Below are 53,583 nucleotides of genomic sequence, written 5' to 3' on the forward strand. Positions count from 1 at the left end.
CACGCCCAGGTGGCGGGCGGTGGTGGTGCAGGCCCACCAGCCCACGAGCGTGCCGGCCAGGATGAGGCCGCCGATCTGCAGGGGGGACAGCCAATGCTGCAGCACCAGGTAGGCCAGCCACGCCCAGGCCGTGCCCACGGTGCCGGGCGCGCGTGGCGAGAGGCCTGCGCCGAAGCCCAGGGCGATCCAGTGCGCCGGGTGGGACCGCATGAAGGCGGCGCTGGCCCTGCGGGGGGGGGCAGCCGCGCCGGCTGCGGGCAGGGGAGGCAATGCGTTCATCGGCGGCTCTCGTTCAGTTCCACGTCCTTGCCATGGCGCACCACGTGTTCCGCCGTGAAGCGCGCCTCGGCGCCGGGCGCCAGGGGCTGCTGCCAGGCGACGGTACCGGCCGTGCCTTCCCAGGCGGTGGTGAGCGGTGGCGGCGCATAGCGGGACTCGACCTCGATCTTGGCGTTGCGCGACACGGGGGCGGTGTCGATCACCTGGAGCGTGATCGGGGTGGTGTGGCGGTTCTCGATGCGGTAGGCGAGCTGGGTGCGGCGCTCCACGGTGGCGCCCGTGAAACCTGCGGTGCCGGTCGTGGTGCGGGGCGCCTCGGCCTGCACGCGCACGAGGTCGTCCGGGCCGAACCACAGCGGCACCGTGCGCCCGCCGGGGCTGCCCGCATCCGTGGCCGAGGCGAAGTCCAGCCGGCCCTGGCCCACGAAGGCGCCATCGCGGTACAGGCCGACGGTTCCAGCCGGCCAGGGGCCGGCGGGCGGCGCGATCTCCGCCACCAGGTAGGCGGTTTCGCGCTGCGCGGGCACGGTGCGCGTGACGAGGCGGGCCGCGGCGTCGTGCGTGCCCAGCAGCAGCGTGGTGCGCTGCCCGCTCGCGGGCACGCTCAGGCGCTGCGGCACCTCGAAGCGCGTCGCGTAGCTGCCGGCCAGGGCCGTGACGTCGAAGCGGGGCAGGGGTTCTTCCGCGGCGTCGGCGGATTCCGCCATGGAGGCCGGCGCGGGCGCTACCGGCGCTGCCGGCGCCGGCAGCCGTGCGAGCCGGCTCTGCGGCTCCGGCGGCTGCGCCACGTCCACCGTCCAGGTGCCGGGCCGCGGCCCCGCGGTGGCGCGCGCGGGGGCCTGGGTGGTGAGCGCGAGCCGCACGTCGTTCCAGTCTTCGCCGCTGCGCTGCGCGACGATGGCCAGCCGCTCGAGCACCACCGCCCCCGTGGCGGTGTCCAGCCGCGCGCGGTAGGCAGGTTGCCAGCCGGGGCCGCGCACCTGGTAGGACAGGCGCAGGCCGGCGTCCCGGTCGGTGGCGAGGTTCACGGCCACGGAGATCGCCCTGGCCCGTGGCCCGCCCGCCGTGCGGTCGCGTTCGGCGCGCAGCGGTTTCAGGTCGCGCTCCAGCGCTTCCTGGCGGCGCTGCAGCGGTTGCAGGCGCACGAGGGTGTCGGCCGACGTCCTGCGCAGCGCCTCGGCCGTGGCCGGGATCTGGGCGGCGGGAATGGCCGGCGCCACGGTGGCAGCAGCCGCCGGCGGGCTGCCCTGGCCGTCCCGTGGGGCTCCGTCGGAGCCACCGCCGCCGGCCAGGTGGTCGAGGTACCGGTCTGCGCGCCGCAGCGCCGCGATCTCGGCCTGTACACCCGCGATCTGGTCTTCGAGCGCCCGGACGCGGTCGTCCAGCGGGCTCGCGCAGCCGGCCGCCACGTCGCGGTCTTCGGTGGTGACCTTGAATTCGCCCACGCGCACGCCGGCATCCGCGCTGATCTGCAGGCTGTCCGGGTCCAGGCTGGCGGGCAGGCAGGCGAAGGTGGCCCCGCGTGCGCCCGCGGCGATGCGCGCACTGCGCTCGATCGTGGCGATGCCCGGCGCCACCGTCACCTGGGTGATGCGCGATGCCACCACGGAGGGGCGCTCCTGCGCACAGGCCATGCCGGCCGCCACAAGCCACAGGCAGGCGGCAGCCGTGCCGCGCATGCCGATGCGCCGCGACGGCGGGACGGGGCGCGCGAACAGCGCGGAATGCGTGGAACCGGCCGCGCCCGGGCATGCAGAGGACATCCGCGCTCCTTCTCTCTCGTTGGGACTGGGGAGGGCAATGCTAGCAGCGCCCCCGCCATGCGCGGTCAGCGGAAGTGGTCGAAGGCCAGGTACTGCGCGGCCATGGGCCGGCCCTGCGCATCGAGCAACCGCAGGCCGTGCCCGGCCTCGATGGCGCCGATGCAGGTGGCGCGCGTTCCCGCCTGGCGGGCAGCGGCCTCGACCTGCGCGCGCCGGCCCGGGGGCGCGGTGAACAGCAGCTCGTAGTCGTCGCCCCCGGCCAGCACGCAGCGCAGCATGTTTTCCCGGCCGTAGGGCAGATGGTCGGGGGCATGCCCGTCGCAGGCCGCCATGAGCTGCGGGGCGAGCGTGGTGTCGATGCGCGCGCCCACGCCCGACGCCTGCAGGATGTGGCCCAGGTCGCCCACGAGCCCGTCGCTCACGTCGATGGCGCTGCTGGCCACGCCGCGCAATGCCTGTCCCAGCGCCACCCGTGGCGTGGGCCGCTCCAGCCGCTCGCGCGCCTGCGCCAGCACCTGCGGCGGCAACTGCACGGGCATTTCGCCCAGCAGTGCATCCAGCGCCAGCCGTGCATCGCCAAGGTGGCCGCTCACCCACAGGTCGTCGCCCGGCCGGGCGCCGCTGCGCAGCAGGGCCTGGCCTGCGGGCACTTCGCCGAACACCGTGATGCAGATGTTGAGCGGGCCCTGCGTGGTGTCCCCGCCCACCAGTTCGCAGCCATGTTCGTCGGCCAGTGCCAGCAGGCCTTCCGAAAAGCCCTGCAGCCAGGCCTCGTCGGCGCGGGGCAGCGCCAGCGCCAGCGTGAAGGCCAGCGGCCGTGCGCCGCAGGCCGCGAGGTCCGACAGGTTCACCGCGAGCGCCTTGTGGCCCAGGTGCGCGGGATAGACATCGGCGAAGAAGTGCCGGCCTTCCACCAGCATGTCGCTGGACACCGCGAGCTGCATGCCTGCGGCCGGCGAGAGCAGCGCGCAGTCGTCGCCCACGCCCAGGGCCGCGCGGCGCACGGGGCGGTGGAAATAGCGCGCGATCAGATCGAATTCACCCATGGGCCGAGCATACCCGGCACCCCACCATGGGGGGGAAGGCTGCCGCCCGGCCGGACCCGCCGCTAAACTGCTGCGCTCTTTTCTGGCAAGGAGTTCTCTGTGCAAAAAGCAGTAGCGGCGACGCTGGTTCTGGCGCTCACCCTGGGCCTGGGGGCCTGCAGGAAGCAGGAGGCGCCACAGAAAGCCGCCAGCGAGCCGGCTGCCCCGCCAGCCGCCTCCGCGCAGCCTGCGCCTGCCGCGAGCGCACCCGCTTCGCAGTCCGCGCAGGCGGCCTCCGGCAAGGGCTTCGATGTGGCCAGCCTGCCGGTATCCACCGCGCCCCTGGGCGCCTTCCCCTACATCGCGCTGCCGGCCGGCTACGTCACCGGCACCAAGCCCGACGTGATCGATTTCGACCAGGTGCCGTTCTGGACGGGCGACCGCCTGGAACCCGTGGAAGGCCGTGTCTGGTCGGCGCACATCGCTGCCGCCCAGGGCAAGACGTTCTCGGACCTGGAGCTGTCGCGCAACATCGAGTCCGTGGTGGCCTCCATGGGCGGCAGGAAGATCTTCGAGGGCAAGCTGCCGCAGGCCGTGACCGACAAGATGAAGCAGTGGCCGCGCGACATGATCACGCGCTACAACAGCGGCCTGGGCGACATCTGGAACAACGCCGTGCAGGTCTTCGTCGTCCACCGCGCGGACCGCGACATCTGGATCCACCTGTGCAACTACGAGTTCGGCGGCGGCCTGCTCATCGCCGAGACCAAGCCCCTGCAGGTCACCGCCGGCCTGCTGCCGGCCAGCGAACTGAAGGCGCAGATCGACAAGGCCGGCAAGGTGGCGCTGCACGTCAACTTCGCCACCGACAAGACCGACATCCTGCCCGATTCGCAGCCGCAGATCGAACAGGTGGTGCAACTGCTCAGGCAGGACGCGTCGCTGAAGCTCGCCGTCAACGGCTACACCGACAACACGGGCGACGCGGCCCACAACAAGACGCTGTCGGAGGGCCGTGCCAAGGCCGTCGCCGCTGCCGTCACGGCCCAGGGCATCGATGCGTCCCGCCTGTCGTCTGCCGGTTTCGGCGCCGCGGATCCGGTGGCGGACAACGCGACGGACGATGGCAAGGCGAAGAACCGGCGGGTGGAGCTGGTCAAGCAGCCCTGACGCCCGCCAGCGCCGCTGGCCGCAGCCGCGGCAGGCGCCCTACGCGGGCTCGCCCCGGAAGCGCAGCGCGGCCTGGCGGCTCACCTCGCCCAGCAACTGCTCGTCGCGCTGGCGGTCGCGCAGCCAGCGCGCGTCGTTCTGGCCGGCCGCGGCCTCGCTGCGCAGCAGGTGCAGCGCGCCGGAGGCCCCGGTGACCGTGGCGTGGCGCGCGATGTGGTCGATGGTCTGCAGGATGTGGTCGCGCAGCGGCATGTGCTCGCCGGTGGCCGGATCGACGTACACCGCCTGCATGCCGAAGCGGCACGCCTGGAAACGGTTGTAGGTATAGACGAGATAGTCGTCCTCGCTGGGCGTGAAGGGCTGCTCGGCGAGGAACCAGGCCCCCAGCGACTGCACGAAGGCCGACAGCGCGGCGGCGCGCTCGATGGTGAGCGGCGTGTCGAACACGCGGATCTCGATCGTGCCGAACTCGGGCTTGGGCCGGATGTCCCAGTAGAAGTCCTTCATGCTCTTGACCACGCCGGTGCGCGTCATCTTCTCGAAGTAGGCCTCGAAGTCCTTCCAGGTCAGCACCATGGGGGCACGGCCCGACAGCGGGAACGCGAACACCGAATTGAGCCGCGCCGAATCGAAGGCCGTGTCCTGACCCTGCACGTAGGGGCTGGAGGCCGACATCGCGATGAAGTGCGGGATGTAGCGCGACATGCGGTGCAGCATGAGCAGCGCTTCGTCGGCGCTGGGGCAGCCGATGTGCACGTGCTGGCCGAAGATGGTGAACTGCTTGGAGAGGTAGCCGTAGAGCTGCGACAGCTCCTGGAAGCGGGGCTTGTCGTAGATGCGGCGCTCGTGCCATTGCTGGAAGGGGTGCGTGCCTCCGCCGGCCACGGCGATGTTGAGCTTGTCGGCGCTCCTGACCAGCGCGTCGCGGATCTGCGAGAGCTGGCCCAGCACTTCGCTGCCGGAATGGCAGATGCCCGTCGAGACCTCGATCATGCTGTTGGTCATCTCGGGCACCACGCTGCCGGGCAGCGGCTGCTTCGCCATGAGGCGCAGCATGTCCTCGGCGTAGGGCGCGAGGTCGTAGTTGTGCGTGTTGACGAGCTGCAGCTCGAGCTCGACGCCGAGCGTCAGCGGCTCGGAATGGTGGAAGGCTTCGAGGCTCATGGCTGCGGCTCCCGCTCTGCATTGGCGGCGCGTGTCTGGGGCGCCCAGGGTTTCGAACTCTCGCCGGCGCGGTAGATGGCCACCGTGGCGATCACGGCGCCGAGCACTTCCATGAGCAGGATGGTGGGCAGGGCGACGCGCGCGATGAGCTGCCCGGTGGACGCGGATGCCACCACGAACTGCGAGGCGATCAGCAGCGCGATCGACGACATCGGCGTCATCGCGCAGCCCACCCACAGGGCCTGGCGCCAGCTGGCGCCGCTGCCCACGTTGCCCAGGGCCACGCCCAGGGCCTTGGCCACGAGGCGCGCCACGATGAGGGCCAGCACCAGGCCGGCGACGGGGCCGCTCCAGTCGGCCTGCGCGGCGACGGTGGACACCAGCACGAACATCAGCATGGTGAGCAGCGAGGCCGCGGTGCCGAGCTGGCGCGGCCAGGCCCAGGGGCGCGGGTTGAGCTGCTTGAGCAGCATGCCCGCCAGCAGCGCGGCGAGCGGTGCGGAGCCGCCCATGTGCGCGGCCACGGCGGTGCCGGCTGCGATCAGCGTGAGCAGCAGGAAGGCGGTGTTCTCGCTCGTCGGGCTCATGAAGCGCAGGGCCATGCGCAGGACGAGGGCCAGTACCGCGCCGACGATGACCGAGACGCCGAGCACCACCATGACCGGGTACACGGTGTCCATGATGCGTGCGGCGGGCCGGTTGATCAGTTCCGCGGTGGCGCTGCCCAGGGTGAGCGCGTACAGGGTGGAGAGCGTGGCCAGCACGATGGCCCGGTCCGTCACCGGGCCGGCCGCGCGGGTGTCCGCGACCACGCGCGTGAGCACGGCAGGGGATGCCGCCATGGCCACCAGCGCCAGCGGGCCCGCGGCGCGCTGGGGCACGTCCAGCCAGAGCATGGCGTAGTACACCGCGAAATAGGCCAGCGCCGATTCGATGATGCTCTGCACGAGCACCATCGGGTTGTGCCGGAACCACCGCAGCGGGATGCGCCCGCCGGCCTCGAAGAGCACGATGGCGATGCCCAGCTCCAGCAGGAACAGGCTGATGCCCTGCAGGGGCCAGACGGCGCCGCTGAAGCCCAGCAGCCCGGCGATGGTGCCGACGAGCGTGTAGCCCACCACCTTGGGCAGGCCGATGTGGCGCTGGAAGAGATAGCCGGAGACCGCCGCGACGGCCAGCAGCAGGGACCACTGCACCGTCGGGAGTCCGGCCGATGGGCGCAGCCATTGCGCCCAGAAGCCCATGATTTCATCCATTTGTTCTAGTCCTCGCATTCCCGCCCGAACCGCGCGGCGAGGCCGCGCGTCCCCCGGCCGGGGCCGACCGAATGTACCTGCTGATCCGGGAGGGCGCTGTAGGACGGGCACTCCCGGAAAAAGGGTATGCCGGGCGGCCCCCGGTCTCAGGCCCGTGGCGCCATGCGCCGCGGCACGAAGAACTGCAGCGGAGCGTGCCGCAGGCGCGCGCGCAGCGCGGCGGTGAGCCGGGCGCGGTCCACGCGGGTGACGTTGTGGGCGCGCAGCGCGAGCCGGAAGGCCAGGTAGAAGCTCACCGTCACGTTGAGCGCGCCGATGAAGGGCAGCGTCGCGGCCGCCCACCAGAAGGCGGGTTGGTGCAGGGCGGCGGTACCCAGGGAGGTCAGCGCGGCGCCCAGCTGCCCGGTCGAGAGCGTGACGTGGCGCACGTCCAGGCCCAGGCCGAAGAACGCGGAAAACGCCGGCACGAGCCCCAGCATGAACCCCAGCGAGACGTTGGCCGCGAAGCCCGAGAGGTTCTCGCGCCAGAACCGCGCCCAGCGCACGGCGCGCTCGCGGCCCAGCAGGCCGGTGATGCGCGGGTTGTAGCGCAGGGCCGAATCGAGCCGGTGCAGCACGAACCAGTTCTCGGCCCAGCCCGCGATGATGCTGGAGGCGAACAGCAGCACCCCGGTGAAGGCCGCATACAGCAGCGAAGGCCCCGCCAGCTGCAGCGACTGCAGCACGTGCCGCGCTTCCGCCCGGTCGATGGCAGGGCTGCCGGTCGCCCAGGCGATGGCGAGCGTCAGGCCTGCCACGGTGGGAAAGACCACCAGCACGTTGCCCAGGATGGCGGCCACCTGCGAACGCACCAGGTGGGTGACTTCGTCCACGAAGGACTCCACGGCCTCGGTGGTCTGCAGCTCCTTGAGCTTCGCGGCCATGGCCGGCGCGGTCATCGCCGGCTGCTTGGTTGCGACCGTGCAGTGCAGCAGCATGACGAGCACGAAGCTCACCGCGTAGTTCATGCCGGCCCAGAAGCCGCTCCAGAAGGACGACAGGGCCAGCGCCACGATGCCGAACTTCATGAGCGTGGTGAACGCCATGACGAAGCCGCCGCCCGCCGCCTTCGCCACCATCGCGCGGTATTCGGCGCCGGTGCGGGTGATGTAGTGCTCGCCGGTCTCCGCGCTGCGCTCGGCCACCTTGGCCGCGAGCAGCGAGGAGTTGGAGGCGATCAGCGCCCGCAGGCTGCGCCGCTCCCGGCCCACGGTCACGAGCCGCGCCATGAGGCGTGCGGCGCTGGCGGCCGGCTCGGGCGACAGCAGGCAATCCAGCAGGTCGCGCACCCGCAGGATGCGTTCGCGCAGTTGCCGCAGGCGGAAGACCAGGCCCACCGAAATGCCGTTGTCCTCGAAATGCGAATACACCGTGGCCGCAGCGGCGCGGCAGGCTTCCAGGCGCTCGCGCAGGCGCAGCACGGCCTCGTCCAGCCGGTCGGTGGTGCGCAACTGGTGCAGTACCTCGACCCGCAGGCTCTCCACGTCGCGGATCAGGGCATGGAACGGCTGCGCGTCGCGGGCGGAATCACTCATGCGCAGCCGCAGCTCGGGTGCGAACCCGGTGGACAGGATCTGGCCCGCGCAGTAGGTGATGGCGTCCAGCAGCGAGTGCTGCCAGCGCGTGGCGCCGCCACCGTCCGCGGCCGGCACCAGCACCGCCAGCAGCCGCGCGAGCAGCGCCTCGTCCAGCAAGGCCAGCCACTGGGCGTCGAACTCGTGGGGCAATGCCAGCATGAACAGTTCGGAGGCGTCGATCGTCTCCGGGCTGCCGGGCAGGAGCTTGTAGCGCAGCCGTTCCGCCACCTCGCTCGCGAGCGCGGTGCGCGGCGCGAACCCGAAATCGGCCAGCAGGGTGGTGATGTCCACCGTCCCGACCAGGGCGCTCCACCAGGCCTGCAGCCGCGCCCGCGCGCCAGCATCGCTTTCCGCGGCTTCCACGAGGCGCGCCAGGCGGGCGACGGCTTCCTCGGGGGAGCGGCAGTTGCCGCGCACCCAGGCCAGGCACTCGATGAGCCAGAGGTGCCGCCGCGCCAGCGGGGCGGACGGATCCAGGTCGGCCAGCAGCGTCCCGGGCTGTGGCGCGGTCTGCCGGGTCAATGCAGCACCCGGCCGGACAGGGGTGTGCTTCCGGCGGGGCCGCCGGAAAGGGCTTCCAGCACGAACAGGGGGATGGCGCAATCGAAGCGCTCACCGTCCTCTGCCACGCAGAAGTAGCTGCCGTGCATGCTGCCGCTGGGCGTGCGCAGCCGGCATCCGCTGGTGTACTGGAACGCCTCGCCCGGGCGCAGCAGCGGCTGCTGGCCGACCACGCCCAGGCCCTTGACCTCCTCGGTGTGGCCGCGGGCGTCGCTGATCGTCCAGTGCCGCGCGATGAGCTGCGCTGGCACGTCGCCGGTGTTGGTCACGGTGACCGTATAGGCGAAGCTGTAGACGCCGTCCTCGGGCGCGGACTGGTCGGGGAGGTATTCGGGCTGGACTTCGGCCCGGAACTGGTACTTCGGCATGGGCGCGATTATTAGGGTTTCCGGGGCCGGGCGGCCCGGCCGTTCCGTCGGCGGGGGCCGTGGTACGGTGCAGGAGGCCTGCGGAAGGCGGTCCGCCGCGCCTGTGCTGCGACAATCCGGGCATGACCCGCCAATTCCGCATCGCCCCCTCGATCCTGTCCGCCGATTTCGCCCGCCTGGGCGAGGAAGTGAAGAATGTCATCGCCTCCGGCGCCGACTGGGTGCACTTCGACGTGATGGACAACCACTACGTCCCCAACCTCACTTTCGGCCCGATGGTGTGCCAGGCGCTCAAGCCCCATGCCGTCACGCCCGACGGCCGGCCCGCGCCGATCGACGTGCACCTGATGGTGCAGCCGGTGGACGCCCTGGCTGCGGCCTTCGCGGAGGCGGGAGCGGACTACATCAGCTTCCATCCGGACGCCTCCGCGCACGTGCACCGCAGCATCCAGGCGATCACCTCCAAGGGCATCAAGGCAGGACTCGTGTTCAACCCGGCGGCGCCGCTGGACGTGCTGGACTGGGTGATCGACGACATCGACCTGATCCTCGTGATGAGCGTGAACCCGGGTTTCGGAGGGCAGAGCTTCATCGATTCGGCGCTGCGCAAGATCGAGGCCCTGCGCCGCCGCATCGATGCCTGCGGCAAGGACATCCGCCTGGAGGTGGATGGGGGCGTGAAGGTGGACAACATCCGCCGCGTGGCGGATGCCGGTGCCGATACGTTCGTGGCGGGCAGCGCTATCTTCGGCAAGCCCGACTATCGCGCCGTGATCGACGCGATGCGCGCCCAGCTGGGCTGAGCGCGTGTTGCGCAGCCGGGTCGCATGGACGTGCGGCCCGGCATGCCGACCCTTACTGCTGGGGCATCGGCTGGGGCATGGGAGCCGGCGGCGGGGCCTTGGGCGCGCCCGGCATCGGGTGCGGATGGGGCTTGCCGTGCGGATGGGGGCGGCCGCCCGGAGGGGGCATGGCGCCGGGCGCACCTCCCGGAGGCGGGGGCATGGCGCCCGCGCCGGGTTGCGGAGTTGCCGGCACCTGGGTGGTGGCTTCCATCAGGATGCCGCCGCCGGCCACGGAGCCGTCCTGGGTGCCGGAGCGCACGCGCGCCACGCAGGCGTCGCGGTCCACGGGGGTCTTGAACACTTCGCAGCGCTGGAGCGCATTGCGGGCGTAGCCGTTCGCGGCGGCGTCCTGGGCGTCGAGCTGGCCGGAGCGGGCGGCCTGCAGTGCAGCGCCGGCTTCCTTCAGGCAGGTGTCGCGGCTCTGGGGGGTGGCGCCGCTCATGCAGGCCTGGCGGTCCTGCTGGTAGCGCTCACGGGCGCCGGCGGCGTCTGCGGGGGCGGCCTGGGCGGCGGCGCAGGCCGCGATCAGACAGGCGGCGGACAGGATGCGGGGTGCGATGGCAAAGCGATTCGGCATATCAGGAACCTCCATGTGTCGGTGGTGCCGGCCGCGGACGGACGGCGTGGGGTCACAGTTTCCGCGCCGTGGGGCGAAAACGGTCGAGCCAGCGTAGCCGCTGCGGTGCGGTTGCCGTGTCGGACGGACCAGACAATCGCTGTGGCCGTTGCCCCACGGCTGCGCTTCCCGGCAGTCCCGTCGCTCAGTCCCCGATGCGGCCGAGGAACTGCCGGCAGCGCTCGCTGGCGTCCGGACCGAAGAACTCGGCCGGCGTCGTGTCCTCGAGGACATGGCCGCCTTCCATGAAGACGATGCGGTCGGCCACGTCCCGGGCGAAGCGGGTTTCGTGGGTCACCACCAGCATGGTCATGCCCTCGCGCGCCAGGTCGCGCATGACTTTCAGCACTTCGTCCCGCAGCTCCGGGTCGAGCGCCGACGTGGGTTCGTCGAAGAAGATGACCTCCGGCTCCATGGCCAGCGCCCGGGCAATCGCCACGCGCTGCTTCTGTCCGCCCGAGAGACGCCCCGGGTACTCGTCGGCCTTGTGGCCCAGGCCGACCTTCTCCAGCAGCGCCCGGCCGCGCCGGCGGGCGGCGTCCTTGCGCACACCTTTCACCGATACCGGGCCCTCGATGATGTTTCCCAGGACCGTCATGTGCGGAAACAGGTTGAAGGACTGGAACACCATGGCGGTCTTCTGCCGGATCGCCTGGATGCCCTTGCGCGTGGCGGTGTCCGTGCCCGTCCCCGGGGCCGTGATCCCGGTGGCGCAAATCTCGATGTGCCCCTGGTCCGGCATTTCCAGGAAGTTGAGCGACCGGATGAAGGTGGTCTTGCCCGAGCCGGAGGGGCCCATGATGACCACCACTTCGCCGCGATTCACGGACAGGTCCACGCTTTTCAGCACCTGGTTCGAACCGAAGCTCTTGGCGAGTCCGCGGACGCGGACGATGGGGGCGGTGGTAGTGGTGTTCATGCGTAGCGCCGGGACAGCCGGCTTTCCAGCCAGGTTTGCAGGATGGTCAGTACCTGGTTGATGAACCAGTAGATCGCACCGACCATCAGGAACATCTCCATGTAGCGGAAGGTGGCGGCGCCGATCTGCTCGGCCACGCGCGTCAGTTCGATCACGGTGACGGTCGATGCCAGCGACGTGTCCTTCATCAGCCCGATGAGGCGGCTGCCCAGCGGCGGCAGCGCCACGCGGAACGCCTGCGGCAGCACGATGCGAAAGAGCGCTTTCCAGTAGCCCATGCCCATCGACCAGGCGGCCTCCCACTGGCCTTTGTCGACGGCCAGGATGCCGGAGCGGAAGTTCTCGCTCAGGTAGGCGCCGGCGAAGAGGCTCAGGGCCAGCAGGGCCGAGGGCAGCGGCCCCATCACGATGCCGTAGCTCGGCAGGCCGAAGTAGATCAGCAGGATCTGGATCAGCAGCGGCGTGCCGCGGAAGATGGAGACGTAGGAGAAGGCGAACCAGCGCAGCGGCCGGTAGGGCGAGATGCGCGCCAGGGCCACGAGCAGGCCGATCACGCATCCGCAGAAGAAAGCCGAGAACCCCAGCCCCAGAGTGACCAGGACGGCCTTCTCCAGGAGGGGCGCGGCCCGCAAGAACAGTTCCAGCATGGGTGATTCTCCAGCGTGGGTTCGTGTGTGCCGCGGGGTCAGCCGGCTGCCAGCGCGGCGTTGTAGGCGGCGAGCGCCGCCGCCAGGTCCGCCTTCAGCGCTTCCGGGTCTTCCAGCCCGATGGACAGGCGCACGACCGGCTGGTCGGTGCGCGGGAACTTGCGGTGGGCCTGCTGGGCGGCAGGGTAGTACGCCGCCAGGCTGTGGACACCGCCCCAGCTCGCGCCGATGACGAAAATCCTGAACTCGTCGAAGAAGGCATGGAATGCCTTTTCCGGACCCGGGGCGAGGATCACGGAGAACAGGCAGCCGTTGGTCCTGAAGTCACGCTTCCAGATGGCGTGGCCCGGGTCCGACTCCAGCGGCGGGTACAGCACCTCGTGCACGCCGGGCTGCCCCTGCAGCCATTGCGCGATCCGGAGGGTCGCCGCGCTCTGCGCCGCCAGGCGGACCTGCAGGGTTTCCAGGCCGCGCAGCACCAGGAAGCAGTCGTCCGGGCTGACCTGCTGGCCGAGGATGCTCTGGGTTTCGCGCAGCACCTCGTAGTGCTTCCCGTCGTTCATGCTGATGCTGCCCATCAGGAGGTCGGAATGGCCGCCCATGAACTTGGTCGCGGCCTCGACGCTGAAGTCGATGCCGTGCTCCAGCGGGCGAAATCCCAGCGGACTGGCCCAGGTGTTGTCCATCATGGTCAGCACGCCCCGGCTGCGCGCCACCCTGGCGATGGCGGGCGTGTCGTGCATTTCCATGGTGACGGTGCCCGGGGCCTCGAGGCAGATCATCCGGGTGTTGGAGCGGATCAGCATCCCGATCTCGGCGCCGATCGCGGGGTCGAAGAACTCGACCTCGACATTCATGCCCGCGAGCCATTTCTCGGCGAAGGTCTTGAGCGCACCGTAGCTCGCCGCGGAGACCAGCAGATGGTCACCCCCGCGCACGAACCCCATCACGGTGGTCATCAGGGCGGCCTGGCCGGAAGGCGCGATGACGCAATGCGCCCCGCCTTCCAGCGCGGCGATCCTGTGTTCGAGCGAGCGTGCGGTCGGCGTGCCGGTGATGCCGTAGCTGAACCCGTCGGGCTGGCGGCGCTTGCGCTGCACGAAATCCTCGAAGTCGTCGAACACCACGGTGGAGGCGCGAATGACGGGCGGTGACAGGCACGCGAATTGCAGATCGGTATTAGCTCGGTTGATTGAATTCATGGAACGTATTCAATGGGGTTATGCGCTGAAACCCAGTATTCAGCATCCCCAACCCGGCCTCAACAGCCCGCAGAACTCACCTGATAAGTACCGGTTATAGCCATGGAAATGCGAGATATCGGCGTCTTCCGAGCCGTCATGCAGGCGGGGACCACCAGCAAGGCGGCGACGTTGCTGGGCGTATCCCAGCCAGCGGTCAGCCAGTCGATCCGCAGGCTCGAGACGGATTCGGAGCTTCGGCTTTTCGACCGGGTGCGGGGCCGGCTCGTGCCGACCCAGGAAGCGCTGGCCCTGATGGTCGAGGTGGACCGGTACTTCATGGGCGCCGAGATGATCGAACACCGCGTGAGGAGCTTGAAGTCCTTCGGGCTCGGCCGCCTCACGGTCGCGTCTTTGCCCGCCCTGGGCACCGGTTTCATGCCGCGCGCCATCGCGGCCTTCGGCCTGGAGGCCCGCCGCGTCCAGCTGTCTTTCCAGATACTCAGTTCGCCCCAGGTCCACCAGCATGTGTCATCAGGGCAGATCGACTTCGGCCTGATGGCCGACGAACTCTCCGTGTCGGGCGTCGAGAACTCGGAGTTCCTCAAGATCCCCGGGGTCATCGTGATGAATGCGCAGCATCCGCTGGCGCGCAAGCCGGTGATCGATTCGGACGACCTCGCCACCCACCCGTTCCTGGCGCTCAACCCCGAAGACTCGTGCCGCAGGCGGCTGGAGGCTTCGCTGCGCTCTGAGGGCAAGGCATTGCGCCCGATCCTGGAGACGCCCTATTCCAATTCGATTTGCGAACTCGCCCTGCAAGGGGTGGGCATGGGGATGGCCCATCCGATCCAGGCGCTCGATTACCTGTCGCGCGGCCTGCTCATGAAACCCGTCACGGTCGAAGCCTGCTTCACCAGCCTGCTGGTCTTCCGGCCCGGCACGCCGCTCTCGGAAAACGCGAAGGAGCTGCTGCGCATCATGCGCATACAGATGGAGTCGGATCGACAGCGTGTGTCGCGGGCGCTCGGCCACGGGCGATAACCTGGGCTTATGGAGCAAGTGGCCGCGCCGGATTGCGGCCTGCGGGGCAGCATCCAAGAATCAGGTGGCGGCGCCTCGTGGCGTCCGCCCCAACCCTGTCGAAAGCCACTGTCATGAAACCTGACGCCGTACGCCGCCATGCCCTCGCCATGCTCATGGCCCTCGCTGCCTGCCACCCTGCCTGGTCGCAGCCCCAGGACATCCTGGCCACCGCCCGCGCCAATGGCGTGATCCGGGTCGCCAACACCCAGGCCAGCCCTCCCTGGAGTTCGCTGGACGACAGGAACCAGCCTTCCGGCTACGACGTCGAGGTCGCGAAGGAGGTGGCCAGGCGCATCGGCGTCGCACGCGTCGAGTTCGTGGCCGACCTGTTCAAGAACTTCGTCGAGGGTCTCAAGGCCGGCAAGTACGACCTCGTCATGAACGATCTGACGCCGACGGCCGAGCGCATGAAGCAGGTGGATTTCGCTGCGCCGTACGGCGTGGAAGACTTCCGCATCTTCGTGCGCAACGGCAACAACGACATCAGGGACCGGCCCGATCTGAAGGGGAAACGGGTGGGTGTCACCGCCGGCAGCAGCAACGAGTCCTGGTCGCGCGCTCACCTGAAGGAATCCGAGATCGTCACCTACGACAACGGCGGCCTGGTGTTCAACGACCTGGCCATCGGCCGCATCGACGCCATCATCAGTTCGCATTTCGGTGGCATGAAGTACGCCACGGTGAACAAGCTGCCCATCAAGGAAGTCGGGCCGATCCAGACCTACCAGCTGTCGGCGCCCGCGATGGCGAAGGGGCAGCCGGCCTTGAAGGAGGCGGTGTCCAGGGCCGTCAACGACATGATGGCCGACGGCACCATCGACCGCCTGTCCAGGCGCTGGGTCGGCGTGAGCTACGACATGGCCGCGGAGATCCAGAAGGCCCAGAAGGATCAGTAGGCACCACGCGATGATCCGCGGAGGGCCGCAGGGCATCCGAGGCACCCGGGGGGTTAGCATCCCGGTGCATCACCGGTGGAAGGGCGCGCAGTGTGTCCGCTGCCAGGCGGTGCGAGTGGTCGATGCCCCCATGGCGAACCGGTTCCCGCCGGTTCCTCATGGCAGGCGGGCCGTGTGGTGCGATTTCCTGAACCTCATTTCCATGATTGCAGACATTATTCCGGTGACCCGGGCACGCGCCGATGCGGCGATCGTGGACCTGGACGGCACCATGGTGGACACCCTGGGCGATTTCGCGGAAGCGCTGCGGCGCATGCTGGGCGACCTGTCCCTGCCGGGCATTCCCGCGGCGGAGATCGAGCGCATGGTGGGCAAGGGCACGGAGCACCTGCTGCGCTCGGTGCTGGACCACGTGCTGCAGCCGATGGAGCCGCAGCGCCGCGCAGCAGCGGTGGAGGCGCACTACCCGCAGGCGTGGGAGGCCTACGGGCGCCATTACCTGGCCATCAACGGCAGCCATTCGCGCGTTTACGAGGGCGTGGCCGAGGGGCTGCAGGCCCTGCGCGCCGCGGGGCTGCGGCTGGCCTGCGTCACCAACAAGCCCGGGGCCTTCGCCGTGCCCCTGCTGCGGGCCAAGGGGCTGGACGGCTTCTTCGACCATGTCTTCGGCGGGGATGCGTTCGAGCGCAAGAAGCCCGATCCACTGCCGCTGCTCAAGGCCTGCGAGGCCCTGGGAACGGCCCCCGCCCGGACCCTGGCCATCGGGGACTCCGTCAACGATGCGCGCGCGGCCCGCGCCGCCGGCTGTCCCGTGGTGCTGGTCACCTACGGCTACAACCATGGCCAGCCCGCCCGGCAGGTGGACGCGGACGCGCACGTGGACAGCCTGCAGGCGCTGTGCGCGGGCTGACGCCGCACTGCGGCGGTCCGGCGCTCAGCCGGCCTTGCCCAGCAGGGCGTCCTTGAGCTTCCAGTCCGCGGGCTGCGGCCCGAGCCAGATGCCCATCAGCGCGTCGAAGAATTCGGGCTCGCGGAAAGCTTCGCCCTGCCGGACGCCTTTCACGGTGATGACGGTGCCGGTGCCGGGCAGCCAGTCCACGGTGAAGCGGTCGCCGGCCGCCAGCCGGCGGTGCGCGGCGAAGATCTCGCCCATGCGCAGCACGCCCGGCGCGAGGCGGGAGAACGCCGCCTTGTCCAGGTTGTCCTCGATGCCGCGTGCGAAGAGCTTGCCCAGCTCCGTCGAGTCGATGTCGCGCAGCATGGTGATGGACAGCCGCTTCGGTCCCGGCAGCGCCACCACGTCCTGCAGCGAGCCGGCGTGGCGCTCCAGGTACAGCCCCGCCGCATAGACCTTGAAGACGGCCTTGTAGCGCACGCCCGCGCCGTTGAGCGCCAGTGGAACGTCCGCCAGCGTGACACGCGGCTCGAACGCCACGCCGGCCACGGTGGTGGCGGTCTGCGCGCCCACGGGCGCGGCGCCGCAGGCGATGAGCCCGGCGAGCGCCCAGGCGAGGCCGCGTTGCCGAAGTGTCATGGCGACTCCCAAAAAAAGCACGATCGTTCTTTTTATTTTCCGCGCCCTGACGCAGGCGGCGCAACAGGGTTTTCGCGCAGGCCGCTTTGCTACACTTTGCGCCCATGTTCATTCACCACGTGGTCATCACAGGTCGCAGCGGCCGGGGAGCCTGGCCCTGGCGCAAGCCTGCCGCACCGAACCGCTGACCGCACCCGGGCCCCGCGTCCCGGCGTGTCCTCCGTGGCCCCTGCGGGGCCGAACGCAATGAACCTGGCGCGGCACCGGCCGCGGGCGCAACGACCGCCCGTGGCGGGCCGGCCGATCTGGAGCGATCTCCCGTGATCACCGAACTCGAATTCAAGAGCCTGGCCGGCGAAGGCTACAACCGCATTCCGCTCATCGCGGAGGCTTTCGCGGACCTGGAAACCCCCCTGTCCCTCTACCTCAAGCTGGCCCATGCCCGCGACGGCGGCCGCCACAGCTTCCTGCTGGAATCCGTGGTGGGCGGCGAGCGCTTCGGGCGCTACAGCTTCATCGGCCTGCCGGCGCGCACGCTGCTGCGCGCCAGCGGTTTCGGCGACCAGGCCCGCTCCGAAGTGGTGACCGACGGGCAGGTGGTGGAAACCGACCGTGGCAACCCCCTGGACTTCATCGCCGCCTACCAGAAGCGCTTCAAGGTGGCGCTGCGGCCCGGCCTGCCCCGCTTCTGCGGTGGCCTGGCGGGGTATTTCGGCTACGACGCGGTGCGCTACATCGAGAAGAAGCTGGAAGCGAGCTGCCCGCCCGACACGCTGGGCATGCCGGACATCCTGCTGCTGCAGTGCGAGGAGGTGGCCGTCATCGACAACCTGTCGGGCAAGCTCTACCTGATCGTCTATGCGGACCCGGCGCAGCCCGAGGCCTATGCGCGCGGCAAGAAGCGCCTGCGCGAGCTGAAGGACCAGCTCAAATACTCGGTGGCCGCCCCCCTGGTCAAGCCGACGGAGAGCCATCCGCCGCAGCGCGACTTCGCCAAGGCCGACTACCTGGCGGCCGTGGAGCGGGCCAAGGAACTCATCGCCGCGGGCGACTTCATGCAGGTGCAGGTGGGCCAGCGCATCCACAAGCGCTATACGGAGTCGCCGCTGTCGCTCTACCGCGCGCTGCGCTCGCTCAATCCTTCGCCCTACATGTACTACTACCATTTCGGCGACTGCCACGTGGTGGGGGCGAGCCCCGAGATCCTGGTGCGCCAGGAGCGCACGGACGAGGGCCAGAAGATCACCATCCGCCCGCTGGCCGGCACGCGCCCGCGCGGCGCCACGCCCGAGAAGGACAAGGCGGCCGAGATCGAGCTGGTGAACGACCCCAAGGAGCGTGCCGAGCACGTGATGCTCATCGACCTGGCGCGCAACGACATCGGGCGCATCGCCCGCACCGGCACGGTGAAGGTGACGGAAGCCTTCGCGGTGGAGCGCTACAGCCACGTGATGCACATCGTGAGCAATGTGGAGGGCCTGCTGAACGAAGGCATGACCAGCATGGACGTGCTCAAGGCGACCTTTCCCGCCGGCACGCTCACCGGCGCGCCCAAGGTGCATGCGATGGAGCTCATCGACCGGCTGGAGCCGACCAAGCGGGGGCTGTACGGCGGCGCCTGCGGCTACCTCAGCTATGCGGGCGACATGGACGTCGCGATCGCCATCCGAACGGGCATCGTGAAGGACGGGACGCTCTACGTGCAGGCCGCGGCCGGCGTGGTGGCGGACTCGGTCCCCGAGCTGGAATGGAAGGAAACGGAGCACAAGGCCCGCGCCCTGCTGCGCGCGGCCGAACTCGTCGAAGAAGGACTGGAATGACCCGCGCCATCGACAAGACCCGCAGCTGCCGCAGCATGGCGGAGGTGCGCGAACGCATCGATGCGCTCGACGACATCCTCGTGCCGCTGCTGGTGGAGCGGGGCGGCTACATGACCCAGGCGGCGCGCAACAAGCGCGAGGCCTCCCAGGTGCGCGACGAAGGACGCATCGAGTTCATCGTGCGGCGGGTGCGCGAGCGCGCGCTGGCCGAGGGGGGCGAGCCCGACGTGATCGAGGCGATCTACCGCGGCATGATGGAAGCCTACATCGCCTACGAGCACCGCGAGTTCGACCGGATGGTCGCTGCGGGCGAGAAGGCGGGCGGCGGTCCGGCCTGACCGCGCTTGCTGCCCGCCGGCCCACCCGGGGGGCGTGCGCGGCGCTCAGTGCCGCATCGACGACAGCTTGAAGGCATTCGCCAGGGTGGAGCGGTTGCTGATGCCCCAGCGGGAGGCGACGTCCAGCATGTGGACGCGGCCGCCCGTGGCGCTGGCCTCTTCCATCTCCCCCTCGATGCGCCGCACGCGTTCGCGCCGGATCAGTTCCGCGGGGGTCATGCCCAGGTGGTTGCGGAATGCCAGTTGCAGCGCGCGCTCGGTGACGCCGAGCCGGCCGGCGATCTCGCGCACCGAGAGGTTGGGGTCGTGCAGGTTCTCGATGATGTAGCGGTAGGCGGCGCGGTAGCGCGGAGGCAGGCGCAGGCCCACGGTGTCCTGCGGGGCGTTGCCGGCGGGCGCGTCCATCCGCTGCAGGGCCGCGTGGTGCACCACGCGCATGGCCTGCGCCACATGGCGCTTGTACTGCCGCAGCGATTCGCCGAGACGGCCTTCGCTCATGTGGATCTTCGACAGGCAGTACTGGATGTCCGAGGCCAGGGGGTGGTGTTCGATCTCGCGCTCGCCCCCGGCCAGCGGCATGATCGCTTCGCGGGCCGCAGGGATGGCGCGGTCCGCCAGCAATGCGAGGCAGCCCTCGACCCGGGCTTCCGCGTCGATGCCCGAGATGCCGTGCTGGCGCAGCCAGCGCCCGAAGCCGGCAACGGCTTCCTGGCGGGCTGACGGATCGCAGGCATGCATGCCTGCCAGGTACCCGAGGCGGGCGCGCAGCAGCGCGGGCGTGCCAGGTGTGGATTCCAGGGTGCGCAGCTCGGAGGCGAGGGCCTCGCCGGACAGGCGCTCGCGGCCCAGTTCCTGGGCGGCCTCGGCGAAGGCATGGTCGGACAGCTCCTCGCTGTGCAGCAGTTCCACGCGCGAAAGGACTTCGAGCCGGATGGCTGCGGCGTGGAGCGCGAGGGAGGCCGCTGCCTCCTCCGACTCGCACAGCGACTGCGCGCGCTGGGCCGCCACCAGCGCCGAGGCGTGCTGGCCCTGGGCCTGCAGCGACAGGGCGAGTCCGCAGCAGGCTTCCACGCGCAGCGGGGCGGGGACGTCGTGGTCATTGGCCACCAGCGCCCAGCAGGCGGCGGCACGGGCGGGCTTGCGCAGGTGCTGGAACATCCAGGCCTGGTCCAGCGCGGAATGCCAGCGCACCATGCTGCGCGAGACGGCGTCGTAGGCCTTGAGCTGCTGGTGGAAGACATCGCTCGCGAGTTCTTCCTGTCCGATCAGCAGCAGGGTGCGCCCGAGCAGGGCACCTTCTTCCACGGGGCTCGCATCGCGGGACTGCCCGCGCTCCAGGCGGCGGCGGCCCATCGCGGCGGCCTCCTTGACCTGCAGGTTCTGGAGCAACTGGGTGAGCGCTTGCGCTCCATGGCCGATGCGATGGCAGGAAAGAGAGAGCAGAGAAAGGAGCATGTCGTTCGTCGCGGCCCCCGCCGCGCCCCATGTGGTTTGGATGAGGACGATGCTAGGAACCATGCCGCGGACAAATCTCACCTAGGTTTTCCAAATCCTCAAATTTGCACACTCCAGGCACGGGGAACCGAAATTTTCGCTACCGGGCCGCATTCGGGAGGTGGACGCCGCTGCTGCCTGGGTCCATATAGGAAAGTTATTGATATCCGAAATTAAATATGTACTCAGGTCCTTGACAGCGTTGGCGCCGGGGATTAACAAACGGCAGCACCATCGGGACTGTTGATACAAATCCATGCAGGAAATTGCATATTTCTATCGACGTCTTACAGACGATCAATACACCTATCTCGGCTGGAATGAACTAAGCTTGCGCCTGTCGCCACTCACGCACGGATATTTGCAATGAAATGCAAAAATTGTGAATATCCCGGTGGAGGACACACGACTGTCATGGTCGTGACTAGATCTACGAAAACGTTTGCGTATGGGGAAATTCATGCGAGTCGCATTGCTGTCGCGCCGTTCGGCGGTGAACCAATTCCTTGTGGATTTGTTGAATCGAGGGGGCATTCAGGCCATCTTGCAGGTCAGCATCGCTGCCTTCAGGATGCAGGCCCGTCGGCACCCGCCCGATGCGGTCATCCTGGAGGATTGCGGCGGCACGCTTGCCGAGGACCTGGGCCTGATCCGCAGTTGCATATCCGCCCACGTGCCCGTGCTGGTGGCCGGATCGGAACTGCAGGCGGGCTTCGGCACGGCCCTGGCATGTGGTGCGGTGGACTACATCAACCTCTCCCGCGTCGGGCATGACGAATTGAAGGCGCGGCTGCGCGGGCACGTGGAGGCCTATGCGCTGGAGACCGCGCGGTCGATCACGGTGGATGGCTGCGAACTGGATCCGGCCCGCCAGTGCTTCGTCCATCGCGGCACGGTGGTCGAACTCACCCACCGCGAATGCGAACTCGCCTGGCTGCTGTTCTCGCGGCCCAACCAGGTGGTTTCCTCCCCCACCATCGTGGCCCGGGTCTGGGGACGGTCGGTCGAATCCAACAAGCGCACGCTGGAGCAGCACATCTACAAGCTGCGCGTGAAGCTGCGCCAGTGCGGGTGCAGCCTGCATGTGCAGGCCGCGTACGGCCGGGGTTACCGCCTCATGTCGTCCACCGAGGAAGTCACCGCCGCTCCGGTCGCGCAGCCTCCCAGCATGCAGGTGTCCCGGGTCCGGCCCGCGGTGCCCGCGGCCATGTCCGCACCCATGCCGGCGTCCCTGACGGCCATGTTCTCCATGCCGCCGCTGGGCAGCTGATCGGGCGGCCTGCCCGCCCCGCCAGGGGCAGGGCTCAGACCTTGATCCACAGGTATTCGCCGGAGCAGATCCCCAGGAAGGCCTCGTCGGTGGAGGTCAGGATGTTGTCGCTCCAGTAGCGGCCATGCTCGGCATAGTGCGTGAGCGTTTCGGCCAGCCAGGTGCCGGTGATGTCGGGCGTCATCGGAACGCGCACGATGAGGATGATGCCGCCGGTGTCCGGGTTGATCCCGGCCTGCGCCTGGTCCTGAGCATAGACCGTGAGATTGGCCTCCAGCAGGAGGCGATAGACGGCCAGCGTGCGGCCGGCCGTGACGATGCCGAAATGGAAGTTCAGGTACATCGCGCCCACGTCGTTCTCGTAGTGCGCGATCTGGACCTCGAAGCCTTCGACTTCCACCCAGCCGCGGTTCAGCACGGCCTGGGCATCGGGCAGGTCGATGACACCGCAGAGATCGGTGACGAGTTGCTCGTACTGCTGGAAGCTCATGGTCGTTCGGGCATGCGCGGCAGAAGCCATGCGGGACCGCCGGCCAGCCGTTCCGTCGTCAGGAGCAGTTGCGACGTGGTCCGGGGCCGGCTGTAGTTCAGCAGCTGCAGGGGCAGGAGCGCGAAGCGGTCGGACGGTTTGCTCGAGACGTCCATGCCGGCACGCAGCAGCGCCTCGCGCACTTCGGCGACCGTGGTGAGCGGTTTGCCGCCGTTCTGGCGGCGCAGGTGCTCGGCGATCCGGGCCAGGAGCATGGCCTGCACCGGGTGCCCGGCGCCATGCGATGCCCAGACGATCGAGCCGAGCGCGGCCACCAGCGTGTCGGCCTGCACCACGGGGTCGTCGCTGGCCATGCCCTTCTCAAGGTTATCGAGCATGGCCTGCATGCGCAGCTTCGCCGCACTGCCGCCCGCCTGCGCCTGGCCGCCATGGCCGCGGCCATCGCCGCCCTGGTGGTGGCCTCCGGACTGCCCGCCGGCGCCGGATTCGCCATCGCGCGTGTCCTGCTGCGCCGTGTTGCTGCCGGGCTGCAGGAAGATGTCCTGGGAGTACTGCTCCTGCTCTTCCAGGTCGCGACGGTGCTCGGCGCGGCCTTCCCGGCCGCGCTCCTGCACCTCCCGGCTGCTTTCCTCTTCCTGGCCCTTGTGCTCGCTGCGCGCGGATTCGCCGGTTTCCTTCGCCTGTTCGAAGTCGGCCAGGAAGTCCAGCGGCGTGCGCTCTTCGGTGGGCGCGTGCTCGCTGCCCTGGCCCGGCAGGTGGCTGTGCCGGGGTGGCGGCGGTGGCGGCGGACGTCCCAGCGTCTTGAAGACGTAGTCGCCGTAGCGGCCCTGCAGCACGGCGCGCTGGCGGTCCTGCACGGCTTCTTCATGCAGTTGCTCGCGCAGGTTTTCCCGCTTGATCAGCTGCTGTTGCTGAAGCTGGCGCGTGCGCAGCTGCTTCAGCCGGAATACCGAGAACAGGTTCTGCATCATGGCGTGAACACTGCCGTGAGAAGCCGCTGTGAAAACTGCAGCACGGTGCTGCCCACCCAGGGCGCGCTCACGGCGACGGTGACCGTCACGCAGATGAGCTTGATGCCCTGCGAGATCGACTGGTCCTGCAGCGAGGTGACGGCCTGCACCAGCGCCACGAGCAGGCCGACGATCGCCGCGACGGCCACGGCCGGCAGCGACAGCAGCAGGCACAGCATGAGGGCCTCGGAGGTGAGCTGGACGATGTTGTCGTGGTTCATGGCGTGCGTGGTCCGTGGACTCAGCGGTAGGTCATGACCAGCCCGTGCATCACCTGGGACCATCCGTCGAGCACGACGAAGAGCAGCAGCTTGAAGGGGATGGCGACGTTGGTGGGGGAGACCTGGGACAGGCCCATGGCCAGCAGGACGTTGGCGATGACCAGTTCGACGATGATGAAGGCCAGGTAGAGCAGGAAGCCGATGCGGAAGGCGGCGGTGAGTTCGGTGAGCAGGAAGGCCGGCGCCAGCACGACGAGGTCATCGGCCTGCAGGGACCGGGCGCGGTCCTCGGGCCAGAGCGCCTGGGCCGATTTGAGGAAGAACGCTTTCTCGGCGGCGTCGGCATGCTTGTCCAGGAACTTGCGGAACGGCTCGCGTGCGGCCGAGGCGGCGGCGAGCATCTGCTGGGTGTTGGAGCTCTGCGCGGAAGGCGGCAGCATCTGCATGCGGTCCGAGGCCTCCATGGCGACCGGGGCCATGACGTACACGGAGATGATGATGGCGATGCCGTTGAGCACCATGTTGGGAGGCACCTGCTGCACGCCGAGCGCGTTGCGCAGCAGGCCCAGGACCACCACCACCTTGGTGTAGGACGTGACGATCATGGCGGCGAACGGCAGCACCGCCAGCAGCATCAGCGCCAGCGCCAGCGAGATGGGATCGAGTCCCGAGAGCGGCGTCATGGTGCGTCCGTTGCCGTGGGCGATGCCGCTGCGCCGGCCGCCGCCATGTGCGCGATGCGCACGCCCAGGCTTTCGCCGATCACGACCAGGCGGCCCGTGCCCACGACCTGGCCGTGGCAGACCAGGCGGACGGTGGCGTCGCGGGCGGGGACGGCGAGCGGAACGACCGAGCCGGCATCCAGCGCCGCGAGTTCGTCCAGGCGGATGTGCGCGGTGTCGATCTCGACGGCGACGGGAACGCGGATGCCGCCGATTTCGGCCAGGGGAAGCGGTGTGGCCTGGGGGGCGGCTTCGCTGCCGGCATCTTCCGTGACTTCCGCGGCGGCGCGGGCGGGGGCCGCCTCTCCGCTGCCGTCGTCCAGGTCCGCGAAGGCATCGGCTTGTGGCGCGGCATGGAGCGCGAGTTCGGAGTCGTCCAGATCGAGTTCTGCGGGTATGTGCATGGTGGTTCCCAGTCCGAAGGAAAGGTGGCAGAGGCGCCGCCGGCCCGCGGCGAGCGCGCCGCACAGGACGACGTCGCCTGCCGCCAGGGTGGCGAGGTCCGCGGGCGCGAGCCTGCGGGTGGCGAGGCGGACGGTGCCCGGCAGGCGCAGCGCCGCCAGGGGGGTGCCGTCGGCCTGCGCGGAATGCGCGAGGCTGGCCTGCAGCCGGGCAGCCACGGTGCCGTCGATGGCGTGCAGGCCGATGCGCAGGCCGCCGTATATCCATTCCAGCGGCGCCTGGACGGCCGGGCGCACGGCCACGCCGGACAGGGCGACGCCGGGCAGCACCGGGGCCGCGGCCGCGAGGGGGCCTGCGAGCAGGGTTTCCGCCACTTCGCGCGCCAGCGCGGCATCGGCGAGGCGGACCGCCATCCCGAGCGCCGGCCAGGCCGACACGGGCACGGAGACCTGCAGGTGTCCGTGCATGCAGGAGAAATCCAGCATTGCTGCTTCGTGCCGGTTGCCGGGCGTGGCCGCTGCCACGCGCCCTTGCGGCTGTCCGCAGAGGCCGGCCGCCCAGCGGGCGAAGCGGCGGTCGAAGGCGATGCGCGCCAGATGCGCCTCGCCGGCGGGCACGGTCGGCAGGCAGTCGGCCAGTTCGGCGGTGGTGGCGGATGAGGACGCGAGGACGTTCACGTTGGAGATTCCAGATCGATGTCGATGCCGCGCTGTCCGGGGCCCAATGCCTCGAGCTGCGCACGCAGTGGATCGCGATGGAGGGAGATTAGCCGTGCCGATTCGGAGGACCGGGTGCGGAACCGAAGGCTCATCGCGTAAGGCGAAAGGGTGAGGGCGACTTCGCTTTCCGGGAGCACGGCGGGGTCCATCGGCACCGTGACGGACCAGGACTGGAAGGCCGGATCCGCCTGGGCGCACAGCCACGCGATGCGCTGCACGGTGTCCTGCAGCCAGGCGGGCGCATCGGCCGCGGCGGGGCGTGCCGGTGCGGCGGGGCCCGGCTGGTCCGCTCCGGAGTCCTGCCTTGGGTGCCGTGACGTGTCGCCGTCCTGGCGCGCCTGGGGAGGCGCCTGCGGGGGCGGCGAAGCGGGAGGCGGAGGCGGCGCAGGCGGGGTGCCAGAGGGCGCGACAGGGGGGGTGTCCGGCGCGGAGTCCGGCAGGAAGTCCGCGGTGTCGGTGGATGGCGCGGCGCTGTCCTGCGCAGCGGCCTGGCTGTCCGGCGAGCCGTCTTCCGCCGCCCGCTGGCTGGACCGGGCCGGCCTCTCCGCCTCGGCCGGGCACGCAGGCGCACGCCCTCCGGACATCAGCAGGAAGCCGCCGGATTCCGGCAGGTCGTCCGCCGCGTCGCCCAGCAGGTGGCGCTGGAACCGGTGGGCGGCGCCGGCCGCATGCGGCAGCGCGGATGGCCCACGCCACGCGGCCTCCGCAGCCGGGCTGCGGCTGCCGGACGGGCCCGGGCGGAGTTGCGGGAGGTCTCGGCCCATGGCGCAGGCTATGCGACGCGGCCGATCGGCCGCAGCTCGATCAGGCTGCCCAGTTCCTGGAAGGAGTACACGCGCAGCCAGTCGATGCGGCCTTCGATCATCTTCTTGACGTAGCGGCGGATGTCCATCGACGTGACCAGGGCCACGCCGGTGGCGGGCGACGAGCGGGCGACGGCCGCGATGCGGTCGGTGATGTCGCGCGCGTCGTCGGGCGACATGGCGAGGTAGTTGCCGGCGGGCGTGGGCTTGATGCACCCCCGGATCGCCTGTTCGATTTCCGGCGCGAGCAGGATGGCCGAGATGTGCCGCTGGCCGCCGCCGGCCTCGTGCGCGAGGTACCGTCCCAGGTCGGAGCGCACATACTCTGTGAGCAGCAGCAGGTCCTTTTCCTTGGGGGCCCAGGTGATGAGGCTTTCGAAGATGCTGCGGATGTTGCGGATGGGCACCTGTTCTTCCAGGAGGCGGCGCAGCACCTCGGCCATGCGCTGCAGCGGCATGACCTTCTGCACTTCGGCCACCAGCCCCGGATATTCCGGCGTGGCCCGCTCGATGATCCACTGCACTTCCTGCACGCCCATGAACAGGTGGGCGTGGCGCTGGAGCATCTCCACCACTTCGCGGGCGATCACCTGTTCGATCTCCAGGCACGCACCGGCGCGCTGGGCGGGCGGGATGGCCGCCTGGGGCACCCAGAGCGATTCCTCCATGCCCAGCAGCGGGCCGTGCCGCTGGGCCTGCGCAGCCAGGGGGGATTGCGGATCCAGCAGCAGGAGCATGTCGCCGGGCAATTGGGGCTGGGCCACGGGCACGTCGTTGATGAGGATGTCGAAGCGCAGGTCCTCGAGACCGTCCCAGACCCACATCGCGGCGCCGGGGAAGGGCAGCCCCAGCCGCGTCTGCAGCCCTTCGCGCTCCTTGTTCAGGGCCTGGTCGAGCCGCTCGGCATTGAGCAGGCGGGCGAGGGGATCGGACAGGCGGATCGACAGCGGCTTGGCGAACTCGGGCGCGCGGTGCTGGATGGCCGTGCCCTCGCCCTTGCCGCCTTCGCGCAGCAGGGATGCAATGGGCTTGGAGTGGGTCTTGGCGCTGCCCGGGGTGGCCGACTTGCGGCTGCGCGACAGCCACTGGCCGCCGCCCACGAGGCCCGCCGCCAGCAGGCAGAACGGAACGGCGGGAAAGCCCGGAATGGCCGCGAAGCCCAGGGTGAGGGCGCCCGCGAGGTACATGGAGCGGGTATTGCGCGTGAGCTGCTCCGTCATGTCCTCGCCCAGGGATGTGGGCTTCTTGCGGTGCTCGTCGGCCACGCGGGTGGTCAGGATACCGGCGGCCATACAGATGAAGAGCGCGGGAATCTGCGAGACCATGGCATCGCCGATGGACAGCACGGCGAAGCGGTTGGCCGCCTCCCCGGCGGTCATGCTGTGGTACATGATGCCCACGACGATGCCCGCGAGGATGTTGACCAGCGTGATGATGAGACCCGCGATGGCGTCGCCCTTCACGAACTTCATCGCGCCGTCCATCCCGCCGTGCAGCATGCTTTCCATGCTGAGCCGCGCGCGTTTGGCCTTGGCCTCGTCGGCGGTGAGCAGGCCGGCGCGCAGGTCGGCGTCGATGCTCATCTGCTTGCCGGGCAGCGCATCGAGCGTGAAGCGTGCGCCGACTTCGGCGACGCGCTCCGAGCCCTTGGCGATGACGATGAACTGCACGATGGTGATCACCAGGAACACCACGATGCCCACCACGAGGTTGCCGCCCACCACGAGCTGGCCGAAGCTCTCGATCAGGTGGCCCGCGTCGGCGTGCAGCAGGATGGCCTTGGTCGAGGCGATGTTCAGCGACAGCCGGAACAGCGTGGTGAACAGCAGCAGCGAGGGGAAGGTGGAGAGGGAGACCGCGTCCGGTATGAACAGGGTGGTCATGAGCAGCAGCACGCTGATGCTGAGGTTGATCGCGAGCAGAGAGTCGATCAGCAGCGTGGGCAGCGGCAGGATCATCAGCGCGATCACGCCGACGAGAAAGCCGGCCATCGTCAGGTCATTGACCAGGGTGGAGTCGAATCGTTTGGCCATGGAGTGATCCTTGGGGGGGCGGGGCACGGAATGGAAAGCAGGGCGTCAGCGCGGGCTGCCGCCGCCGAGCCGGTCGAGTTCCGCCACCCAGCGCAGCACGACGGAGACGGCTTCGAACAGTTCCTCGGGAATGGGCTGGTCCAGCGGCAGCTTGTGCAGGGCACGCGCCAGCGGCGGATTGGCGATGAGCGGGATGTGGTGCAGTGCGGCCAGCCCGCGGATGACGGCCGCCTGTTCGTCCATGCCCTTGGCCACGACGATGGGCAGCGGGGTCGCACCGGCTTCGTAGCGCAGCGCCACGGCGTAGTGGGTGGGGTTGGTGACGACCACCGTGGCGCCCGGGACCCGTTCCTGCGGTGGCGATGTCGCCATTTCCTCGCGCAGCGACTTGAGGTGGCCCTTGAGGTGCGGATCGCCTTCGCTGTCCTTGTTCTCGCGCTTCACGTCGTCCTTGCTCATGCGCTGGTCCCGCATGAAGAGCCAGTGCTGCAGGCCGAAGTCGAGGGGGCCGATGACCAGGAAGACGAGGAATGCGAACGAAAAGAGTTTCAGCAGCGCGCTCCAGGCGATCTGTCCGCTGGCCTCGGGCGTGAGATAGACGGAGCCCACGAGCAGGGGCACCAGCCCGGTCACGATGTGCCACAGCACGGCGCCGAAGACGACGGCCTTGAGGACGGACTTGGCGAATTCGACGAGCGACCGCGCGTTGAACATCTTCTTGAGTCCTTCGGCGGGGTTCAGGCTGTCGAACTTGGGCGTGAGGGGCTCGAAGGTGATCATGAAGCCGACCTGCGGCAGCAGTGCCAGCACGGCCACCAGCACCGAGACGATGACCATGCCGAAGGCCACCGCCATGCCGTCGAGCGCCATGGAGGACAGCAGCGCCAGCAGCTCCTGCGTGCTGTGCACGCGCACGCCCTGCTCCAGCGCCGTGGTGACGATGCGGCGCACGCGGTCGTAGAGCATGGGCCCCGCGCCTGTGAGCACGAGCAGGGCCGCGCCCAGGACAGCACCGGCCACCAGATCCTGGCTCTTGGTGGTCTGGCCCTTCTTGCGGGCGTCCTTGAGTTTCTTGGCTGTGGGCTCTTCGGTTTTTTCCGACATGGTGGGCCATCGATCCGGCGCGGAATGCGCGGCATGCGCCAATCTAGGACCCGGGCGGCTGCGGGGCCCCGTGCCGGGCGAAGCGGTGCTGCCCAGCGCGAAGCGGCGGCCGGGCGCGTGCGTGTGCGCCGCGGGGGTTCGCATTCCGGTGGACGGCTTCGGGGCGGCCAGCGCCTGGCGGGCCGGGATGCCCCAGGCTGCTGGCCAGCAGGCCGGGGTGGATCGGCCGATGGAGAACTCGTGAGCACGATCAAAGGCCTGCGCACGCTGGTGCGCCTGAAGGCACGCCGCACGGAGCAGGCCGAAGCGGCCCTGCAGGAAAGCATCCAGGCGCTGAAGGGCGAAGAGGAGGCGCTTGCGCAGGCGCAGGCCGAGGAGTCGCATGCGCGCGATGCGGAGCGTGCGCGCCGCGAGCGGCTGGCCTCGGCCACGTCGGCGGGCAGCTGCTTCCTGGCCAACGATGCGATCACCCTGCAGATGCTGGTGTCCGAAGCGCAGGGCCAGAGCGCGGAGGCCGAGCGCCATACGGCGCAGGCCCTGGGGCGCTTGGATGCGGCCCGCGAGCAGGTGCGGCTGCGCGACGCGGCCGTGCGCCGCGCGCAGCGGCAGCTGGAGGCCACGCGCGAGCGCCTGGAGCAGGCCCTCGCGGCCGCCGAGCGCGCGCAGGAAGACGCGCAGGACGAGGAGGCCGAGGAAACCGCGGTGGCCCGCATGCTGGCCACCGCGCGGCAGGGGCGGCGCACCGGCGCACGATCCGGGGCATCGAGGGCGGTGGAGGCCTGACGCGATGGAAGAGTATTTGCAGAACGGATATGCGCTGGTCCGGCTGGGCGGGGACCTGCATGGGCTGCTGGGATTGCTGGCGCTCTGCTGCGCGCGCTTCTACGCGGCCATGCTGGTGCTGCCGGCGACCAACGACCAGCTGCTGCTCGGGCGCGTGCGCAACGGGACGGTGCTGCTGCTGGGGGCGTTCGTGGCGTGGGGCCAGCCCTCGGGGCTGCTCGAGTCCACCAGCCCGCTGGTCTTCATCGCCCTGGTGGTGAAGGAGGCGCTGATCGGCATGCTGATCGGATTCGCCGTCTCCGTGGTGTTCTGGGCGGCCGAAGGCGTCGGCATGCTGATCGACAACCAGGCGGGATACAACAACATCCAGCAGACCAACCCGCTCAGCGGCCAGCAGAGCACGCCGGTGGGCAACCTGCTCATGCAGCTGGCGATCGTGGGCTTCTACATGCTGGGCGGCATGATGGTGTTCGTGGGGCTGCTGTTCGACAGCTACGACTGGTGGCCGCTCACGGGGATGATGCCCAGCTGGCCGGTGCTGGCGGAACGGTTCTTTCCCGACGAGGTCGCCGGCTACGCCCAGACCGTGCTCAAGATCGCGGGGCCGGTGCTCATGACGCTCATGCTGATCGACCTGGGCATGGGGCTTCTCAGCAAGGCGGCCGAGAAGCTCGAGCCGGGCAGCCTGGCGCAGCCCATCAAGGGCGCGGCCACCATGCTCCTGCTGGTGCTGCTGGTGGGGGTCTTCTTCCACCAGGTGCGTGAGCAACTCACCCTGCGGCCCGTGGCGCAGCGGCTGGAGCGCATCTTCGCTCCGCGTGACCCGGCGGATTCCGGCCCTCCAGGCGGGGCTTCGCCATCGGTGCCCGCGCCGGCCGCTGCTCCTGTCCCCGCCGCGAGCGCCGCTGCAGGCCGATAGCAGCGCTCCGTCGTCCGGTCTCCATTTCGTGCGCCGGCACGCCCTGCGGGGCGCCCGGCGTCTGGTGCCCTGGGCCCCTTGCGCACGCTCCGTTCGCTCCGGACATCCACCTCGGCCATGTCCGTTGCCGCAGACGGTTCGCATCCGCTGCGCCGTCTTCGCGTGGCGCTCCCGGACTGCGGGGGCCGGCTCTTAACGTGCCAGTGCGATCTCCTGATGCCTGCCGTGCGGGTTTCTGCTTCCGTGCACGCAGCGCGCCGTCGCTCCTTCCTGGTTCGGAGTGTCGGCGCGCTGCGTGCCCGCGGTGGAAAGTGCGCAGCCGGAGCGGGAGGTCGGGACGTGTTGCCCGGCATGCCTGCCGCCGGCCGCCTTCGGGGTGGCCGGCCGTGCATGCCGGCCATCGCTCGGCGGCGGCCCGGGAAGCGATTGCTTTTCCAGGACCGCGGCAACGGCGTCCGCCGCGAGGCGGCCGCTGCTTTTTTGATCCACTTCACAGGAGTTCATCCATGGCCATTTCTCTCCAGACGCAGATGCAAACCTCCTCGCTGGGCCTTTCCAGCGATTCTTCCGCGGCATCGGGCAGCAGCAGCGGGGACAATCCCCTGCAGCAAATCATGATGCTGATCATCGAGCAGGTGCTCAAGGCGCTGCAGGACAAGCTCGGCAACAAGGACGGCGGCAAGGCGGCCGGCGGTGCCGATTCCGCGTCCGGTCCCGGCGGTGCCGGCGGCAACCAGGGAGGTTCGGGCCCGGAAGGCGCGCTGCAGCGCTTTGCCGAACTGTTCAAGGGCCTGAGCGAAGCGCTGGACAAGTCGCTCAATGACCAGAAGGCCAACGATTTCGCGCAGAAGCTGGCCAACGCGCTGGGCACGAACGCCAAGACGCTGGACAAGCTCGATGACGGCAAGGAAAACGGCAGCTTCAACGACTTCGCCAAGGACTTCATGAAGAACCTGGACTCGCTCGCCCAGGGCGGCGGTGCGGGTGGCGGTGCCAGCGGCGCGGGCAATGCCGGCGGCGCGGATGGCGCGGGCGGTGCCGGTGGAGCCAGCGGGGCCGAAGGCGCTGGTGGCGCCGGCGGGGCCGATGGCGCAGACGGCTCCGAGGGCAGCATCGGCGATCTGGTCAAGCAATTGATCGAGCGCTTGCTCAAGGGTGATTCCAAGGGTGCGGACAACGTGTCGGGCAAGGATGGCGCCGGCGACAAGGGCGGTGCGGACGGCAAGGGCGACGCTTCGCTCGACAAGCTGATGGAAGTGCTCAAGCAATTCATCCAGCTGCTGGAAATGGCCCTGAAGGGCAACGGCGGCCAGGGTGGCGGCAGCGGCGGCGGTGCCGGCGCTCCCCAGGGCGCTGGTGGTGCCGGCGGTGCGCAGGGCGGTGCGGGTGGCGCCCAGGGTGGTGCCGGCGGCGCGCAAGGTGCCGGTGGCGGCGCTCCCGCCGGCGGCTCGCCGGAGGCAGGCGGCGCGCAGGGTGCAGGCGGCCCGGGTGGTGGTGCCCAGGGCGCCGACGGTGCCGGCAGCCCCGAGGACCAGATCAAGCAACTGCTCGACGATTTCGCGAAGGGCAACACCAGCGGCGTGGACAACATGCTCAAGGGCGAGAAAGGCCAGGAGCAGCTCAAGCAGATTCTCGAGATGCTGATGAAGCTGATCGAGGCGCTGACCGGCAAGAAGGCCGGCGACGACGGCGCCGGCCAGGCAGGCGGCCAGGGTGGTGGCAGCGGCGGTGGATCGCCGGCCGCAGGTGGCGCACAGGGCGGCCAGGCACCGCAGGGTGGCCAGGCTGCGCCGGCTCCGGCCGCCGCTCCGGCTCCTGCTCCCGCCCCGACCCCGGCACCCCAGCCGTCCGGCACCGCCGCACCCCGGCCCACCTCGACCGAGTCGGACACCCGCGACGGCACGCAGCATGACTCCGATCCTGCGGCCAAGACCCGGCCCCCGGTGCCCGAGCCGGTCAAGGCGCAGCCGCCCGAAGCCACGCAGGCCCAGGCTCCTGCCCCGGCTCCCGCCCCCGCCCCGGCTCCTGCGCCGGCTGCCGCTCCCCAGGAGCAGCATGCAGCGTCCCGCTGACCTGCAGGACGGCGGACTGCCTCCGGGCGGTCCGTCGCCGCGGGCGACGCCCCGGACCGGCCGCGGCATGGCGGTCTGAACGCTTCCCGCGCCGGTCTTCTTTCCACATTCCTCCGGAATGTCTGCCTGCAGGCTGCCGAGGGAGGGCGCGCAGCTGCCATGCCCGCAGCGAGGTCCTGCCCCGCAGGAATCCATTCCTCTTCCATCCATTCACAGGAATCCACATCCATGTCCGTCTCTCTTCAGACATATTCCCAATCCACGTCGCTGCGGATCACCGAGACGCCGGCGGCCACGCCGGCCGGCGGTGCGGAGCCGGCGATCGACCAGCTCGTGCTGCAGGTGCTGGAGCAGGTACTCAAAGCCCTGCAGGGCGCCGCCCAGGGTGGCAACGGCGTCGGCGGCCATTGCGGCGCCGGCGGCACCGGCGGCACGCGCTCCGCTGACGGGCAGCGCAACGGCCCGGAAGGGGTGCTGCAGCGTTTCGCCGAATTGCTCAAGCACCTGGGCCAAGCGCTGGAGAAATCGCTGGCGGCCGTGCGGGCGAACGCGTTCGCGAACAAGCTGGCACGCGCCCTGGGCTCCGATGCCCGCACCCTCGACCGGCTGGACGACGGCGCGGAAAACGGGAGCTTCCAGTCCTTCGCGAAGGACTTCCTCAAGAACCTGGATGCGCTCTCGGGCAACGGCGCGGCCAGTGGCTCCGGCAGCGTGGGCAGCGGCCATGGGGATGACGACGATGATCTGAGCGATCTCGTGCGCCAGCTGATCCTGGCGATGCTGCTCGGCAATCCCCAGGCGCTCGCCAAGCTGCTGGGCAACCGCGGCGCCGGCTCCGATGTCCTCCTGAAGGTGCTGGAGCAGTTCGTGCAGCTGCTGGGCCTGGGCCTGCAGGCTGCGGGTGGTGGCGCTGCGGGCGGCAGCCATGCCGCCGGCGGCGGTGGCGCCGAGGCCATGGCGGAGCTCGTCAAGCAACTGCTGGGCGCTTTCATGCAGGGCGATACCGGCGGCGTGGACAAGCTGCTGCAGGGCCAGGGCGGCAGGAATTCGCTCCAGCAGATCCTGGCGCTGCTGACGCAGCTGATCACGATGCTGTCCGGCGGCAGGCCCGCCGGCGGCGGTGCGGCAGGCCAGGGCGGTGGTACCTGCTCCGGCCATGCCTCGTTCAACAGCGGCAAGGAGGTGGCCAGGGTGCCTTCGGATGCCGCGCAGGACGGCGCACAGAACTGCGGAACCCAGAGCCATACTGGCTGACGGCGGCTGACGGCGCGCGGCACAGGCCGCCCGCCGGTGGACGCGGGCGGGGCCCTGGCCATGCGCGCGAGCGGCATGCCAGGGCCTTTTCCTCGTCCAGGGCGGGGCGCCGGGCGCCCCCGGCGGTCAGCCGGCCACGCGGCCCGCCCAGCGCGGTGCCGAGCCGCGGCGCCGCAGCCAGGGGGCGCAGGGGCTGTGGAGCGTCTGGTCGGTGACGCGGTTGTCCCACAGGTCCAGGCTGGCCAGGCTGGCGCTGCCGGCGAGCGCGTGGGCGCCCGCATTGCCGACCTGGTTGCGTGCCAGTCCGAGCCGACGCAGCCGCGGGTTGGCGGCGAATGCGCGGGCCCCGGCCGATCCCACGGCATGGCCTTCCAGGTCGATTTCTTCCAGCGATGGGCTGGCTGCGAGTGCAAGCGCGCCGCGTTCCCCGATGCGCACGCCCTCCGCCGAGCTGTTGTTGAGCACCAGCGATGCCAGCTGCGGACAGCGCGAGAGCGCCGAGGCGCCGGTATCGCCGATCTGGCAGTCGCCCGCATCGAGGAAGCGCAACGAATCCGAAGCCGCCAGGGCGCCAGCGCCGGTATCGCCCAGCGGGTTGTGGGCGATGACCAGGGCGGTGAGCGCGGGCAGGCCGGCCAGGGTGGCGGCCCCTTCTGCGCCGATGCCGTTGCGTGCGAGGTCGAGCTGCTGCCACCGGGGGGCTGTGGCCAGGGCGCGGACGCCGGCATCGCCCAGGCGGTTGCGGTGCAGGTCCAGGGCGCGCAGCGCGGCACCGCGCGCCAGGGCCGCGGCTCCTGCCGCCCCGATCTGGTTGGCCTGGGCCGACAGCGTATGCAGGCCGGGCAGTGCCGCCAGGGCCTGTGCGCCATCGTCGCCCAGCGCATTGTGGCTCACCGATAGGGTCCGCAGGCCCGGCATGCGCGCGATCACGGCGGCGCCTTCGGCCCCCAGGCGGTTGCCGTCCAGGTCCAGTTCCGCCAGGCTGCGCAGGCCCAGCAGCGCGGGCATGGCTTCAGGGCCCAGTCCGTTGCCGCGGGCCTGCAGGCGCGAAAGCCGCGGCAGGGACGACACGGCCGCGAGCCCTTCCGGCGTGAGGTCGCAATGGTCCAGCCGCAGCGTGGCGAGCGAGCCCGCGGCCGCGAGCACACGCGCTCCCTCTGCATCCAGCGGCACGTGGGCCAGCTCCAGGGTCGCCAGGCGGCCGTGGCGTACCAGCGCGTGCAGGGCTTCAGGCCGCAGGGCCATGCGCCGCAGGGCCAGGGTGGCCAGCGGCAGGTCGAGCAGGCAAGACAGGCCGCGTGCCGTCAGCCCGGTGCAGTCGGACAGTTCCAGGGACTGGAGGGTGGCGGGCAGCAGGCGCAGGTCGTCGTCGCAGAAGTCGCCGCGCAGGGTGAGTCCGCGCAGGCCCCGCATGTCCTCGCGGCACAGCGAGAGCAGGCCTCGGACGTCGCGGACGGTGTGTTCCTCGGGGCCGGCATCCGGGCCGGCAGGCGCATGGGAGAAGGCGTTCATGGTGTGTCGTCGTGCGAAGGCGGATTCGAAGGCGCCCAGGGTAGGCGGGGCGGTGGCGCGCAGGTCCCCCCGGACACGAAGAGAACGCCGGCCTGGCGAGGGAGGGCGTCGATCCGGCGAAGGGCGGCAGGGGCTTCGCGGTGCCGCATGCAGCTTCGCCCGCCAGGCGCGGGCATTCCTGCGCCTTCCTAGGATGGATCCAAGCAGTCGATCCGCCTGGCGGCTTGGTCTGCGGCGGCGCGGGCGTCGCGCTGATCCGACGGTCACCCGGACATGGCGGACCTTTTAGCAATCTGGAGGAGTATGGCAACCAAAACAACCGAATCCGCGCAGGCGCATGTGCCGCCGCGGATACCCCTGTCCCCTGCGCGCCGCGCCTGCCTGGCGGCCGCCCTGCAGCACATGGGGGCGGACGATGCTTCCGTGCGCGCCTTCGCCGAGCAGGGCATGGTGATGGTCAACGAGGTCCTGCTGGCGATCGCATCGCTGCAGGAGCGCGATGACGGCCGCTGGTTGGCCTCCGCGCTGTTGCCTCGCCCAGAGGGCGTCTCGAGCGCCCGCTGGAGCGAGGCCCTGCTGGTGGCGAACGGGCAGGCGATCCTGCTGGCCCCGTGGGCTTTCAGCCTGGACGACAGCGGCGACGCGGTGCTGCTGATGTCCCTGGAGCCCGACATGGCCGACGCGCGCACGCTGGCTGCGTATTTCGACGGCATGCTGTCGCTGTGCGAGGCTGTGTCCACCGGTGCCCAGGCGCTGGCGCAGGCTGCCCGGACGGGCAAGGAGGCCGCATGAACGCGCCGCTCGACCTGTCGAAACAGTCGCCTGCTCCGGTGCAGGAATTCGAGGCCTCGCCGGCACTGCAGGCCCTGGTATGCGATGCCGCGCTGGTGCTGGGCGCCGGCGCCGGGCAGGCGCAGGAGGCTGCGCGCACCGGCCGCTTCGAACTGGAGCGGCACACCGTGGCCGTGACGCCCGATGCCAGCGAGGAAACGCTGCTGCTGTCGGTGGACCTCGGCCCCGCCTACCTGGCCGACCCCGATCGCGCACAGGCCGCGCTTCTCGCCAATATGCACCTGTTCGTCAAGGCCGGCGTCGTGTTCGCCCGGGGCCCCGCCGGCCCCGTGCTCGTTGGCCGCTGGCCTTCGACCGATGCGCAGGCACTTGCCAACGGCGTGCGCCAGATGGGCGCCATCGCCCAGGGCTTCCGGGCCCCCAGCCCTTCCGGGGCTTCCTCTTCCCCTTCCTCTTCCCTTTCCCGGCCGGCGCGAGGCGCTGGCGAACGCCAGGAGTGACGCCATGACGCCCCTTTCCTCGACCCCCAGGTCTTCCATCACCCCCGCTGCCGGAGACCCGGGCTCCAGTTCGCAGGCCGGTGTCTCCACCTCGCAGGCCCCTGCGGCCCGCGGCAGCCAGCGCTTCGGCAACGAAGGGGGGCCACCGGTGCGCAACGCCGGCGGGCGCGCCCGGGCGGACGCGCCGCCCCCTCCGCGTATCGCGAATCCGTTGTTGGAGATGTCTTCCCTGCAGGACAGCGTGCCCCTGCGGGACCGCTCCGATCTCGGATCCAGCCATCCTTCCTTCCGGACGGAGGTAACGCATTACTCCGACGCCTTGCAGGACGAGTTGCCCCACATCGACTTCAGCCCTTCCGGCTCGCTGGCGCACCCTGCAGCGGACGGCTCCGACGCCGCCCGTGAATCCTTCCGTACCGCCATGGGCGAACGGCAGTCGTCCCCGCCCGCCGGCAACGAAGACGGCGCGGCCGTGCCGGCACAGCAAAGCTGGCGGCAGATGGCGACCGCGGCGCTGCGCCACCGGGCTATAGCCGCCAGACAGGTCGTGCAGAGCGGCGGTGCGGCCCTGGGGCGCACGGCGATGGCCCCGGTCTCCCTGGCCCGCAGCGGGGCCTCCGCGGCGTGGAGCATGGGCAGCCAGGCCTTCCGCATTCCCAAGGTGGCCATCGGCCATCTGACGCACCAGGGCATCGCCGTGGGCGTGACCACCGCGGTGCGCGAGGTGGCCGCGGAAGCGCTGATCGCCGGTTTGCGCCAGGCGCCGGCCGGTGCGCTGCTGGGCATCGAAATCGGCATGGGCGTGGTCAACATGTCGCTGCAGGCGCTGCGCCAGGTGCGTGAGAAGCGCAATCCCGACGAGGCAGCGCGCGGCTTCCATGCGCTGAGCCCCGAGCAGTGGGCGAACAAGACCCCGGAGGAAAAGACCCAGTTGCGCAAGGAGCAGCAGCAGCATTCGGACCGCGTCGCTTCGCTGCAGATGGCCTCGGTCATGGTGAACGTGGGCTTCGCGGCGTACGGCACGGCCCATGGCGACAACTCCTTCGCGGCATCGAGCATCGCGAGCGAGGCCAAGGTGATCGCCTATTCGCTGATGCGGGACGGCATCCAGTCCAAGTTCTCCATGATCAAGATAGACAAGCCGACCCACGGGGTGAGCGGCAGCCACCTGACCGGCGCAGCGCTGTTCTATGGAGGAGCCAACCTGGCGGCCGCCTATGCCTGGAGTGCGTTGCCGCCCCTGGGTCTGCCGGCCGGCGTGACGACGGCGAATGTGCGTGACGTGCTGCGCGGCGTGCCGGTGGAGGGCGTTTCCCTGCAGGGCGCCGTCGGTGCCACGGCCAAGATGATCGGCGTGAAGGCCGCCATCAACACCGTGCTGGAGGCCTCGGACTGGTTCTCCGTGACCGAACAGGAGGCGCGGCAGGCGGGCGCGAAGCAGCAGTTGGCCCCCCGCACCCTGCCCGACGACTACGGTCGCCTGAAAGACCATGTCGCCGCACGCGTCGCGATCATCGACAGCTCCAACTCGGTCGGAGACCTGGTGGGCTTCCTCACCAAGGACATGCCCCCGGCAACCAGCGCCTTGCTCACCAATGGAGCGCTGGGTGTCTGGGCTGGCGTCAACTACAAGAGCATTGGCTCCACCTGGCAGGCCGACGGTGCCGTGCGTGCCGCGGAAGACCGCCGCCCCGCGCCCCAGGGCGCGGAGAACGTCTGATCCTCGCGCCAGGCCGTCCCATGCCCGCCCCGACGGAAGCTCCCACGCCCCGTGCCCGCGGTGCGTGGAGCCGGCGGCTCCGCACCACCGCGGTGCCGGCCGCCGGCGCGCGGCTGCCGCTGCGGGGCGCGCGGGCACTGGCGGCGGTGTCCGCGCCCGTGCGCGCCTCCATGGCGGCTGCATCCCCGCACGATCCCGGTGACGGCGCGCCGGCTTCCCCTGCCCGCCAGCTGTTGGAGCGCTTCCAGTTCTGCGAGCTGGATGCCATGCCCCCTGGCCGCCTGCGCCAGGTGGTGGAGTTTCTCGGCGGCCGGGGCCGGGCACTGAGGACGGCGCCGTTGCGCGCCAACTGGAAGGCGCTGCGCCTGGCACTGGAGGAGTCCGCGCTGCGTGCACTGCTTCTCGAACGTACCGACGAGGTGGTCGCGTTCCTGCTGCGGCCTGATGCGGCCGGCGATGGCGGGCTGGGTGCACAGGCCCCCAGCTTGGAGGCGGGCGTGCATGCGCCGTCCGCCTTCTTCGCCTGAACCGCTTCCCCGGGTTGATTTCCCCGCCCGTGCGCGGCGTGCGCGGCCGGGCGGTGGGCCTGTCAGCCCGAGATGTCCGAGAGCGTATCGACAGAACGCCCGAAGTCCCAGAGGTCGGACGTGGACTGGTTGAGGAAGGCACGGATCTCCTCGTGCTTTTCCATGGCCTCGTCGGCCAGCGGGTCGTTGCCGGGCTTGTATTCGCCCATCTGCACCAGCGGCTCGATCTCCTCGTACTTGGCCATGAGCTGGCGGAAGCGCCCGCCGGCCTGCTGGTGCTCCCGCGGCACGATCTGCGACATCACGCGCGAGAGGCTGCCCAGCACGTCGATGGCCGGGTACTGGTTGCGCGCCGCGATCTTGCGCGAGAGGATCATGTGCCCGTCGAGGATGCCTCGCACTTCCTCCGAGATCGGGTCGTTGCCGCTTTCATCCTCGTAGAGCACGGTATAGAGCGCGGTGATGGAGCCGCGCGTGCCCATGCCGGCGCGCTCCAGCAGCCGCGGGATCTCGGCGAACACCGAGGGCGGAAAGCCCCGGCGCGCCGGCGGTTCGCCCGCAGCCAGCCCGATCTCCCGCTGGGCCCGCGCGAAGCGGGTGAGCGAATCCATCATCAGCAGCACCTTCAGGCCCTGGTCGCGGTAGTACTCCGCCACGGCCGTGGCCACGTGCGCCGCCTTGGCTCGCTCGCTGGAGGAGCGGTCGGAGGTGGCGCAGACCACCACCGAGCGCGCCATCCCTTCCTCGCCGAGGATGAACTCGACGAACTCGCGCACTTCGCGGCCCCGCTCGCCGATGAGCGCGATCACGCTGACGTCGCACTGCGTGCCGCGCGCGAGCATGCCCATCAGCGTACTCTTGCCCACGCCGGCCGGCGCGAAGATGCCCATGCGCTGCCCCTCGCCCAGGGTGATGAGGCCGTCGATGGCCTTCACCCCCGTGGGCAGGGGGTGCTCGATCATCTCGCGCTCCATGGGGGTGGGCGGCAGTGCGAACACGGGCCGCGTCTCGCTGCAGTCCAGCGGGCCCTTGCCGTCGATGGGCTGGCCCAGGCTGTCGATCACGCGGCCCAGCAGCCGGGGGCCGACGGGCACCGAGAGCACCTCGCCCAGGCCCACCACGGGCGATCCGCCGCGCACGCCGAGGATGGAGCCGAAGGGCGAGAGAATGCTCTGCCCGTTGGCGAAGCCCACCACCTCGGCCGCCTGCAGCAGCCCGCCGCGTTCGTCCAGCACATGGCACAGCTCGCCCAGCTTGGCATCCAGGCCGTTCACGCGCATGAGCGTGCCGATCACCTCCGCCACCTTGCCGCTGCGGCGCACCAGCGGGGCGGCGGCGATCTCTCGCTCCATCCAGCGGGCGATCCGCGCGGTTCCGTTCACGTCATGCATCGCCATCCTCCCGGTCCAGGCGGCTTTCGTCCTGGCCATCGTCCTGGTATTCGTCGTTGTCGTCCTGGTGGCCGCCGTCCTCGCCCAGCCGGCTCGCATAGGCCACGGTGACCGGCTCCTCGGCGGCCACGCGGACGGCGCGCTCCAGCGCGCCGCGCAGGCCGGCCAGCTGCACCTGCAGGCTGGTGTCCAGGCGGCCGATATCGGCATCGAAAATGCTGCTGCCGGGCGGGAGGCCGGCATCGGCTTCCACCTGGACGCGCGGGGCGTCGGGGTCGCTGCCGATGGCCGAGAGCGCGGCGCGTGCCGCGTCCGCATCGTCCGGATGGACGCGCAGGCGTGCGGTACGGGCGTCGCCCAGGGTATCGCGCAAGGTCAGGATCGACCGCTGCAGCAGCGCCTGCCTCGGCTCCGCCAGCACCATGCGTTCCACCGCCATCGCGACGACGGCCGCCAGGCGCCTTTCCATGCCCGCCATGGCGGCACCGTGCGATGCCTGCAGCGCGGCGAATTCCGCATGCCAGCGGCGGGCGGCGTCCTCGGATGCATCGGCCACGGCCTGCTCCGCGAGGAGCCGCGCATCGGCGCGGGCCTGATCAACCAGCGCTGCGGCATCCGCCGCGGCCTGGTCGCGCATCGCCTGCGCCTGCGTGGCCGCGGCCTCCAGCAGGTCGGCCGCCTCGTGCCTTGCCTGTGCGAGGAGGTGGTCGCCTTCGGTGCGTGCGCCTTCCAGCAGGGCCACGGCCGTGGTGGCGGTTTCGAATTCAGCGGCCCGAAGAATGCCGGCCGGCGAATGCAGGCCGGCGCCTCGGGGGGAAGACCAGATCAGCATGCGCGGCCCTCCGGGAACAGGGTTTCGAGCGCCTGCAGGCGCTCCCGCGCCGCGGCCGATGCGCGGGGCACCAGGTGGGGGCGGGGGGCGCCGGAGCGCGATGCCGGCAGGGCCAGCCGCACCATGCGCCGCAGCGCGCGGTCCGGCCAGGCGCCGGCGCGCACCAGTTCGCGGTAGCCCACCCAGGACCATGCGAGCGGTGGCCAGCCGGCCACTTCGGGGGACACGGCAGCGCCGCCGTCGCGCGCGCGCAGCGGAGCGAAGGCGGGACCCAGAGCCTCCTGCAGCGCCGTGCGCGCGCTGCGCTGCACGCAGCAGCGCAGCACGCCGGGCCGGCCCAGCAGCGCCAGCGCGCACAGGCGCGCCAGCAGCGATGTCCGGTCCAGCAGCGCGAGGCGTGCGCCGCCGTCCTCCAGCCGCTCCAGCGATGGCAGGGGGCCGCAGCGGCGGACGAACCAGTCCTTGGAAAGGGCGCCCTGCACCTGAGGGGGCAGCGCATCGCTGCGTGCCGCGGCGGCGGCCCCGGCGTCCGTGGGCCGCAGCCAGCTGGGATCGACGTGGTCGGGCAGCGCATCGATGCGGGCCTGCAGTTCGCAGGCCAGCCGGGCGAGGTCGCGGGCGCGGCTCATCCCGCAAGTCCCTTGGCCATGGCAGGGGCCGACGGCAGGGGCGCCGCCGCGGATGGGGCGGATGCGTCCGCTGCGAGTTCGCCGGTGGCGGCTTCCGGCTTGCGGCGCAGGCCGGCGGGCAGCCAGGCCGGCCGCTTCCAGGCGATCCATCCTGCTGCGCCGCCCAGCACCAGCAGCAGGGCGGCGGCCAGCGCGGCCCAGAGGCCGGCGCGCGAGGCCTCCTTCTCCGGCGCGGGGCCGATGGGCATGCCCGGCACGAGCGTGACCGTGACGTTCTCGTACGTCAGGCCTTCGACGCTGCGCGCCACCATGTTCTTGATGCCCGCCGTCAGCCCCGCGATGTTCGCGCTCTCGCGGTACTTGATGAACACCGCGGCGCTCGCGGGCTTGACGGTGGAGGCGAGCGGGTCGTTGTTGGGCAGCACGATCTGCACCCGCGCGGTGACCACGCCGTCGATCTGCGACAGCGTGGCCTCCAGCTGCTGGGCGACGCCATAGATGAAGCGCACCCGCTCCTCCGTCGGGGTGGAGATCAGGCCTTCCTTCTTGAACATCTCGCCCAGGGTGGCATGGCGCTCGCGCGGCAGTCCGTAGGAGCGAAGCACGGCGAGCGAGCGCACCACGTCGCTCTTTTCCACCTGCACGTTCCAGGTCTTGCCGGCGTCGGAGGTCGCCTTGCCTGCGTCGATGCCGCTTTCGAGCAGCGCTGCCACCATGTCGTTGGCGTCTGCCTCGGTCTGCCTGGTGTAGAGGTCGTCCTTGCAGCCGACCAGTGCCAGCAGCAGGACGAGGGGAGCGAGCCACCGGCGCAGCGGCGGGAAGCCCGGGGCCGGACAAGGCGTGTCATGCGTCATGGTGGCCTCCGCTCACTGGTTGCGCATCAGCGTCTGCAGGCCGCTCTTGCCGCTCTGGGCCAGATAGACCATGGCATGGAACTGGAACTGCATGCCGGACACCCGGTACATCAGCTCGATCTGGCGGGACGTCATGTCGATGTCGTTCATGGAGTTGTCCTTCTGCGCGTGGGCCAGCGCGTGCATGTCCTGCAGCGCCTTGCGCATGGATTCATCCTGGTGCATGAGCGCGTTGCCCAGGGTGGAGTCGGGGGCCATCTCGGCCAGGGGGGCCTGGGGCTTGCCTTCCATCAGGCGTGCGAACTTCTCCGCCAGCGCGCTCAGGTTGCTGGGCTGGGCGGCGCCGGATTCGATGGCCGGCGCGGGGGATACGGGCAGCTGGAGGGCGTTCATGGCGTTGTCCTGTAGGGAGAAGGGGGCACCGCGCGCGGGGCTCAGGCGCGCAGCTGGAATACGAAGGGGTTGGTGAGCGGATCCACGGGCGCGAACTTGCGCGGGCGGAATGCGGCCTGCGGATCCGGCGTCTCACCGGACTCCTGTGGGGCGGTGTCCTGGCCGGCAGTGTGGCCATCGGCATCGCCGGTCTGTGCGAACAATTGCTGCACCAGGTACAGGGCGGTGGGGTCCGTGCAGCCTGCCAGCACCTCGTCGGCATTGGCGCGCCAGGCGGGGTCTTTCATGAAGCGCTGGCAGCGCGCCATCAGCGCCTTGGCCATGCCCCAGTGGGTGGGGCTGCCTTCCACGTTGCGCATGAGGCGGATGCACTCATCCACCTGGCCGCGCTGGATGCAGATCCAGCCTTCGAGCAGGTCCAGTTCGACCATGCGCGGGCGCAGGATGCGCGCGCCCTGGAGGATCTCGGCGGCGTCGTCGGTGAGTTCGAATTCGACGGCTTTCGTCGCCAGATTGATCAGGCCGGCGACCACTTCTCGTCGAGAGATTTTGGGGGTCATGGAGCGGTCTCCCTGGAGGGTTTTTGGGGTGCGTCCGACGGGTCGAGTGGCGGCCCGGCGGTGGCCGGCGATTCGCGCAGCGCGGGCTGCGCGGCCGCTTCGGTGCCGGAATGCACCAGAACCGCGTAGGCCGCGCAGGAGAGCGTGGCCACGGCCAGGAACACGGCATACGGCATATGCGTCGTTCCTGGATCGGCGGCTCGGACTGCGCGGGGCACCGCGTGCATCAGTTGGGTGCGAGGCCGGACAGGCCCTTGCCCATGGCGCCGATGGTCTTGGCGTTCATTTCCGCCATTTCCTTCTGGAAGTTGAGCAGGGCCTGCTTGGCCATGTTGCGGGTGCTGGCGTCGGTGAGCGCCTCCTGGTTGCGCATGTTTTGTTCCTGCAGTGCGATGGAACGCTGCGTCGATGCGTCTGCGCCGGAAATGGACATGGTGGGACTCCTTGGGGTGAAAAAACGTGAAGGGATGCAATCGGAGACGAGGTGGCGCCGCGCTGCATGCCGCAGGGCGGCTGCGCACGGCGCATGCCGCGTCAGTTGGGGGCGAGACCGGAGAGGCCTTTTCCCATGGCGCCGATGGTCTTGGCGTTCATTTCCGCCATTTCCTTCTGGAAGTTGAGCAGGGCCTGCTTGGCCATGTTGCGGGTGCTGGCGTCGGTGAGCGCCTCCTGGTTGCGCATGTTTTGTTCCTGCAGTGCGATGGAACGCTGCGTCGATGCGTCTGCGCCGGAAATGGACATGGTGGGACTCCTTGAGAAAAAGAATGACTGGATGAAAAAGGGGACGATGTCGCGCCACGCCCTGCGCGGCGCCGTGGACATCAGTTGGGCGCGAGGCCGGACAGGCCCTTGCCCATGGCGCCGATGGTCTTGGCGTTCATTTCCGCCATTTCCTTCTGGAAGTTGAGCAGGGCCTGCTTGGCCATGTTGCGGGTGCTGGCGTCGGTGAGCGCCTCCTGGTTCCGCATGTTTTGCTCTTGCAGAGCGATGGAACGCTGCGTCGATGCGTCTGCGCCGGAAATGGACATGGAAAACTCCTCGAGAGAATGTTGCGGTACGAACCGCGGTTAGCGGAGACCGCACCCTGCGGTCTCCATTCGGGAGGCGCACCGGCAACGCCGACGCGCCGTGTCTTGTGGCCTGCCCGTCAGTGGATGACGGGCTTCTGGGTGGCCCGGCCCAGGAAATGCAGAACCCCTTGCGCGGCCTGCCGCACCGGCTGGTCCACGCTGGTCGCCAGCACGTTGTCGATCCAGTGGCGCCAGGCGGGGTCGCCGTTGAAGAGCAGCGTGAGCGCCAGGGCGACCTTGCTCACGCCGTCTTCCGGGTGGGTCTCCACGTGGTGCAGCAACTGGTCGCGCTCCTTGCCCCGCTGTCCGGCCATGGCCAGCACGATGTTGCGGTAGAGCAGGTAGGTGCTCGAGTCCTCCAGGGTGGCCTCGACGGCCCGGCTGATCGTGTCCGCGTCGTCGCCGACGCGGTACACGGTGCCCAGCAGGGCGACGCTCATCAGGTTGCGGTAGATCACCGGGTAGGGCGCGGCCGGCGCTTCGGCGGCGGCGTACGGGGCGGCGGTGGGGCGGGGTGCGTGGATCATGGTCGTGCCTCCCTCACACCGCCAGCGTCGTGCCGTGCAGCGTTTCCCAGATCTTGCGGATCACGCGCTGCGAGGCCTGGAATGCATCGACCAGCTGGCCGATCAACTGGCGCTCGGCGTCGATCTGCGCCTGGATCCGCATCGCACTGCTTTCGCGGGCGACTTCGTCGAAGTAGCGGATCATGGCGCGTGCGCGGTCTCCGCTGAGGTCTTCGCTCAGGGCCTGCTCTAGGTTCTCCAGATCGCTGAAAATGGTGGATTCGATGGATGCGGTCATGGTCTGAAAAGGTCTCTTGGGTGTGTTATCGGAAGGACGCCGGCTGGTCGGCCGAAGCGATCCGCGAACCGGACGTGAGCGAAAGGTGCTTCACCCCGTCCCGGGTCTGCATGTACTGCAGGCCGTCGGTTTCCATCAGCGCGCTCATGGCGGGCGGGCTGGCCGGGGGGCGCTGGGTCGCGGCCACGTCGATGCCGCGCACCAGCGGTGCCAGGTCGGTGGCCACACGGGCCGCGTTCTGCTTCAGGACCGTGAGGTTCGCCACCTCTCCCGTGACCGTGAACAGGCCGTTGCCGTGGTGGGCGATGCGCAGTCCGGGCTGGCCCAGTGCGTCGGAGATGCTCTGCGCGACTTCCGTCGCCGAAGCGAAGGACTGCACGATGCGGTCGCCCTGGAAGCTGGCCAGGCGCTGGCGCAGCGCGTCGGCATCGGAGGGCTGGCGCAGCAGGCCGCGCACCACCACGCCGTCTCCCTGCTGGACCACTTCGTAGCCCGCCACGGAGGTGTCCGCCAGGGCGCGCTCCACGCGCATCCTCAGCGGCTCGGGCGGCAGCACCGAGGTCAGCGCCTTGCGTTCCGCCTGGCTCTGGCTCAGGGGGGCGACGGCGGCGCTGAGCGCTGCCGTCATGAGCGCCGTGCCGACCACGGCCGAAGTGATGCGGGGCCACATCGACCGCACCCTGGCGGGTGCGGCGGGCGGGGCGGCCACGACGGCGGCGGCGGGGGCCAGCCGGGCGATGATGTCCGCGTCGGCAGGCCAGGTGGCGTCGGCGGGGCCGGCGCACAGCACCACGTCGCCGAAGCGCCGGGGCGTGAAGTCGGCCAGGACGGCAGGGGCCTGTGCCTCTGCGGATGCCGTTGCGATGTGGACCATGCCGTCGTCTCCAGCGTCGATGACCACCGGTTCGGCGGTCCAGTCGAGCAGCTGGATGTCCGCCGTGTCGTCCGCGCTGATATGTTGGCGCGTTGGAGTCAAATCTATGCGGGCCCCGGCGTGCTGGCCGGTCAGGATACGAAGTTGCTTCATGGCTTGCGAACCTCCGGAGAGATCGAGGAAACGGTGGTCGGTGCGTCTTGCGCGAGGACGCGCGGCGTGATCAGGAACAGGCGCTCGGTGCGGCGGGTGAGGCGCTCCGTGTTGCGGAAAACCCCGCCCACGACGGGCAGCTTGGACAGGCCCGGCACCGCGTTGTCCTGCGTGTTCTCCGACTCGACGGTGATGCCGCCGATCAGCAGGCTCTCGCCTTCGCGGACGTGGGCCTCGGTGCGGATCTCGGTCTTCTTGACCAGGGGGATCTGGTCCACCACGTTGGTCTCGAAGGCGCCGTCCTCGATGTAGAGGCTCAGCTTGATGTTGTTCTTGCCTTCCACCGCGGTGACCTGCGGCGTCATCTGCAGCAGCGTGCCGGCCTCGATCTGGAAGAGATTGGCCTCCAGGTTCCCGGCGACGCGCACGGTGGCCACGCGCTTCTCGCGCATCACCGCCGCCCGGTTGGCGACGCCCAGCACGGACGGCTTGGACAGGATGCGCGCCTTGCCCTGGGCCTCCAGGGCGTTCACGTTGGCCAGCAGGTGGCGGCCCGCGTCGAGCACGATGGTGCTGAGCGCGGCCGGGGTGCTCGGGCCGGGCAGGTTGGTGGCGATGCTGCTCGTGCCGGCGCGCAGCGACCAGTTCACGCCCAGCGCATCCACGCTGTCGGAGTTGACTTCGATGATCGTGGCCTCCAGCTCGACGAGCTGCGGCTTCTGGTCCAGGCGGCGGATCAGCGATTCGTATTCGTCCATCCGGTCGGCCCGGCCGTACACGACGACGGAGTTCGTGCCCTCGTCGGCCTCGAACCGGGGAGGTGCTTCCTCGGCCTTGTCCGCTGCGGTGGCGGTGGGCAGGGACACGGGCTCTGGCGGGCGCATGCCCTCGGAAGGGTTGGCGCGCGGCAGCGGCGGCAGGAACTGGTTGGCCGCGGGCACGGGCACGTAGGCGCTCATCTTGCGGCGCGTCTGCTGCTGGATCTTCTCGATCACCTCGGCGCTCGTCACCTTGGAGGACGCCAGCCCTTCGCCGTCATCCTTGCTGTAGAGCTTGCGCAGCGTGGTGGCCACGCCGGGCACCACGGAGTCGCCCATCGAGCGGTCGCTGGCAGAGGCGAACTGCAGGGAGAAGACGCGCACCGTGCGCTCGGCGCTGGCCGTGACACCGGCATCCAGGGCCTCCAGCGCGGAGCTCACGAGTTCCACGTGCCGGGGCGGGCCGGACACATAGATCGTGCTGCTGGCGGCGTCGAAGCGGATGGGGTAGCGCTTGTCTCCCACGTCCAGGGACTGCAGCATGGCCGTGAGCTGGTCGCGGCTGAATCCCTTGATGCGGAACATGCGGCTCTGGATGGACTTGCCCGGGTAGAAATACAGCGCCGAGCCGTCGTGGTACCAGAGCATGTTGTAGGCGCGCGCCACGCTGTCGAGGAACTCCCGGGGCTTCGCGTCGAAGTTCGCGTTGACGATGCCGTCCAGCCCGTCCGCCACCACGGCGGGGATGCCCTGGCTGGCGGCGAAATCCTGCAGGACGTCCGTGAGCCGCTTGTTCTCCGCGCGGTACACGAAGCGCCCGCGGTTGAGGACGTCGGAAGCCCGCGAGGCAGGCGTGAGCGTTTCCAGTGCCCGGGCGGCGGGGATGGTCGGTATCGCCACGGGTGCGGTGGCGGCCGAAGCGGGCGCGCTGGCGGCGGCTGCGCCGACGGCGCCTGCCGAGAAGGTCGCCGCTGCCAGCGCATGGTAGGGGGTGTGCTTGCGCGGCGGGGCCTTCTGCAGCGTGTTGCTGCGCTGGGCCGGGACGGGCGCAGCGGCCGTGCTGGAGCGAGCGGCGTCCGTGCCGGCCGTGGCCAGTTCCGCGGCGGGCACCGCCAGGGCGGCGCCTGCGCCCGCCGTGGGCAGGCTGGAGAGGCTGGCGCTCAGCCGCAGCGAGGAGGCCTGGGCTGCGGGCAGGCCGGCCATGCCCAGAGCGAGCACCGCGCCGGCCAGCACGCTGCCGGTCACGCCGGTGGCTGCATGCCGTAGTCGGGGGGCGGAAATTTTGGGCATCACTGGAGCGCTCCGTTCGGTGTCTTCGTGTGGGGGACAGCTTAGGAGCCGGTGCCGGGCGGAGTGCGCGGGGATGCGAAGCCGCGCGACGGCTTGCGAAGCCCTCCGCAGCGCCCGCCGTGCGGCAGGTTCCTTCGCCTTTCGGGCCATCGCTTCGAGCCTGGGGCCGCTGCCAGCGGGGTGTCCGTTTGCAATGGCGATGCGGGCACTGCCGCGCGCCGGACATCGCCCGCGCGCGGGCCATGCCCTTCGATTGCGCTCCCGGACCGCCGCGCGGCCCCGGGCACTCCCCCTCAGAAAGGAACGACGATGTCACTCCCCCGCACCGCGGCGAACGAACTGGTCTATACCCACGGCTATTACGAAATCCTGTCTCCCGGCGTGATTGCCGCCGCGCTGGAATCGCGCGGGCAGCGCGCTCCCGACCTGCAGGATCCGCTGTGCTACTTCGAACTGGGCATGGGCTTCGGGGTCTCGCTGCTCGCCCATGCGGCCAGCTTTCCGCACATGCGTTTTTTCGGCAACGACTTCAATCCCGCCCATGTGGCCTATGCGCGGGACCTGGCCCGCGATGCGGGGCTGTCGAACGTGGAGGTGTTCGAGGACGGCTTCGAGGAATTGCCCGACCGCGACCTGCCGATGATGGACTGCATCGTGATGCACGGCGTGTACTCCTGGGTGTCCCCGGCGCTGCGGCAGGCGATCGTGCGGTTCATCGAGCGCCGCCTCAAGCCCGGCGGCGTGGTCTATGTGAGCTACAACACGCTGCCCGGCTGGGCCCCGCTGCTGCCGCTGCGCGAGCTGTTCCACCTGCATGCCTCGCGCGTGGCCGATCCGGAGTCGGGCGCTGCCGGGCAGCTGCAGGGGGCGCTGGACTTCATCGGCCGGCTCGCGGCCTGCGAGGGCGGCTATGTGCAGGCCCATCCGGCGGTGGCCGAGCGCCTGCGGCATGCGCAGGTGGAAGGGCCGAACTACGCGCTGCACGAATACGTGGGGCCGGATTCGCACCCGCTGTACTTCCACCAGGTGGCCGCGGAATTCGAGGCGGCCGGACTGTCGTTCGCCGCGCCGGCCCTGCTGGCCGAACAGGTGGACGCCGCCTGCGTGCCGGAGGAACTGGCCGCGCTGCTGGAATCGACCCCCGACCCCGTGCTGCGCGAAACGCTGCGCGACTACGGCCTCAACCGCGCCTTCCGCCGGGACCTGTTCGTGCGCGGGGGGCAGGCGCTGGCGCCTGCCGAACAGGCTGCGCGCATGCGGGAGCGGGAGTGGCTGCTGGCCGCGCCGCGCGACGCCCTGCCGCAGTGCGCGGCCCTGCGGCTGGTCGGCCAGTGGCTGGGCGAGGCGGTCTGCGCCGATCTGCTCGATGCGCTGAGCGAAGGGCCGGTGCGCCTGGGCGACCTGGCGGCCAGGCCGCAGCTCGGTGGCCTGCCCGCGCAGTCCATCCATGAAGGGCTGCTGTTGCTGTCCAGCAGCGGCGTGGTGATGCCGGCACTGCCTGCCGCGCTGCGCGCCACGGCCCGTGCGTCGGTGCAGGGCTTCAACGCCGCGGTCCTGCAGCGCGGCGGCGCGGACGGCACGCGCCACCTCGTGTGCGGAGCCTCCGGGATCGCGACCGAATGGACGCCCGCCGCGCTGCGGCAGATCCGCGCCGCGCAGAGCCATGGCGGCGACCCGGACGCCATCGCGCGCGCCGTGGCGGAATCGCTGGGCCGCGACGGCGTGCTGGATGCCGCCGAGCTCGCGGAAAGCGCCCGGCGATACCTCGCGCAGCGTGCTCCGCTGCTGCGCCGGCTGGAGGTGGTGTGATGGCGCGGCCTGCTTCCCGGATGCGGGCCGCCCGCCGCATGCTGGCCGGCGTGTTCGCCCTGTCGGCCGGCGCGGCCATGGCGGCGGGTGCCTACGACTGCCGGCTGCCCGGCGGGGCGGCCCTGCTCGTGGTGGGCGCGGACATCGCGCAGCGCTTTCCTTCCATCGGCAGTTCGTGCAACGCGGCCGCCTGGACGCCCGCGCGCGACGTCGCGCTGCCCGGCTGGCCGGACACCTCGGCGATCGCCGCCGCGCGTGTGATCCACGCGCCGGCGCCCCGCGACATCTACGCACCCACGGCCGGCGCCGCGCTGCCGGGCATGCGCTGGCCGGAAGGCGGCGCGCGGCGCGGGCCCGGGATCAGCCCCCGGGCGGAAGCGCTGTCGCCCATCATCGAATCCGCGGCGCAGCGCCACGCCATCGATCCCCACCTGGTGCGCGCGGTCATCCAGGTCGAGTCCGGCTATGCCCCCCGCGCGCGGTCGCCCAAGGGCGCGATGGGCCTGATGCAGCTCATGCCCGCCACGGCCGCACGGTTCGGGGCCGCCTCCGAGGACGACATCCTCAGCCCCGCTGTGAATGTCGATGTGGGCGTGCGCTACCTCCGGTTCCTGGCCGACCGCTTCGGCGGCCGCACCGACCTCGTGCTGGCCGCCTACAACGCGGGCGAGGGCGCTGTCATCCGCCACGGCTACCGCGTGCCGCCCTACCGCGAGACCCAGGACTACGTGCGCAAGGTCCTGGACCTGTATCCACTGGCGAAACGCTAGGCAAAACAAAAGGCGGACCGACCGGTCCGCCTTCATGCGCCGCCGCCGCAAGGGGGCTTGTTCGCCGCGCCTACTGCAGGAAGCCCTGGAAGCCCGCGATCTGCTTGTCCGTGGGCCGGGCCACCGGCGCCAGCGCATCCGGCAGGGGCAGGTCGGACAGCAGCCATTGCACCAGTGTCCGCACCCCGAGCCGCGATGCCAGGGTGCCGGCGTCCTGCGACAGCGTCGCGCCCCGGTCGCCCAGGTCCTGCTGCGCGAGCGCGCGCGCAGCCTCCAGCAGCAGTGCCAGGCGGTCGCCGCCCGGGCCGGCCGGTCCCGTGTCCGGCAGCATGTCCAGGCGCCGTGCGGCCCGGGGAATCTCCGCCAGGCGCACCAGCCCCGCGATCAGCGCGGGTGCCGGCCGGGCGTTGTGGAAACCCCGCTGCGCATCCACCACCAGCCAGTCATGCTCCACGTCGATGTCCACGAGGCGGGGCAGGGGCGCCGTGCCGTCATCGGCATGGCCGGTCAGGCGCTGGAAGTCGGCGGTGCTGGCGAACACGTGCGTCAGCCGCCCTTCGACCAGCATGCGCAGCGTATGGTTGGCTGCCATGGCGTGGCTGGCCCCGGCCATCGATTCCAGCCGGATCAGCAGGCCGTGCATGGCCATGTGCAGCAGCGCCAGCGAGTTCATTCCGCACGAAAAACGCAATTGCGAGGACACCCACAGGCCCGAGGCCTGGGGAAAGCCTTCGTCCAGCAGCAGCGGCGGCTCCACGAGCGAGACCAGGCGCAGTTGCACGCCGGGCCGGCCCCCGCAGGACACGAGCCGGTTCGCGCCGGAGCGCCAGGCTGCCGGGATGGTGGATGGCTGGAGGGACGGGGTCAGCTGGGATGTGTGCATGGTGCCACCTCGGTGGATGGAGAAACGATGCCGCGCGCGCGGCGGCGGAAGGGGTAGGCGGTCTTGCGCGTACCGCCCTGGGGCTCGAGCCGGTAGAGCAGGTCGCCGTCGCGCTCGCCGGCGCGCTGCCAGCCGTGCCGGTCGAGAAAGCGCAGGCAGCGGCTGTTGTTCCGCTCCACCGCCACCGTGATGCCCGGCTGCAGCGCGAAAAGCCACGCCAGGGCCGGCTTGAGCAGCAGCGCCCAGCGCCCGTGGTGCGAGGGCAGCACGGCGATGTGTGCCTCCTCGCCGTCGAACAGGATGCCGCCGATGGGTTGGCCGTCGGCCTCGAAGCCGATCGACGGGCAGTCCGCGTAGAACGCCGCGAAGCGCTCGCGCGTCACGGTCTCCGTGTAGCCCTGGTCGCCATAGCGTGCGGCGTCGGCGTCGTAGAACACGCCGAGATCGGCGCGGTCTGTCAGTTTCAGCATGGGGTGCTCCCTGGTGCGGCCCGCCGGTCAGGCCGCCAGGGCCGCGGGCTCGTCCTCGGGTTCCATCTGCAGCAGCTGGCGCATTGCCTTGCGCACGTGCGGGTCGTCGCTTTCCAGGCACTGCTGCGCGTGGTAATGCCAGGTGGGGTCGCCCAGGATGTTCAGGCACAGGGCCTTGAGCTCCGGCGCGGTGTCCTCGCCCAGGGTGTTCAGGTACTGCAGCGCCTCGGTGATGTAGCCGCGCTGGATGGCAATCAGCACCGGGAAGATCAGGTGCTCCTCGGTTTCGGGGCTCAGGGCGTTCATCTCGTCGAGCAGCGTCTCGGCTTCGTCGAGGCGGTCGTCGCGCAGCGCCTCCACCAGGCGCACGGCCAGGGCGGCGACGGGGTCATCGGGAAGTTGGGTTTCGTCCATGGCTTGGCGTGCCTTTGCAAAGGAAGTGGATGGGGGCCGGGCGGGCGAACAAGGGCCGCCGCGCCCGGCGGCGGGCCGCGTCAGGCCCGGATCTGGTAGTGGCTGATCTGGGCTTCGATCTGCACCTGCAGCGTTGCCGCAGTGGAGCTGCCGCCCAGCGGGAGCTTGTCGGCGAGGCCCTGCTCCACGGTCTGGCGC

The 53,583-nt window shown here is 70.3% G+C and carries 58 protein-coding genes (2 of these 58 only partly in view); 18 read left to right on the plus strand and 40 right to left on the minus strand.

The window, feature by feature from the left end:
• From ACGHC0_RS02570 to thiL, 3 genes are all read right to left on the minus strand, one after another.
• Positions 1-279, minus strand: the 5' portion of a protein-coding gene (locus ACGHC0_RS02570; RefSeq protein ID WP_415267352.1) for a phosphatidylglycerophosphatase A. The gene continues 264 nt to the left of window position 1, outside the view; the window shows 279 of its 543 coding nt (coding positions 1-279); its start codon is at positions 277-279; the stop codon falls past the left edge of the window.
• Positions 276-2,042 carry a DUF4139 domain-containing protein gene (locus ACGHC0_RS02575; protein ID WP_415267353.1) on the minus strand — a complete coding sequence of 589 codons (1,767 nt, stop codon included), beginning with the start codon at positions 2,040-2,042 and terminating at the stop codon, positions 276-278. The genes ACGHC0_RS02570 and ACGHC0_RS02575 overlap by 4 nt, the downstream gene beginning before the upstream one ends.
• 65 nt (positions 2,043-2,107) lie before the next feature.
• Positions 2,108-3,088, minus strand: a complete 981-nt coding sequence (gene thiL, locus ACGHC0_RS02580; protein ID WP_415267354.1) for a thiamine-phosphate kinase — start codon at positions 3,086-3,088, stop codon at positions 2,108-2,110.
• Positions 3,089-3,187: 99 nt separating this feature from the next.
• Between thiL and ACGHC0_RS02585 the strand changes: the two genes are divergently transcribed.
• Positions 3,188-4,237, plus strand: a complete 1,050-nt coding sequence (locus ACGHC0_RS02585; RefSeq protein ID WP_415267355.1) for an OmpA family protein — start codon at positions 3,188-3,190, stop codon at positions 4,235-4,237.
• A 39-nt stretch (positions 4,238-4,276) separates the two neighbouring features.
• Here ACGHC0_RS02585 and ACGHC0_RS02590 read toward each other — a convergent pair whose 3' ends face one another.
• The 4 genes from ACGHC0_RS02590 to apaG all read right to left on the minus strand — a co-directional run bounded on the left by ACGHC0_RS02590 (position 4,277) and on the right by apaG (position 9,202).
• Positions 4,277-5,401 (minus strand): YbdK family carboxylate-amine ligase, encoded by a 1,125-nt coding sequence (locus ACGHC0_RS02590; RefSeq protein ID WP_368353871.1) that lies wholly within the window; start codon positions 5,399-5,401, stop codon positions 4,277-4,279.
• Positions 5,398-6,657, minus strand: coding sequence for a cation:proton antiporter (locus ACGHC0_RS02595; RefSeq protein WP_368353872.1), 1,260 nt, complete (start codon positions 6,655-6,657; stop codon positions 5,398-5,400). Before ACGHC0_RS02595 ends, ACGHC0_RS02590 begins: the two co-directional genes overlap by 4 nt.
• Positions 6,658-6,803: 146 nt before the next feature.
• Positions 6,804-8,795 carry a site-specific recombinase gene (locus ACGHC0_RS02600; protein ID WP_368353873.1) on the minus strand — a complete coding sequence of 664 codons (1,992 nt, stop codon included), beginning with the start codon at positions 8,793-8,795 and terminating at the stop codon, positions 6,804-6,806.
• Positions 8,792-9,202 carry a Co2+/Mg2+ efflux protein ApaG gene (gene apaG, locus ACGHC0_RS02605; RefSeq protein WP_011793620.1) on the minus strand — a complete coding sequence of 137 codons (411 nt, stop codon included), beginning with the start codon at positions 9,200-9,202 and terminating at the stop codon, positions 8,792-8,794. Before apaG ends, ACGHC0_RS02600 begins: the two co-directional genes overlap by 4 nt.
• 122 nt (positions 9,203-9,324) lie before the next feature.
• On the opposite strand from apaG, the gene rpe reads away from it, so the two are divergent.
• Positions 9,325-10,005, plus strand: a complete 681-nt coding sequence (gene rpe, locus ACGHC0_RS02610) for a ribulose-phosphate 3-epimerase (RefSeq protein ID WP_011793621.1) — start codon at positions 9,325-9,327, stop codon at positions 10,003-10,005.
• A 52-nt stretch (positions 10,006-10,057) separates the two neighbouring features.
• Here the strand turns inward: rpe and ACGHC0_RS02615 are convergent, their stop codons facing one another.
• The 4 genes from ACGHC0_RS02615 to metC form a co-directional block, all read right to left on the minus strand.
• The gene (locus ACGHC0_RS02615) at positions 10,058-10,624 is read right to left on the minus strand and encodes a hypothetical protein (protein ID WP_368353875.1); all 567 of its coding nucleotides are present in this window, start codon (positions 10,622-10,624) and stop codon (positions 10,058-10,060) included.
• Positions 10,625-10,808: 184 nt separating this feature from the next.
• Complete coding sequence (locus tag ACGHC0_RS02620) at positions 10,809-11,582, minus strand: amino acid ABC transporter ATP-binding protein (RefSeq protein ID WP_415267356.1); 774 nt, start codon at positions 11,580-11,582, stop codon at positions 10,809-10,811.
• Entirely contained in the window at positions 11,579-12,229 is a 651-nt protein-coding gene (locus tag ACGHC0_RS02625; protein WP_368353877.1) for an amino acid ABC transporter permease, read from the minus strand. Before ACGHC0_RS02625 ends, ACGHC0_RS02620 begins: the two co-directional genes overlap by 4 nt.
• A gap of 38 nt (positions 12,230-12,267) precedes the next feature.
• Positions 12,268-13,431 carry a cystathionine beta-lyase gene (metC, locus tag ACGHC0_RS02630; RefSeq protein WP_415267357.1) on the minus strand — a complete coding sequence of 388 codons (1,164 nt, stop codon included), beginning with the start codon at positions 13,429-13,431 and terminating at the stop codon, positions 12,268-12,270.
• Positions 13,432-13,533: 102 nt separating this feature from the next.
• On the opposite strand from metC, the gene ACGHC0_RS02635 reads away from it, so the two are divergent.
• The 3 genes from ACGHC0_RS02635 (at position 13,534) to gph (ending at position 16,302) form a co-directional block, all read left to right on the plus strand.
• Positions 13,534-14,454 carry a LysR substrate-binding domain-containing protein gene (locus ACGHC0_RS02635; RefSeq protein ID WP_368353879.1) on the plus strand — a complete coding sequence of 307 codons (921 nt, stop codon included), beginning with the start codon at positions 13,534-13,536 and terminating at the stop codon, positions 14,452-14,454.
• Positions 14,455-14,567: 113 nt separating this feature from the next.
• Positions 14,568-15,392 carry a transporter substrate-binding domain-containing protein gene (locus ACGHC0_RS02640; RefSeq protein ID WP_415267358.1) on the plus strand — a complete coding sequence of 275 codons (825 nt, stop codon included), beginning with the start codon at positions 14,568-14,570 and terminating at the stop codon, positions 15,390-15,392.
• A gap of 202 nt (positions 15,393-15,594) precedes the next feature.
• The gene (gene gph / locus ACGHC0_RS02645) at positions 15,595-16,302 is read left to right on the plus strand and encodes a phosphoglycolate phosphatase (protein WP_368353881.1); all 708 of its coding nucleotides are present in this window, start codon (positions 15,595-15,597) and stop codon (positions 16,300-16,302) included.
• Positions 16,303-16,326: 24 nt separating this feature from the next.
• Here the strand turns inward: gph and ACGHC0_RS02650 are convergent, their stop codons facing one another.
• Complete coding sequence (locus tag ACGHC0_RS02650; RefSeq protein ID WP_415267359.1) at positions 16,327-16,926, minus strand: chalcone isomerase family protein; 600 nt, start codon at positions 16,924-16,926, stop codon at positions 16,327-16,329.
• A 320-nt stretch (positions 16,927-17,246) separates the two neighbouring features.
• Between ACGHC0_RS02650 and trpE the strand changes: the two genes are divergently transcribed.
• Complete coding sequence (gene trpE, locus ACGHC0_RS02655) at positions 17,247-18,746, plus strand: anthranilate synthase component I (protein WP_415267360.1); 1,500 nt, start codon at positions 17,247-17,249, stop codon at positions 18,744-18,746.
• Positions 18,743-19,084: a chorismate mutase gene (locus ACGHC0_RS02660; RefSeq protein WP_368353884.1), complete on the plus strand. Its 342-nt coding sequence runs from the start codon at positions 18,743-18,745 to the stop codon at positions 19,082-19,084. The genes trpE and ACGHC0_RS02660 overlap by 4 nt, the downstream gene beginning before the upstream one ends.
• 45 nt (positions 19,085-19,129) lie before the next feature.
• On the opposite strand, the gene ACGHC0_RS02665 is transcribed toward ACGHC0_RS02660, so the two are convergent.
• Positions 19,130-20,539 carry a helix-turn-helix domain-containing protein gene (locus tag ACGHC0_RS02665; protein ID WP_415267361.1) on the minus strand — a complete coding sequence of 470 codons (1,410 nt, stop codon included), beginning with the start codon at positions 20,537-20,539 and terminating at the stop codon, positions 19,130-19,132.
• A gap of 583 nt (positions 20,540-21,122) precedes the next feature.
• On the opposite strand from ACGHC0_RS02665, the gene ACGHC0_RS02670 reads away from it, so the two are divergent.
• Positions 21,123-21,848: a winged-helix domain-containing protein gene (locus ACGHC0_RS02670; RefSeq protein WP_415267362.1), complete on the plus strand. Its 726-nt coding sequence runs from the start codon at positions 21,123-21,125 to the stop codon at positions 21,846-21,848.
• A gap of 34 nt (positions 21,849-21,882) precedes the next feature.
• Here the strand turns inward: ACGHC0_RS02670 and ACGHC0_RS02675 are convergent, their stop codons facing one another.
• Genes ACGHC0_RS02675 through sctU form a run of 8 tightly spaced genes read right to left on the minus strand, consistent with a single transcriptional unit; the run spans position 21,883 to position 29,352 of the window.
• A complete protein-coding gene (locus tag ACGHC0_RS02675; RefSeq protein WP_368353887.1) occupies positions 21,883-22,338 on the minus strand; it encodes a molecular chaperone Tir in 456 nt (151 codons plus the stop codon).
• Positions 22,335-23,309, minus strand: coding sequence for a hypothetical protein (locus ACGHC0_RS02680; protein WP_415267363.1), 975 nt, complete (start codon positions 23,307-23,309; stop codon positions 22,335-22,337). Before ACGHC0_RS02680 ends, ACGHC0_RS02675 begins: the two co-directional genes overlap by 4 nt.
• Positions 23,306-23,569 (minus strand): type III secretion system export apparatus subunit SctS, encoded by a 264-nt coding sequence (gene sctS / locus ACGHC0_RS02685; protein WP_013593005.1) that lies wholly within the window; start codon positions 23,567-23,569, stop codon positions 23,306-23,308. The genes ACGHC0_RS02680 and sctS overlap by 4 nt, the downstream gene beginning before the upstream one ends.
• Before the next feature lie 20 nt (positions 23,570-23,589).
• Positions 23,590-24,252, minus strand: coding sequence for a type III secretion system export apparatus subunit SctR (gene sctR, locus ACGHC0_RS02690; RefSeq protein ID WP_053842740.1), 663 nt, complete (start codon positions 24,250-24,252; stop codon positions 23,590-23,592).
• Complete coding sequence (gene sctQ / locus ACGHC0_RS02695; protein ID WP_415267364.1) at positions 24,249-25,370, minus strand: type III secretion system cytoplasmic ring protein SctQ; 1,122 nt, start codon at positions 25,368-25,370, stop codon at positions 24,249-24,251. Before sctQ ends, sctR begins: the two co-directional genes overlap by 4 nt.
• Entirely contained in the window at positions 25,367-26,176 is an 810-nt protein-coding gene (locus ACGHC0_RS02700) for a type III secretion HpaP family protein (protein ID WP_415267365.1), read from the minus strand. The genes sctQ and ACGHC0_RS02700 overlap by 4 nt, the downstream gene beginning before the upstream one ends.
• Before the next feature lie 8 nt (positions 26,177-26,184).
• The gene (sctV, locus tag ACGHC0_RS02705; RefSeq protein ID WP_415267366.1) at positions 26,185-28,248 is read right to left on the minus strand and encodes a type III secretion system export apparatus subunit SctV; all 2,064 of its coding nucleotides are present in this window, start codon (positions 28,246-28,248) and stop codon (positions 26,185-26,187) included.
• Positions 28,249-28,293: 45 nt separating this feature from the next.
• Positions 28,294-29,352, minus strand: coding sequence for a type III secretion system export apparatus subunit SctU (gene sctU / locus ACGHC0_RS02710; RefSeq protein ID WP_011793636.1), 1,059 nt, complete (start codon positions 29,350-29,352; stop codon positions 28,294-28,296).
• A 240-nt stretch (positions 29,353-29,592) separates the two neighbouring features.
• Here sctU and ACGHC0_RS02715 point away from each other — a divergent pair, with 240 nt between their 5' ends.
• The 4 genes from ACGHC0_RS02715 to ACGHC0_RS02730 all read left to right on the plus strand — a co-directional run bounded on the left by ACGHC0_RS02715 (position 29,593) and on the right by ACGHC0_RS02730 (position 34,380).
• Positions 29,593-30,135 carry a type III secretion protein gene (locus ACGHC0_RS02715; RefSeq protein WP_368353892.1) on the plus strand — a complete coding sequence of 181 codons (543 nt, stop codon included), beginning with the start codon at positions 29,593-29,595 and terminating at the stop codon, positions 30,133-30,135.
• A gap of 4 nt (positions 30,136-30,139) precedes the next feature.
• Positions 30,140-31,054: a type III secretion system export apparatus subunit SctT gene (sctT, locus tag ACGHC0_RS02720; RefSeq protein WP_368353893.1), complete on the plus strand. Its 915-nt coding sequence runs from the start codon at positions 30,140-30,142 to the stop codon at positions 31,052-31,054.
• A gap of 506 nt (positions 31,055-31,560) precedes the next feature.
• Positions 31,561-33,126 (plus strand): hypothetical protein, encoded by a 1,566-nt coding sequence (locus ACGHC0_RS02725; protein ID WP_415267367.1) that lies wholly within the window; start codon positions 31,561-31,563, stop codon positions 33,124-33,126.
• 228 nt (positions 33,127-33,354) lie between these two features.
• Entirely contained in the window at positions 33,355-34,380 is a 1,026-nt protein-coding gene (locus tag ACGHC0_RS02730; RefSeq protein WP_415267368.1) for a hypothetical protein, read from the plus strand.
• 126 nt (positions 34,381-34,506) lie between these two features.
• On the opposite strand, the gene ACGHC0_RS02735 is transcribed toward ACGHC0_RS02730, so the two are convergent.
• On the minus strand, positions 34,507-35,892 hold the full coding sequence (locus ACGHC0_RS02735) for a ribonuclease inhibitor (protein WP_415267369.1): 1,386 nt from the start codon (positions 35,890-35,892) through the stop codon (positions 34,507-34,509).
• A gap of 303 nt (positions 35,893-36,195) precedes the next feature.
• Here ACGHC0_RS02735 and ACGHC0_RS02740 point away from each other — a divergent pair, with 303 nt between their 5' ends.
• Genes ACGHC0_RS02740 through ACGHC0_RS02755 form a run of 4 tightly spaced genes read left to right on the plus strand, consistent with a single transcriptional unit; the run spans position 36,196 to position 39,431 of the window.
• Complete coding sequence (locus ACGHC0_RS02740) at positions 36,196-36,684, plus strand: CesT family type III secretion system chaperone (RefSeq protein ID WP_368353897.1); 489 nt, start codon at positions 36,196-36,198, stop codon at positions 36,682-36,684.
• Positions 36,681-37,184: a hypothetical protein gene (locus tag ACGHC0_RS02745; RefSeq protein ID WP_415267370.1), complete on the plus strand. Its 504-nt coding sequence runs from the start codon at positions 36,681-36,683 to the stop codon at positions 37,182-37,184. Before ACGHC0_RS02740 ends, ACGHC0_RS02745 begins: the two co-directional genes overlap by 4 nt.
• A gap of 4 nt (positions 37,185-37,188) precedes the next feature.
• Positions 37,189-38,904, plus strand: coding sequence for a hypothetical protein (locus ACGHC0_RS02750; protein ID WP_415267371.1), 1,716 nt, complete (start codon positions 37,189-37,191; stop codon positions 38,902-38,904).
• A 20-nt stretch (positions 38,905-38,924) separates the two neighbouring features.
• Entirely contained in the window at positions 38,925-39,431 is a 507-nt protein-coding gene (locus ACGHC0_RS02755) for a hypothetical protein (protein ID WP_368353900.1), read from the plus strand.
• Between the two features lie 62 nt (positions 39,432-39,493).
• On the opposite strand, the gene sctN is transcribed toward ACGHC0_RS02755, so the two are convergent.
• The 14 genes from sctN to sctC form a co-directional block, all read right to left on the minus strand.
• Entirely contained in the window at positions 39,494-40,822 is a 1,329-nt protein-coding gene (gene sctN / locus ACGHC0_RS02760; RefSeq protein ID WP_415268380.1) for a type III secretion system ATPase SctN, read from the minus strand.
• Positions 40,815-41,654, minus strand: a complete 840-nt coding sequence (locus ACGHC0_RS02765) for a FliH/SctL family protein (protein ID WP_368353901.1) — start codon at positions 41,652-41,654, stop codon at positions 40,815-40,817. Before ACGHC0_RS02765 ends, sctN begins: the two co-directional genes overlap by 8 nt.
• On the minus strand, positions 41,648-42,283 hold the full coding sequence (locus tag ACGHC0_RS02770; RefSeq protein WP_415267372.1) for a type III secretion protein HrpB4: 636 nt from the start codon (positions 42,281-42,283) through the stop codon (positions 41,648-41,650). Before ACGHC0_RS02770 ends, ACGHC0_RS02765 begins: the two co-directional genes overlap by 7 nt.
• Complete coding sequence (gene sctJ / locus ACGHC0_RS02775) at positions 42,280-43,137, minus strand: type III secretion system inner membrane ring lipoprotein SctJ (protein WP_415267373.1); 858 nt, start codon at positions 43,135-43,137, stop codon at positions 42,280-42,282. Before sctJ ends, ACGHC0_RS02770 begins: the two co-directional genes overlap by 4 nt.
• 12 nt (positions 43,138-43,149) lie before the next feature.
• Positions 43,150-43,530 (minus strand): type III secretion protein, encoded by a 381-nt coding sequence (locus ACGHC0_RS02780; protein WP_368353904.1) that lies wholly within the window; start codon positions 43,528-43,530, stop codon positions 43,150-43,152.
• Between the two features lie 41 nt (positions 43,531-43,571).
• Positions 43,572-44,090 carry an HrpB1 family type III secretion system apparatus protein gene (locus tag ACGHC0_RS02785; RefSeq protein ID WP_368353905.1) on the minus strand — a complete coding sequence of 173 codons (519 nt, stop codon included), beginning with the start codon at positions 44,088-44,090 and terminating at the stop codon, positions 43,572-43,574.
• The gene (locus tag ACGHC0_RS02790) at positions 44,087-44,266 is read right to left on the minus strand and encodes a hypothetical protein (protein WP_415267374.1); all 180 of its coding nucleotides are present in this window, start codon (positions 44,264-44,266) and stop codon (positions 44,087-44,089) included. Before ACGHC0_RS02790 ends, ACGHC0_RS02785 begins: the two co-directional genes overlap by 4 nt.
• Before the next feature lie 50 nt (positions 44,267-44,316).
• Positions 44,317-44,523, minus strand: coding sequence for a hypothetical protein (locus ACGHC0_RS02795; protein WP_048857558.1), 207 nt, complete (start codon positions 44,521-44,523; stop codon positions 44,317-44,319).
• A 101-nt stretch (positions 44,524-44,624) separates the two neighbouring features.
• Entirely contained in the window at positions 44,625-44,831 is a 207-nt protein-coding gene (locus ACGHC0_RS02800; RefSeq protein WP_048857558.1) for a hypothetical protein, read from the minus strand.
• Positions 44,832-44,911: 80 nt separating this feature from the next.
• A complete protein-coding gene (locus ACGHC0_RS02805) occupies positions 44,912-45,118 on the minus strand; it encodes a hypothetical protein (protein WP_048857558.1) in 207 nt (68 codons plus the stop codon).
• A 119-nt stretch (positions 45,119-45,237) separates the two neighbouring features.
• Positions 45,238-45,687 carry a hypothetical protein gene (locus ACGHC0_RS02810; protein WP_368353907.1) on the minus strand — a complete coding sequence of 150 codons (450 nt, stop codon included), beginning with the start codon at positions 45,685-45,687 and terminating at the stop codon, positions 45,238-45,240.
• Between the two features lie 13 nt (positions 45,688-45,700).
• On the minus strand, positions 45,701-45,964 hold the full coding sequence (locus ACGHC0_RS02815; RefSeq protein ID WP_017438943.1) for a hypothetical protein: 264 nt from the start codon (positions 45,962-45,964) through the stop codon (positions 45,701-45,703).
• Positions 45,965-45,989: 25 nt separating this feature from the next.
• Positions 45,990-46,991, minus strand: coding sequence for an HrpD5 family protein (hrpD5, locus tag ACGHC0_RS02820; RefSeq protein WP_368353908.1), 1,002 nt, complete (start codon positions 46,989-46,991; stop codon positions 45,990-45,992).
• Positions 46,988-49,039, minus strand: coding sequence for a type III secretion system outer membrane ring subunit SctC (gene sctC, locus ACGHC0_RS02825; RefSeq protein WP_415267375.1), 2,052 nt, complete (start codon positions 49,037-49,039; stop codon positions 46,988-46,990). Before sctC ends, hrpD5 begins: the two co-directional genes overlap by 4 nt.
• A 309-nt stretch (positions 49,040-49,348) precedes the next feature.
• Between sctC and ACGHC0_RS02830 the strand changes: the two genes are divergently transcribed.
• Together ACGHC0_RS02830 and ACGHC0_RS02835 are read left to right on the plus strand one after the other, a co-directional pair.
• Positions 49,349-50,848: a methyltransferase regulatory domain-containing protein gene (locus ACGHC0_RS02830; RefSeq protein ID WP_368353910.1), complete on the plus strand. Its 1,500-nt coding sequence runs from the start codon at positions 49,349-49,351 to the stop codon at positions 50,846-50,848.
• On the plus strand, positions 50,848-51,618 hold the full coding sequence (locus tag ACGHC0_RS02835; RefSeq protein ID WP_011793658.1) for a lytic transglycosylase domain-containing protein: 771 nt from the start codon (positions 50,848-50,850) through the stop codon (positions 51,616-51,618). Before ACGHC0_RS02830 ends, ACGHC0_RS02835 begins: the two co-directional genes overlap by 1 nt.
• A 70-nt stretch (positions 51,619-51,688) precedes the next feature.
• On the opposite strand, the gene ACGHC0_RS02840 is transcribed toward ACGHC0_RS02835, so the two are convergent.
• The 4 genes from ACGHC0_RS02840 to ACGHC0_RS02855 form a co-directional block, all read right to left on the minus strand.
• Positions 51,689-52,501 carry a hypothetical protein gene (locus ACGHC0_RS02840; RefSeq protein WP_368353911.1) on the minus strand — a complete coding sequence of 271 codons (813 nt, stop codon included), beginning with the start codon at positions 52,499-52,501 and terminating at the stop codon, positions 51,689-51,691.
• Positions 52,483-52,971 (minus strand): GNAT family N-acetyltransferase, encoded by a 489-nt coding sequence (locus ACGHC0_RS02845; protein ID WP_368353912.1) that lies wholly within the window; start codon positions 52,969-52,971, stop codon positions 52,483-52,485. Before ACGHC0_RS02845 ends, ACGHC0_RS02840 begins: the two co-directional genes overlap by 19 nt.
• Before the next feature lie 27 nt (positions 52,972-52,998).
• A complete protein-coding gene (locus tag ACGHC0_RS02850) occupies positions 52,999-53,385 on the minus strand; it encodes an HrpB1 family type III secretion system apparatus protein (protein WP_011793661.1) in 387 nt (128 codons plus the stop codon).
• Positions 53,386-53,465: 80 nt separating this feature from the next.
• Positions 53,466-53,583, minus strand: the end of a protein-coding gene (locus ACGHC0_RS02855; RefSeq protein ID WP_415267376.1) for a hypothetical protein. The gene runs 1,580 nt beyond the window's last position; only the last 118 of its 1,698 coding nucleotides appear in the window; the start codon falls outside the window, past its right edge — the gene reads right to left on this strand; it ends in the stop codon at positions 53,466-53,468.

Origin of the sequence: Acidovorax sacchari (genome assembly GCF_042847045.1) — a bacterium.
GTDB lineage: Bacteria > Pseudomonadota > Gammaproteobacteria > Burkholderiales > Burkholderiaceae_C > Paracidovorax > Paracidovorax sacchari.

Coding starts and splice junctions, on each gene's coding strand:
- thiL (WP_415267354.1), bottom strand. CDS start 3,088: ATGGGTGAATTCGATCTGATCGCGCGCTATTTCCACCGCCCCGTGCGC.
- ACGHC0_RS02765 (WP_368353901.1), bottom strand. CDS start 41,654: ATGCTGATCTGGTCTTCCCCCCGAGGCGCCGGCCTGCATTCGCCGGCC.
- sctR (WP_053842740.1), bottom strand. CDS start 24,252: ATGACGCCGCTCTCGGGACTCGATCCCATCTCGCTGGCGCTGGCGCTG.
- ACGHC0_RS02625 (WP_368353877.1), bottom strand. CDS start 12,229: ATGCTGGAACTGTTCTTGCGGGCCGCGCCCCTCCTGGAGAAGGCCGTC.
- ACGHC0_RS02650 (WP_415267359.1), bottom strand. CDS start 16,926: ATGACACTTCGGCAACGCGGCCTCGCCTGGGCGCTCGCCGGGCTCATC.
- ACGHC0_RS02680 (WP_415267363.1), bottom strand. CDS start 23,309: ATGATGCAGAACCTGTTCTCGGTATTCCGGCTGAAGCAGCTGCGCACG.
- ACGHC0_RS02740 (WP_368353897.1), top strand. CDS start 36,196: ATGGCAACCAAAACAACCGAATCCGCGCAGGCGCATGTGCCGCCGCGG.
- sctJ (WP_415267373.1), bottom strand. CDS start 43,137: ATGACGCATGACACGCCTTGTCCGGCCCCGGGCTTCCCGCCGCTGCGC.
- sctC (WP_415267375.1), bottom strand. CDS start 49,039: ATGCCCAAAATTTCCGCCCCCCGACTACGGCATGCAGCCACCGGCGTG.
- ACGHC0_RS02800 (WP_048857558.1), bottom strand. CDS start 44,831: ATGTCCATTTCCGGCGCAGACGCATCGACGCAGCGTTCCATCGCACTG.
- ACGHC0_RS02700 (WP_415267365.1), bottom strand. CDS start 26,176: ATGGGCCGAGACCTCCCGCAACTCCGCCCGGGCCCGTCCGGCAGCCGC.
- ACGHC0_RS02830 (WP_368353910.1), top strand. CDS start 49,349: ATGTCACTCCCCCGCACCGCGGCGAACGAACTGGTCTATACCCACGGC.
- ACGHC0_RS02795 (WP_048857558.1), bottom strand. CDS start 44,523: ATGTCCATTTCCGGCGCAGACGCATCGACGCAGCGTTCCATCGCACTG.
- ACGHC0_RS02845 (WP_368353912.1), bottom strand. CDS start 52,971: ATGCTGAAACTGACAGACCGCGCCGATCTCGGCGTGTTCTACGACGCC.
- ACGHC0_RS02575 (WP_415267353.1), bottom strand. CDS start 2,042: ATGTCCTCTGCATGCCCGGGCGCGGCCGGTTCCACGCATTCCGCGCTG.
- ACGHC0_RS02770 (WP_415267372.1), bottom strand. CDS start 42,283: ATGAGCCGCGCCCGCGACCTCGCCCGGCTGGCCTGCGAACTGCAGGCC.
- metC (WP_415267357.1), bottom strand. CDS start 13,431: ATGAATTCAATCAACCGAGCTAATACCGATCTGCAATTCGCGTGCCTG.
- gph (WP_368353881.1), top strand. CDS start 15,595: ATGATTGCAGACATTATTCCGGTGACCCGGGCACGCGCCGATGCGGCG.
- ACGHC0_RS02780 (WP_368353904.1), bottom strand. CDS start 43,530: ATGAACGCCCTCCAGCTGCCCGTATCCCCCGCGCCGGCCATCGAATCC.
- apaG (WP_011793620.1), bottom strand. CDS start 9,202: ATGCCGAAGTACCAGTTCCGGGCCGAAGTCCAGCCCGAATACCTCCCC.
- ACGHC0_RS02620 (WP_415267356.1), bottom strand. CDS start 11,582: ATGAACACCACTACCACCGCCCCCATCGTCCGCGTCCGCGGACTCGCC.
- ACGHC0_RS02790 (WP_415267374.1), bottom strand. CDS start 44,266: ATGCCGTATGCCGTGTTCCTGGCCGTGGCCACGCTCTCCTGCGCGGCC.
- ACGHC0_RS02735 (WP_415267369.1), bottom strand. CDS start 35,892: ATGAACGCCTTCTCCCATGCGCCTGCCGGCCCGGATGCCGGCCCCGAG.
- ACGHC0_RS02805 (WP_048857558.1), bottom strand. CDS start 45,118: ATGTCCATTTCCGGCGCAGACGCATCGACGCAGCGTTCCATCGCTCTG.
- ACGHC0_RS02755 (WP_368353900.1), top strand. CDS start 38,925: ATGCCCGCCCCGACGGAAGCTCCCACGCCCCGTGCCCGCGGTGCGTGG.
- ACGHC0_RS02745 (WP_415267370.1), top strand. CDS start 36,681: ATGAACGCGCCGCTCGACCTGTCGAAACAGTCGCCTGCTCCGGTGCAG.
- ACGHC0_RS02810 (WP_368353907.1), bottom strand. CDS start 45,687: ATGATCCACGCACCCCGCCCCACCGCCGCCCCGTACGCCGCCGCCGAA.
- sctV (WP_415267366.1), bottom strand. CDS start 28,248: ATGGCCAAACGATTCGACTCCACCCTGGTCAATGACCTGACGATGGCC.
- ACGHC0_RS02660 (WP_368353884.1), top strand. CDS start 18,743: ATGACCCGCGCCATCGACAAGACCCGCAGCTGCCGCAGCATGGCGGAG.
- ACGHC0_RS02590 (WP_368353871.1), bottom strand. CDS start 5,401: ATGAGCCTCGAAGCCTTCCACCATTCCGAGCCGCTGACGCTCGGCGTC.
- sctS (WP_013593005.1), bottom strand. CDS start 23,569: ATGAACCACGACAACATCGTCCAGCTCACCTCCGAGGCCCTCATGCTG.
- ACGHC0_RS02725 (WP_415267367.1), top strand. CDS start 31,561: ATGGCCATTTCTCTCCAGACGCAGATGCAAACCTCCTCGCTGGGCCTT.
- ACGHC0_RS02730 (WP_415267368.1), top strand. CDS start 33,355: ATGTCCGTCTCTCTTCAGACATATTCCCAATCCACGTCGCTGCGGATC.
- ACGHC0_RS02640 (WP_415267358.1), top strand. CDS start 14,568: ATGAAACCTGACGCCGTACGCCGCCATGCCCTCGCCATGCTCATGGCC.
- ACGHC0_RS02840 (WP_368353911.1), bottom strand. CDS start 52,501: ATGCACACATCCCAGCTGACCCCGTCCCTCCAGCCATCCACCATCCCG.
- sctT (WP_368353893.1), top strand. CDS start 30,140: ATGGAAGAGTATTTGCAGAACGGATATGCGCTGGTCCGGCTGGGCGGG.
- ACGHC0_RS02665 (WP_415267361.1), bottom strand. CDS start 20,539: ATGCTCCTTTCTCTGCTCTCTCTTTCCTGCCATCGCATCGGCCATGGA.
- ACGHC0_RS02635 (WP_368353879.1), top strand. CDS start 13,534: ATGGAAATGCGAGATATCGGCGTCTTCCGAGCCGTCATGCAGGCGGGG.
- rpe (WP_011793621.1), top strand. CDS start 9,325: ATGACCCGCCAATTCCGCATCGCCCCCTCGATCCTGTCCGCCGATTTC.
- ACGHC0_RS02850 (WP_011793661.1), bottom strand. CDS start 53,385: ATGGACGAAACCCAACTTCCCGATGACCCCGTCGCCGCCCTGGCCGTG.
- hrpD5 (WP_368353908.1), bottom strand. CDS start 46,991: ATGAAGCAACTTCGTATCCTGACCGGCCAGCACGCCGGGGCCCGCATA.
- ACGHC0_RS02785 (WP_368353905.1), bottom strand. CDS start 44,090: ATGACCCCCAAAATCTCTCGACGAGAAGTGGTCGCCGGCCTGATCAAT.
- ACGHC0_RS02675 (WP_368353887.1), bottom strand. CDS start 22,338: ATGAGCTTCCAGCAGTACGAGCAACTCGTCACCGATCTCTGCGGTGTC.
- ACGHC0_RS02750 (WP_415267371.1), top strand. CDS start 37,189: ATGACGCCCCTTTCCTCGACCCCCAGGTCTTCCATCACCCCCGCTGCC.
- ACGHC0_RS02595 (WP_368353872.1), bottom strand. CDS start 6,657: ATGGATGAAATCATGGGCTTCTGGGCGCAATGGCTGCGCCCATCGGCC.
- ACGHC0_RS02615 (WP_368353875.1), bottom strand. CDS start 10,624: ATGCCGAATCGCTTTGCCATCGCACCCCGCATCCTGTCCGCCGCCTGT.
- sctN (WP_415268380.1), bottom strand. CDS start 40,822: ATGCATGACGTGAACGGAACCGCGCGGATCGCCCGCTGGATGGAGCGA.
- ACGHC0_RS02835 (WP_011793658.1), top strand. CDS start 50,848: ATGGCGCGGCCTGCTTCCCGGATGCGGGCCGCCCGCCGCATGCTGGCC.
- ACGHC0_RS02815 (WP_017438943.1), bottom strand. CDS start 45,964: ATGACCGCATCCATCGAATCCACCATTTTCAGCGATCTGGAGAACCTA.
- sctU (WP_011793636.1), bottom strand. CDS start 29,352: ATGTCGGAAAAAACCGAAGAGCCCACAGCCAAGAAACTCAAGGACGCC.